This is a genomic window from Nocardia sp. NPDC051756 (assembly GCF_040681495.1).
Lineage (GTDB): Bacteria > Actinomycetota > Actinomycetes > Mycobacteriales > Mycobacteriaceae > Nocardia.
In genome coordinates this window covers 1-56,187 of record NZ_JBFAYV010000003.1, presented here as the reverse complement: position 1 = coordinate 56,187, position 56,187 = coordinate 1, and the positions used below count along the sequence as shown (strand labels likewise).

Genomic DNA, 56,187 nt, shown 5'->3' with positions numbered 1-56,187 from the left:
CCTTCGTCAGCTCGCCGAGCGTGCGCAACTCGGCGAACTGCGCCTCGTCGTTGGCGTCGGCGATGGACCCGGGCCGCAGGCCGTCGCCGAGGGAGAAGGTCACGTCGTACTTCGCCAGGATCTCGCACAGGTCGGCGAAGTGGGTGTAGAGGAACGACTCCTGATGATGCGCCAAACACCAAGCGGCCATGATGGATCCGCCACGCGAGACGATGCCGGTGACCCGCTTGGCGGTCAGCGGCACGTAGCGCAGCAGCACGCCGGCGTGCACGGTCATGTAGTCCACGCCCTGCTCGCACTGCTCGATCACGGTGTCGCGGTAGATCTCCCAGGTGAGCTGGGTCGGATCGCCGTTCACCTTCTCCAGCGCCTGGTAGATCGGCACGGTGCCGACCGGGACGGGGGAGTTGCGCAGGATCCACTCGCGGGTCTCGTGGATGTTCTTGCCGGTGGACAGGTCCATGATGGTGTCGGCGCCCCAGCGGGTGGCCCACACCATCTTTTCCACCTCCTCGGCGATCGAGGAGGAGACGGCCGAGTTGCCGATGTTCGCATTGATCTTCACCAGGAACTTCTTGCCGATGATGGTCGGCTCCAGCTCCGGATGCTGGTGATTGGCGGGAATCACCGCGCGACCGAGGGCGACCTCGTCACGCACCAGCTCGGGTGTCACTCCCTCGCGGGCGGCGATGAACCGCATCTCGGGCGTGATGATGCCCTGCCGCGCCCAGGCCAGCTGGGTCGGCGGTCCTTCGACCTCGGGCTTTGCCCAGGTATCGCGCAATTTCGGTAGGCCCGACTCCAGATCGATCTGGGCTGTGTCGTCGGTGTACGGGCCGGAGGTGTCGTAGACGTCGAAATGCTCGCCGTTGGTCAGATTGACCCGACGGACCGGAATGCGCAGCCCGTCTACCTCGGTGTAGTGCTTGACACTGCCTTCGATCGGTCCGGTGGTGACGGTGTCGATGATCTCGGATCCGTCTTTGGACGTAGCAGCAGCCATGATGTTCCTCCCTACGCCGGCATTACCCGGTCAGGTTCATACGGTCGACGGCCCTAGCCGTCCTCTCAGCCCGCTGGTGCGAGCCCCCGTTGGCGGTGTGAAATTTTCCAGCCCGAGACTACCTGCCTTCCCTGGGAGTTCGCCCCATGATCGGATGAAGATCCAACTCACAAGCCGGTGTCGGTCACTTGTCGTTGTAGGCGTCGCGCATCTGTTGCAGCACGATCTTCTTCATCCCGAGCATCGCCCGCATCGCGCGGTTCACCGCTTCCCGGTCATCGCTGGTGACCAGCTCGGTCGCCTCGGCAGGCCAGATCTGCCACGGCACCCCGTATTTGTCGTTCAGCCAACCGCATTCGATTTCCTGCCCGCCATCGGCCAGCAACGCCGTCCACAGCCGGTCGACCTCGGCTTGGCCGTCGCAGTTGACCAATAGCGACATGGCATGGGTGTAGTGGTATTCGCCGCCGCCGTTGATCGCGGTGAACTTCTGGCCGTTGAGTTCGAAGTCGACGGTGATGGCCAGATCCGTCGGCCGGTTGCCCGCCTCGGTGAAGTACTGCACGTCGGTGATCTTGGAGTCGGCGAACAGCGAACAGTAGAACTCGGCGGCTTCCTCTGCCTGGGTGTCGAACCAAAGGTTGGTGACGATCTTTTGCATGGCGATCCTCCTGGCCGGTATCGGTATACCTGTGCAGACGGGGCGGGAGGCCGCAATTCATCGCAGCAAAAAGCCTGGCCCCCGACCGGTTGTGGTCGAGGGCCAGGCGGTGCGGCGAACTAGCGCTCGCGTGGGCCGATCGGGAACCCGAGCGCGCCGAAGGTGGCGTTCAGGTTGATCTCGATCTGCGTCAGCAAGGCGTTGAAATCGGCGAGCATGGACACCACATTGTCGGTGCGGCAGCCGACCTGATCGGGTGCGTTCGGCGCCAGCCGGGCTTTCATCCAGTTGAGCGTGCCCGCCATGCCGAGCGACGGCAGACTCAGATGCTCGCTGAGATGATCGCGCGTGTAGACGACGGACGCGCCGCCGGCACACCACTGCTGGTTGAGCCGATCATTGGTCCACACCGGAACCGCCTCGTCGAAGACGCCCTGGTACAGGAAGATCGGTGCGGTGGGGATATTGCGGCCGAGCACCGTCTGCTCGAAGGTCTCCTTGATCTCGGGGACCTGGAGGAAGTCGGGAATCGGGATGGTCAGCAGTCGCCCGTAGTCGACGAACATCTGGGTGAGCGCGTTGCGCGGCAGGCATTGCCGCTCGGTCCGGTCCATCAGCGCCTGGCCCTCGGGCGTCAGATACCGGTCGGCCGCCTCCTTGAACTTCGGATAGGCCTTGCGCAGCGAGGAGATGCCGATGCCGATCAGCGAGGAGAACATCGACCCGTTGACGTGCAGCAGCGACACCACGTCCGAGGTCGGCGAGCCCATGGCGATGCCCTTGACGTTCAGCTCCGGCGCGTAGGTCGGCTGCATTTCCGCCGCCCAGCCCGAACCCATGCCGCCGCCGGAGAAGCCCCACATGGCGACCGGGGTATTCGCCCCGTCCAGGCCGAGCGGCTGGAAACCTTCGGCGGCGCGGATGCCGTCGAGGGTCATGTAGCCGGGCTCCTTCGGCACCGTGAGGTGTCCGTCGAGGCCCTCGTAGTCCGGCACCGAGATCGCCCAGCCCTGGCTGATCAGTGCGGCGATCGCGATCAGTTCGCTCTGCGAATGGATGCCCTCGAGTCCGGCCAGGCCCGAACCCTGTTGCAGCACATACGACGGCGAGCAGTCGTTGCTGGCGCTGTCGTAATAGAACTGCAGCGAAACCAGCGGACGGGAACGGTTCGGGTCGGCGCCCGCGGGCAGGATGACCGTGGTGACGGCGACGGTGGGCTGGTCGTTGAGATCGGTGGTGCGGTAGAGCAACTGCCAGGAACGCACATTCAGCGGCAGCACGGTCAGGACCGCCAGGTGCACCTCCCGCGATCGGAGAATCGCGCCGGGCGCCTGGTCGGCGAACCCTGCGGGAGGTTGGTAGAACGAGTCGTCTTGCGGGAGTGGCACTGCCGCGGCGGGCGCGGAATTGACCGCGCCGGTCAGCAGCACGGTGGCCATGGCGAACGCCATGGTCACCAACACGGCCACCGAACGTATGCCGGTCCGCGGGCGGCCGGCCGGATCACCATTGATCACTGACACGTATGCGTCCTTCCTCATCAAGGTGACAGCGATTACAACACGGGAACGTGTTACTAACAAGATCTCTTTCTAAACGTCATCGAGCTATGGTCGAGGGTATGACCCGCAGCAAATCCGCCGCGCGGCCTGCCGAGGGGCCGGCTCGCCGCCGGATCCGTGGACTCGACGCCGAACAGCGCAGCGCACAGCGGCGCAATCAACTGCTCGACGCGGCCACCGAACTGTTTGCCGAGCACAGCTATTCGGGAACATCGATCGAGCAGATCTGCCAGCGCGCCTATGTCGGAACCAAGGGGTTCTACGACCATTTCGACAGCAAGGAAGCGTGCTACATCGCGCTGCTCCAACAGCTCACCGCGCAGATCCAGCAACGGGTGATCGCCGGCGCCGGCGCGGCCGCCGAACTGGCCTGGCCGGAGCGGGCCGAGCCGGTGCTCGCGGCGTTCGTGCACGCCATCGCCGACGACCCGCGCCTGGCGAAGGTGACTTTCGGTGAGGCGGGCGGTATTTCGCCGACGGTCGAGCGGATCCGGCGCAGCAACCGGCGCTGGTCGGCGGCGTTCCTGGACCGGGAGTGGTCCGGTGAGCCGGCGAGTGATCCCCGGGTGCAGCGGGCCCGGCTGGCCTTGGCGCTGGCCACCATCGGCGGCATGTTCGAGTTGGTCGCGGACTGGCTGCACCATCACGACGACGGCGGCACGCCGGACGGCGTGGACACGCTCATCGAGGACCTGACCGGCTTCATCGCGGTGGTGTACGCCGGCCGCGGAGCCGTTGCGGGACAATAGATTCGACGCGAACGACGCGAGCCGGGCCGATCGATTCGGCCCGGCTCGCGTCGTAGTGTGGTCCGGTTATCCGCGCGGACGCGCGGGGAGGATCCGGCCGCGGACCTCGCCGAGACCGATGCGCCGCGCGTCCGGGCCGGGCGCGGACGCGGTGATGACCACCTCGTCGCCGTCCTCCAGGAAGGTGCGCTTCTGACCGTTCACCAGAACGGGTTCGCTTCCGCCCCAGGACAGTTCGATGAACGAGCCGCGCTGATCGGGATCCGGTCCGGAGATGGTGCCGGACGCGTACAGGTCGCCGGTGCGGGTGATGGCGCCGTTCGCGGTGAGGTGGGCCAGCATCTGCGCCGGTGACCAGTACATCCGGGAGAACGGCGGGTGCGAGACCGCCTCGCCGTTCCAGGCCACCGTCAGGTCGATGTCGAGCCCCCACGGCTCCTTTTCTTGCAGGTAGGGCAGGGGTTCGGGGTTCTGCTCGGGGGTGGGTATCCGCGCGGATTCCAGTGCGGCCAGCGGCGTGACCCAGGGCGAGAGGGACGTCGCGAAGGACTTGCCGAGGAACGGGCCGAGCGGCTGGTACTCCCAGGCCTGGATGTCGCGGGCGGACCAGTCGTTGACCAGCGCGACGCCGAATACCCGCTCGGCGAACTCGCCGGTCTCCACCGGATCGCCGAGTTCGGAGCCGACGCCGACCAGGAAGCCGAGCTCGGCCTCGATGTCGAGTCGCCGCGAGGGTCCGAAATCCGGTGTGCCCGAATCGGTTCGGCGCTGGCCGTGGGGGCGGATCACCTCGGTGCCGGACACCACCACGGTGCCCGCCCGGCCGTGGTAGCCGACCGGCAGGTGCCGCCAGTTGGGCAGCAGCGGTTCGCTGTCCGGACGGAACAGGCGGCCGAGGTTCGTCGCGTGGTCGAGGCTGGCGTAGAAGTCGACGTAGTCGCCGATCGGCACCGGCAGGCCGAGCCGCACCTCGGCGAGTGGATGTATTGCGGCACTGTCGATTTCGTTGTCGACCAGTTCACGGACGCGTTCGCGCACCTCGCGCCAGCGGCGCGGGCCCTGCGCCATGAGCGCGGCCAGGCTCGATTCACCGAACTCCGGATCGCCCAGGGCGGTCGCGAGATCGATGACTGAATCGCCCAATCGGGTTCCGACCCGGTAGTTCTGGCCTTCGGGAGCAAATACGCCGTAGGGCAGGTTGTCCGTACCGAACAGCGAATCGGTGGGTACTTCGACGCGAGTCTTCACGCGGGCCCCCGGCCGGACCAGGTCCACGCGTAGGCCGGATCCTCGCAGGCGAGGGCGCCTTCGCCGAGTTCCAGCGGACGGAAGGTGTCGACCATGACGGCCAGTTCGTCGAAGTAGTCGAGCCCGATGCTGCGCTCGTACGCGCCGGGTTGCGGGCCGTGCGCGTAGCCGCCCGGGTGCACCGACACCGAGCCCTGCGCGATGCCGGAACCCTTGCGCGCCTCGTAGTTTCCGCCGCAGTAGAACATGATCTCGTCGGAGTCGACGTTGGAGTGGTAGTACGGCACCGGGATCGACAGCGGGTGATAGTCGACCTTGCGCGGCACGAAATTACAGACCACGAAGTTGGTCCCCTCGAAGGCTTGATGGGCCGGCGGCGGCTGATGGATGCGGCCGGTGATCGGTTCGAAGTCGCTGATGTTGAAGGTGATCGGGTACAGGCAGCCGTCCCAGCCGACCACGTCGAACGGGTGCGTGGCGTACAGCAGCCGGGTGCCGACGACCTTGCCGCCGGGCCGGTGCTTGACCAGCACCTCCACGTCGGTGCCGGTCGCGGTCAGCGTTTCGGCCGGGCCGTGCAGGTCGCGTTCGCAGTACGGCGCGTGTTCGAGCAGCTGGCCGAACTTCGACAGGTACCGCTTCGGTGGGGTGATGTGACTGGACGCCTCGATCACATACGCGCGCAACGGTTCCTGGCCGGTGGGCAGCCAGCGGTGGGTGGTCGCGCGCGGGATCAGCACCTGGTCGCCCTGGCGCGCGGGCACCGGGCCGAAGACCGTTTCGAGCACGGCCGCACCGGATTCCACGTAGACCAGCTCGTCGCCGATCGCGTTGCGGTACAGCGGGGACGCGCCCTTGGCCACGACGTAGGAGATGCGCACATCGGCGTTGCCCAGGATGAGGCGTCGTCCGGTCACCGCGTCGGTACGGGCCGGGGTGTCGTCCGGGAACAGCTCGGGCAACCGCAGATGCCGGTGCCGCAGTGGATGATTCGGGGTGGTGGTCTGATCGGGCAGCTCCCACACCGTCGAGTCGACGATCGCGGGCGGCAGCCCGCGGTGGTAGAGCAGCGAGGAGTCGCCGGAAAAACCCTCCTCGCCCATCAGCTCCTCGTAGTAGAGCTGTCCCTGCTCGTCCCGATGTTGCGTATGCCGTTTCGGCGGCACCGCTCCTACTTGTCGATAGAACGCCATGACCGCACCTCCTGCCTGGCTTGTGGCCTGGTTCAACTGGTCACCATCGTAGTGATGGCCGGTCGGGCGCAGTGGCGGAATCCGCCCCCGACGGGGCGAATTCTGCCGGAACATCGCGGCATCGGGGAGGCATTTCGACTAGCTGTTCGGCAAGTAGCCGACTATTTGTCAGGACAGCATCAGGCGTGCCGCAGCGCGCGGTACACCGCCGCGCCGACGAAGGCGCCGAGATCCGCCGCCGTCCAGTCGCCGTCGTCGGCGAGCAGCGTGCGCACCGCGCCCTCACCTGCGGAGACCCACAGCTCGACCAGTACGGGCAGCTTGCGTTCGGCGTCCTCGGTGCCCCAGGCGCGCAGGGTCGGTCGCAGCAGCGTGCTGCACCGTTCGATGGCCAGGGCGCGGCCGCGGCCGAACGAATCCGCCACGGCTGGATCGGGATTGCCGTAGAGCAGGCGCCACGCGTCGGGGCGGGCCGTCGCCTTTTCCAGCAACGCGCGGAAGCCCTCGATGAACACGGTCTCACCCGCGTCGACGTCGCGGCGGCGCATCACCCCGAGCAGGTCGTCGACCAGATAGCTCTCCTCGCGCTGGATGAGCGCCTCGATCAGCTCGACCCGATCGGCGAAGCAGGCATAGACGACCGGCCTGGTCACGTTCATCCGCTCGGCGACGGCGGCCATGGTGATCGCCGCGATGCCGTCTTCGACCGCGATGGCCAGCGCGGTGTCCAGGACCTGTGGGCGGCGGCGCTCCGGGCCGAGGTGTGGCGCCCGTTGTCGCGGTCGCACGGCCGAATCGCTACCCATGGGCACCAACATAGCAGCGCGAGTTGCCAGGTTCTCGCTGGTCCGACGCCTGTAGATCAACTTCCTACGTAAATGAAGGTTAATGCTACAGTCGTGCATGAAGTCGGCCGGAGACGGCCGGCTGCCCTTGTTCGAGCGACCTGTCCGCAGGCGCGAGCGCGATCTCACGGCCGAGGAGTCAGCGATGACCGAAACCCTGTTCAACCCGAAGACCTGCGAGTTTGCCGAGTTCGACACCGAGACCCGGCGGCTGCTGCGCGCGACCGTCGACTGGTTCGAGGCCCGCGGCAAGGCGGTGCTGAAGCAGGAGGATCGGGATCGGGTCTGGTACACCGAGTTCCTCGATTTCGTGAAGCGCGAGGGCCTCTTCGCGACCTTCCTCACTCCCGCCGCCGAGGCCAACGGTGATCCGAACAAGCGCTGGGACACCGGGCGGATCGCGATGCTGAGCAAGATCCTCGGCTTCTACTCCATGCAGTACTGGTACGTCTGGCAGGTCAGCATCCTCGGCCTCGGGCCGATCTGGCAGAGCGACAACGCGGCGGCCAAGCAGCGGGCGGCCGCGCTGCTGGATTCCGGTGAGATCTTCGCCTTCGGCTTGTCCGAGAAGGATCACGGCGCCGATGTCTACTCGACCGACATGATGGTCGAGCCACAGCCGGGCGGCGGATATCGGGCCACCGGCGGCAAGCACTACATCGGCAACGGCAATCAGGCCGCGCTGGTCTCGGTGTTCGGCCGGCGCTCGGACAAGCCGATCATCGACAGTTCCAAGGCGCTGGACAGCAAACCGACGCAACAGGATTACGAGGGTTACCTGTTCTTCCTCGCGGACAGCAAGCACGAGAACTACCACCTGCGCGGCAATGTCGTCGACGGCCAGATGTACGTGGCCGCTTTCGATCTCGACGGATATCCGGTGGCCGAGCAGGACATCCTGCATCGCGGCGAGGCGGCGTTCCACGCGGCGATGAACACCGTCAATGTGGGCAAGTTCAACCTCGGGTTCGGCGCCGTCGGCGCTTGTGAGCACGCCTACTACGAGGCCATCACGCACGCGGAGAACCGAATCCTGTTCGGGCACAGGGTGACCGAGTTCCCGCAGGTGCAGGCGCTGATGACCGACTCGTACGCGCGGTTGATGGCGATGAAGCTCTACAGCGAGCGGGCCATCGACTACATGCGGTCGGCCTCCCCGGAAGACCGGCGCTACCTGCTGTTCAACGCGATCGAGAAGATGACCGTCACCCGGCAGGGGCAGCGGATCATCGAGGATCTCGCGGATGTGATCGCGGCCCGTGGTTTCGAGAAGGACATGTACTTCCCGATGGCGATGCTCGGGTTGTTCGGGCTGCCCCGGCTCGAGGGCACGGTGCACGTGAACATGGCGCTGTCGCTGAAGTTCATGGCCAACTTCATGTTCCATCCCGCCGACGCCGGGCTCGCCGCGCTGCAATTCCTGCCCGGCGCGGGTTCCGCGCCGAAGGGCACGGTGCGCGCGGTCTCCGGCGCGCTGAGCTGGTCGAGTCGCCGGCTCGCGCCGAGGGCCGGCGCCGCGGTGCCGAAGCTGCGCGCCGAATTCGCCGGTGCCGCATACGCTCCGGTGCCCACCCGGCGCGACGCCGCCGACGACGAGTTCCTGTTCCGGCAGGGCCCGAGCAGCGGCCTGGGCCGCATCCGCTTCACCGACTGGCGCTCGGTCTTCGAAAAGTTCACCCACGTACCGAATGTCGCGGTGTTCCTGGAGCAGGCCCTCGCCTTCCAAACCCTGCTCGCTGCAGCGGCTCCCACCGCCGCGCAGCAGCGCGACGTCGACTTCCTCTTCGCCCTCGGCGAGCTGTTCACCGCCCTGCCCTACGCGCAACTCATCCTCGAACAGGCCGAGATCGAAGGCACCAGCCCCGCCCTGCTCGACCAGATCTTCGACAACTTCGTCCGCGAGTTCGCCAAGAACGCCCTCACCCTGCACACCAAGCCCGCCGCGACGAAGGCCCAGCAAACCCGCGCCCTCGACCTGATCCGCCGCCCGGTAGCCGACCGAGCCCGCTTCGAAAAGGTCTTCGCCCAGGCCCGTTCCCTCGCCGGGACCTACGAAATGAACCCGTAGCGGAATTCGTCAGGCAAAGGAGCAAGACGATGACAGCACAGCCCGAGCGACCGCAATTCGACGCACCGGCGCGGACCATCCGCGCGGTCGACTACGGCTTCTTCGGCCCCGACTCGCCCACCTGGAAGGTGTGGACCCACGCCACCGCCGTGATCGGCTTCCAGCGCTCGGTCGTGCTCGAGCACTTCGATCCCGCGCTCACCGCCGCGGTCGCCGACGTGCAAGGCATCTACACCGACCCGCGTGGCCGGCTCGACCACACCTTCGCCTACTTCCTCATCGCGGCCGTCGCCGACAGCCGCATGGCGATCGAGGCGTCCGAGCACCTGATGAAGGTGCACGCGCAGGCCACCGGCATCGAGCCGATCAGCGGAAAGCGGTACAGCGCAAACAATCCCGACTCACAACTGTGGATCCACGTCACCGGCTGGCACTCGGTGCTCAAGTGCTACGAGGTCTACGGCCCCGGCCCGCTCACTCCCGCCGAGGAACAGCGCTACTGGGCCGAATGCGTGATCGCCGCCGAGCTGCAGACCTGCAAGCCCGCCGACGTCCCGAGGTCGCGCGCCGAGGTCCGCGACTACTTCGCCGCCATGCGCCCCAAACTCTGCACCTCCGAACGGGCCCACCAGGGCATGCACTACCTCCTGCACACCCCGCGCGACCGCGGCGTCAAACTCTGGTCCGGCAGCCGCCTGGTAGCCCCCGCCACCATCGCCACCCTCCCCAAATGGATGCGCACCACCGGCGGCTTCGACCACCCGGCCTTCATCGACCGCGGCTACCGCATCCCGATGCGAATGGCAATCAAGGCCCTGGGCAACGAGCAGGCCAAACAAGCCGTACTCGGAAACTTCCTGGGCCCCATGACCGCCCGCCTCTACCGCGAGCACTTGGAAGCAGGCATCCCACAGAACCCAGTAACCGTCACGCCGCAGGAAGCGCGCGAACGCTACGGCCGCACCAACCGCTCGAGCGCCTCGGCCAGTTGAGCGGCGACCGGCGTCAGTCCGTGAATTGGGTACCGACTGACGCCGGACTACTGCTTGGAGTCCTGGCGGTAAGCGCGGTGTCGATCATCAACTGCGTGAGGGTCCCTGCCAGCAGCGAATCTATCGGCGTGGCGTTGTTCACATTGATGTTCGGTGCACCCCACCATGTTGCTGCACCCCACGGGTCGTCTCTGGCTCCGAGTGCGACGTTGGTGTACGCCACGAGCGGGTTTATACGTGCACTGGCGGTATCGAATTGAAATACTGGAAACCGGTACGTGTTTGCGACCGGTAAGCCGATTAATTCATTGCGGGCACGGTGATACCGCACTGCGCTGGCGCGGCGCTTGGAGTTCGGACTCGCATCGATAATCAAGCCGACGTCCGCCGTACCGATGCACTCGAACTGCCGCAGTATTTCGCGGTGCTCGACCGGAATCGGATCCGCTGGCGGCTTGTAGTCCACGGACCATATGGGTTCTGTGTGCCACAGTGGCGGGCAGCCGATCCGATCGGGTGACTCACCGATAGCGGCGAGGCCGGACTCGATCATGGCGGCGGTGTCGGTGCGCCACGTCGACTCGGGATCGAGTTGGCTCGTGAGATAGGCGAGGACAGCGAGTGACGCATAGATCCGCGAGCGTTGATGCACTCCACTCGCGTGGGCGAGATCCGGGGTTCCCTCGAGTCTGCCGAGCTGGTCGACGAGGTTGTGATTCCACAGGCGGCCATGGTGGGCGCAGGTATTGCGCAGGTAGACGAGATTGGCAACCCACTTGGTCAGTGCTGCGCCGTCACCGTCGCAATGCTCGTCGAAGATCCCGAACTCGGCCGCGATCATGTTCTTCTGTCGTTGTTTCAAGCCGGCCAGTAATGTTGCTGCGCTGCCGAAGGTCAGAAGTTCCGTGACAACCCAGACAGGCAGCGGCATACCGTATTTGGATTTGAAGTGCTTGACGAAGTCGTGTTTCGATCTTTTCTCGTCCCGGCGGACATTCGTCAACCATTTGGCGTGCTCACTGGACAGCCAAAGCGACTGGCTCGCAATGGGATTCCGGCCGTCATACTGGGTGAACGTCTCATCCAGTGCCGTACGGTCGAGATGCGCGAATGCGTGGCCTGCACCGAGTGTGTAGCCGAGTCGCACGCGCAGGGCTACCTCGACGCGGTCGATCGCATCCAGCACATGCAATCGAAGACGTCGGTCGAATTCATAGAGATCCAGGACCCGATCGAAGGTGGTTCCCGGTTTGAACTGGTCGCCTACCTCGATATGCGGTGCGGCACCAGTTCCACATACAAATTTCGTCCAGACGCGGTAGATGTACCAGTAGCCGCTCAACCGGTAGTAGCCGATATTTCGCAGCGCCCGCAGGGCGACTGCGTCATCGGCGATGTGCATGCCGCGCCCACGCAGCAGTTCCAACTGCTGTGCGTGCGTCTTGAACGGCTTGTCGTAGGAGGTCATCGGTGTCCCCGGTGAGATCGAGGACACGCGCGTTGCGGGTTACTCATCGAAGCACCTTTGATAAGATAGATGGACATGGCCGATCGTCCGCTCCCGCACCAGGGAGGGGCGGTCGGTTCTCTTTATCTCTAGCTATCTTTTCGGCAAAGTCTACAAGATTAGAGGGAGTCCCGTAGCTGGCTCAGCGTCTTATCGGACCGGGTATGGATCCAGTTCTGCCAACCGTTGATATCCGATCCGACCAGGGCTTTGAGCGCTGGGGACGGCGCGCTGTAAATGCCCTTGTCTGTCCGGAGCAGCCCGTCGTCGAGGACTTCGGCCACAAAGACTTGGCCGCTGCGGACACGTTCATGGCGAAGTTCGTCACCACTTTCGATCAAGCCTCGTTCCAGTAGCGCCGCCAGTTGTCCGGCGCGCTGCTGCCCCGAGTTCGTCATATTCTTAGTGGTACCTGTGCTGCGGCTGCCAAGAAGCAAGCGGCGGAGCACGTCGTTGGCGCTTTCGAAGCCGCGCCTTGCTGCTACGAGGGCCTCGAATACTTCGTTGTCGACAACAAGCTCATGCTCCACGGCCGCCCTCCTGGCTTCACTTTACGCTTTGAGAAAGGTCAACGCCTCAGCACAGTATCAAAGTGCTAAAGATAAAGTCAATGAAAATAGTCTCCTGATCCGGCCTGGGGGCGGATGGCGCGGTCAGACGGTGAATTCGGCGATTACCGGGGCGTGGTCGCTGGCGCCCTTGCCTTTTCGTTCTTCGCGGTCGACTACGGCGTCGGTGGCGGTGGTGGCCAGGGTGGGGGAGGCGAGGATGAAGTCGATGCGCATGCCCTCTTTGCGGGGGAAGCGGAGTTGGGTGTAGTCCCAGTAGGTGTAGATGCCGGGGCCAGGGGCGAAGGGGCGCATGACGTCGGCGAAGCCGGTGTCGAGGAAGGACTGGAAGGCGTCGCGCTCGGGTTGCGAAGTGTGGGTTTTGTTTTCGAAGAAGTCGACGGACCAGACGTCGTCGTCGGTGGGGGCGATATTCCAGTCACCGACCAGGGCGATCTTCGCCTCGGGGTCCTCGGCGAGCCAGCACGCGCCGTTCTCGCGCAGGGCGGCAAGCCATTCCAGCTTGTAGGTGTAGTGCGGATCGTCCAGCGCACGGCCGTTGGGCACGTACAGGCTCCAGACCCGGACGCCGCCGCAGGTGGCGCCGAGCGCGCGGGACTCGACGACCGGCGCGCTGATCAGCGACTCACCGGCCTCCTTGTCGAAGCCGGGCTGATTCGGGAAGGCGAACTCCACATCCTTCAGGCCGACCCGGGACGCGATGGCCACCCCGTTCCACTGGTTGATGCCGAGATGGGCTACCTCGTAACCGAGTTCGTCGAATCGCTCGAACGGGAACTGGTCGTCGCGGCACTTCGTCTCCTGGATCGCCAGCACGTCGATATCCTGGCGATCCAGAAATTCCGCGACCCGGTCGAGCCGGGAGCGGATCGAATTGACGTTCCAGGTGGCGAGGCGCACAGGTGCCTTCCTTCGTTGGGGCTATGACTCCGTTTTACCGGAGGTCGGCGGACCCGTGTGGGTGGTTGGTCGGAGACGCGTACCGATACATGTGGTGCTCGACGAAACCCAGCTCGCGATACAGCGCCAGCGCGCCACTGTTGCCGGCCTCGACCTGAAGGTACGCGTGCGTCGCGCCCCGCCCGTGCCCCCACCGGATCAACTCCGCGCACACCAGCGAACCGAGCCCCTTGCGGCGATGTTCCGCGCCGACCGCCACGCAGGTGAGGCCGACCCAGCGCCGCCCGTCCGGCGCCGTGGTGACCGCGCCGCGCCCGATCGCGATCGGCGTCGGCACGCCGAGCGAGGCGAACCCCAGCTCGCCGTCGCGCACCGCGGTCAGCACCTCGACGTCCGGTTCCCGCGACGAAGGTCGTTGCGGCGTAGGCGGTTCCCCCTCGTAGCGATTCAACTCCAGCCAGGCCCGGTCCGGCGCGGTGGCGACGCGCACCATCGAAGGCCCTTGCGGGAGCACGAAATTCTCGATGTCGATGGCCAGCATCACGGTCTCCCGCCAGCTGTCCCAGCCCGGCGGAATGGGCGCGAGCCGATCAGGCAGCGCGAGCAGCAGCGGCAACCCGTGCGCGGTGTACCACTCGCCGATGCGCTGGATCGCGTCCGGCGTCACCACCGCGGGCCCGTCGGAACCACCCAGCGGCACAGCGGAATTGGCGCGCCCGGTGTACCCGTGCCCGGCCCGCACCAGCCACCCGTCGATCCAGGTGTGCTCGATACCCGGCCAGGCGTCCGCCGCGGCCGCTTCCAGCGACCGGATTTCCTTGGTCCGAATCGGCCTCGGCCCCAACGCTTTCAGCGCGACCACCCGATCCGGTGTTACCGAGACGACCTGTCCGTCGGCTCCGCGCACGGTCGGCGGATCCAGCGACAGCAATTCGCCGATCACATCGGTGAGCGGTTGTGGATAACCCGCGGGCAGTCGATAACGCAGGACCACCCGGCGGCCGAGCGGAATGGACGCGCCGGTGTCGGCTCCGTCAGTCGTCATGGCCGAACGGATCCGCGACCGTACCGGGAATCCAGCTGAGACCCGGTGTGCCCCAGCCGTTGCGCTTGATCGCCTTCTTCGCCGCACGGGCGTTGCGCCCGATCAACACGTCGACATAGAGGAACCCGTCGAGGTGCCCGACCTCGTGCTGCAACATCCGGGCGAAGAAATCCTTGCCCTCGATCTCCACCGGCTTACCGTGCTCGTCGGTGCCGGTGACCTTGGCCCATTCGGCCCGGCCGGTCGGATACTGCTCGCCGGGCACCGACAGGCACCCCTCTTCGTCCTCGTCCGGGTCCGGCATGGTCTCCGGTATGGCCGAGGTCTCCAGCACGGGGTTGATCACCGCGCCGCGGCGTCGGGTCGCGGTGCCGTCGGGCGCGACATCCGGGCAGTCGTAGACGAACAGGCGTAGCGGCACGCCCACCTGGTTGGCGGCGAGGCCGACACCGTGGGCGGCGTCGAGCGTGTCGTACATATCCGCGATGAGCTCGGCCAATTCCTCCGGTGAATGGGTGACCCGTTCGGTCGGGTTGTGCAGAACCGGGTCGCCGACGATCACGATCGGGAGGATAGCCATGGGACCAATTATTGCCGCGCCGCCCGGCCGCCGACCGTGCGGGGGCGGCAACCTTCCCGCGACACGCCTACCGGCAGGTAGGGAACACGCCGCGCCGTAGACCCGGCGATCCCACGCTCTCGTGGTTGAATGATCCGCGACGTACAAGCACCATTTTTCGTCTGGTGGTAACTCGGCGAGGGAGCAAGATGGACGGCGCAGCGGCACGGAATCTTTCCGCGATCCAGGGCGACCCTTCCGCGAGCGACGATGTCACGGCAGCGGAAACGACCGGCGACGGCGACGGGCTGAGCCGTCGCGAACACGACATCCTGGCCTTCGAGCGCCAGTGGTGGAAGTACGCGGGGGCCAAGGAAGAAGCCATCCGGGAGCTGTTCGGCATGTCGCCCACCCGGTACTACCAGGTGCTCAATGCGGTGGTGGACCGGCAGGAGGCGCTCGCCGCCGACCCCATGCTGGTCAAGCGGTTGCGCAGGCTGCGGGCGAGCAGGCAAAAAGCCAGGGCCGCGCGACGGCTCGGTTTCCAGGTATGACCGGGCTAGGCTCGACTAGGTGAGCTACCCGAATCCCACCTCCGGTGGGCCGCCATTGCGAGCGTTGGCGATGGTGTTGATCGCACTGGCCATCGTATTCGGTGGCCTGGGAGCGATGTCGCTGTCGAAGTCCGATGCCGATCCGTCGAGTTCCGGTCCGTCGGAATCGGCCACCTCGACCACCGCCACCCCCGCGCCGCAGGTACCCGCGAGCACCACCGTCGCGAAGACGTCGGACGCCGCGCCGTCCAGCTCCGCCGCGCCGTCCTCGACGACCACCACCCCGACCACCACGACGCCGGCCACCACCACCGGTTCGGCGGCCGCCGCGAAGGCGGTTCCGGTGCGCGTGCTGAACAACAGCATGATCGCCGGGCTGGCCGGCAAGACCGCGAATCAGCTCACCGCCGACGGCTGGAATGTCGTCGAGACGGGCAACTACCCCGGCGTCAATATCCCGAAAACGACGGTGTACTACGGCAATTCGCCGGGCGACAAAGAGGCCGGGCAGGCCATCGCGCAGGAGCTCGGCATCACCGCGGAATCGAAGTCGAGTGGATTGGGCGAGTCCTCGCCCGGTGTAACCGTCATCGTGACGGGTAACTGACAACTGGCGACCTCGGTCGCGCCAACTGGCGACCTGCCGCTGAACGGGCCTGTCACGGCGCGACACGGCGGACGTGGCATCATCTTGTCCGGTAACGAACGTGTCCACCCAGCTTTACTCGTAAACTTCGTAAACTCGGTACTCATAAAGGAGTTCCCCGATGGCCCCGTCCACAACTCGTCGCCCGTCCTGGCGGACTGTGACCCCGGTGCTCGCGGTCGCGGTCCTCGGCCTCGCAGGCTGCACCAACAGCCAGGAGTCGAGTGACGTCAAGGGAACGACCCCGCCCGTGTGGAGTGGCGCGGCCGCCCCGCCGGCCGGCGAATCCGGCAAGGAAACCGGCAACGCGGAGTCGAACAAGGGTGTGAAGGTCGATCTGAAGGACGCCGCGGGCGCCTCGGTCGCCACCGCCAACATCGTCAAGGACGGCAACCACCTGCAGTTCACCGTCGAGGCGCACGGCCTGCGGCCCGGCTTCCACGGCCTGCACGTGCACTCGATCGGCAAGTGCGAGGCCAACTCGGTCGCGCCGACCGGCGGCCCGTCCGGCGACTTCCTTTCCGCCGGTGGCCATCTGCAGGTCGGCAGCGCCAACACGCACCCGGCCAGCGGCGACCTCACCTCGCTCGAGGTCCGCTCGGACGGCACCGCGAAGCTGGTCACCACCACCGACGCGCTGACCCTCGACGATCTGAAGAACAAGGCGTTGATGATCCACGCCGATGCCGACAACTTCGGCAACATCCCGAACCGGTACCTCCGAGCCGACGGCGTTGCCGGCCCGGACGATACAACGCTAGCGACAGGCGACGCGGGCGGCCGCGTTGCCTGCGGTGTGATCCAGTAGCGCAGGAGCCGATATGGCCGGGGCAGGCAGAGAACACGTTCCCTTCCATGGATCGCCCCGGCCCACCATAGGTATCGAGTGGGAGATCGCACTCGTCGACAAGGTGAGCCGCGATCTATCGAATACCGCTGCGGCGGTGTTCGATTCACTGGGCGATCTACACGCGCACGACGGCACCCCACAGGTGACCAAGGAGTTGTTGCGCAATACCGTCGAGCTGGTCACGGGGGTGCACGAGACCGTCGGCGACGCGGTCGAGGACCTGCACGGCACCATGACCGCGGTCCGGCGCGCCGCCGACCCGCTCGGCGTCGACCTGTTCTGCGCGGGCACCCATCCGTTCGCGCAGTGGTCGGCGCAGCAGCTGACCCGCTCGGAGCACTACGACGAGCTGATCGAGCGCACCCAGTGGTGGGGCCGCCAGATGATGATCTGGGGCGTGCACGTGCACGTCGGAGTTTCGCACCGGGACAAGGTCTTTCCGATCCTGAACGCGCTGCTGATCCACTATCCGCACCTGCTGTCGCTGTCCGCGTCCTCGCCGATGTGGGCGGGCTCGGACACCGGCTACGCCAGCAACCGGACGCTGATGTTCCAGCAGCTACCCACGGCCGGTCTGCCGTTCCAGTTCGAAAACTGGCGTGGCTTCGAGCATTTCGTGCACGACCAGTTCAAGACGGGGGTGTTCGAGCAGCTCGGCGGGATGCACTGGGACATCCGCCCGGCGCCGAAGTGGGGGACGATCGAGGTCCGGGTGTGTGACGGGGTGTCCACCCGCGCCGAGCTGGCCGCGATGGCCGCGCTGATCCACTGCCTGATCGTCGACCTGGACCGCAGGCTCGAGGAGGGCGAGACGCTGCCCTCGCTGCCGCCGTGGCACGTGCAGGAGAACAAGTGGCGGGCCGCCCGCTACGGCCTGGACGCGATCGTCATCGTGGACGACAAGAGCAACGAGCGGTTGGTCACCGACGACGTGACCGACCTGCTGAACCGGCTGGAGCCGACCGCGAAACGGCTCGGCTGCGCGGACGAATTGGCCTTCGTCGCGGAGATCCCGGAGCGAGGTGCGTCATACCAGCGGCAGCGCAAAGTCGCCGCCGCGGCCCAGGGCGACCTGGTTGCGGTGGTAGACGCGCTGGTCAAGGAGCTCGAGCAGTAAAGCCGCGGTGGGTACGGTTGCCCACTGTTCAGTCGGCCGGTGGGATGGCGTTCACCCCCCGTTTACTATGGTCGAGTGCTTGTCGAAGACCCGGGACCCAGAGTAGGAAGTGCCGCTCCTCGGTTGCGCGTGCCGCCGGCCCGGGTCTGGGTCGCGGCGGGCGTCGCCGCGGTGCCGGTACTGCTGATCGCGCTGCAAATCGTGGCGATGCGCGAAGGGTTCCAGGGACCGCTGGGCAGCCTGTGGCAGGACTACGTCGGCACCCCCAAGTCTATGTCGGTGCCGTGGGCGGGTCTGGTCCTTGCGCTGGTTGGCATTTCGACCCGGCGGCGGATCATCGCGCTGAGTGCGGCCGTGGGCATCGACGTGGTGTGGGCGGGTATTCGGCTGCTGGCCGGTGAGTCGTTCGCGATCGGCAACGGTCCGGTGATCGTGCTCACCGGGCTCGCGGTGTACGCATGGTTCCGCTGGGACGGGACCGAACGGCGCAACGCGCTGCATGCCGCGGCGTTGGGCGCGCTCCTTGTTCTCGCCACCAAGGTCGGTGATGTGTGGCTGCACGTCACCATCATGAGCAGGCCGACGGTGCTCGATGAATACGTGCTGCTCGCCGATCACGCGCTGGGCGATCCGTCCTGGGTGATGGGCCGGGTGCTCGACGTGCTCGGGCCGGTCGTCTACGGGGTGCTGCACTGGGTCTACATCGAGTTGCCGGTCGCGGCGATCGTGGTGGCGGTGTGGCAGCTGCGCCGGGTGGTGTCCAGTGGCCGCTGGCCGACGCACTATCTGGTGCGCACGTTTCTGGTGCTCGGGCTGGTCGGCCCGATCGTCTATGTGATCTTCCCGGTGGTCGGGCCGATGTTCGCGTTCGGCGCGGACGGGCACGGGCTGCAACTGGGCAACTACTGGCCGAGCGTGGTGCCGCCGCTGGACCGCAACCCGATGCCGATGCCGTTCGACTCGGCGACGCCGCGCAACTGCATGCCGTCCATGCACACCGCCTGGGCGTTGTCGGTGTTCCTGCACACCCGCCGCGACACCGACGGCGGTCCCGCGCCGAGCGTGGTGCGCTGGGGCGGCGCGTTCTGGCTGCTCGCCACGGTGACCGCGACCCTCGGCTTCGGCTACCACTACGGCGTGGACCTCGTCGCGGGCGCGGTGCTGTGCCTGACCGTCGAGTCGGCGCTGCGCGATCCGGAACGCGGCTGGGGCTGGTTCCGCATCCGGCTGGTCGCGGGCGGCGCGCTGGTGCTCGCCGTGCTGCTGCTCTCCTACCGCTACCTGCCGGTGCAGATGGCCGAATACCCGGTCCTGGCCGGCACGGTCGTGCTGGCGCTGCTCGCCGGGTTGGCCGCGGGCTTCCACGCCACCTGGTTCGCCGGACAGCGGCAGACCGCGGCATCGCAACGCGAGGTCGAAACCGCTTCGCGCTGAGTCAGCCCTGGTCTGAGCTATTCGTAGTGGTGGCGGCAGGAGATGATCTTGGCCGTGTCATCCTCGATGACGTAGACGATGCGGTGTTCTTGGCTGATGCGGCGGGACCAGAACCCGGCGAGGTTCTGGCGCAACGCTTCTGGCTTGCCGATACCGTCGTAGCCGTTGCGAGTGATGTCGTCGATAAGTTTGTTCACCCGTTTCAGGGTCGCCCGATCATTGGCTTGCCACCACAAGTAGTCCGCCCAGCCATTGGGGGTGAAAAGTATCTTCACTCGACGTTTTCCGCATCGGGGTCGATGAGATCGTGGGGTTCGGCTTCACCTGCTCGCAGCTGTGCTATCGACTGCTCCAGGTGCCGGGCATTGGCGGGATTGCCCAGGAGGTATGCGGTTTCCTTCAGTGACTCGTACTCGCGAAGGGAAATGACGACGGCGGGCTCGTGCCCGGCGCGAGTGATGACGACCTCCTCGAAGTCTTCGGTAGCCGAATCCAGGACTGCGGCTAGGTTGGCGCGTGCCTCGGTGATGGAAATGGGGCGCATCGCAGTTCCTCTCATGGCGGTCACCTCATATACTGTACGGGATTCTGTACAGTCGATCAGAGTGGTTGAATCGCATGTGCGGGCCGAACTCAGTCGATGGTGTTGCCCAGTTCGTTGACGGTGAGCAAGCCGTCGCGGTGGCTCTGTTCGCGGTAGGCGGTGCGGCTGATCAGGTGGGCGACCACGGGGGCGGTCAGCAGGGTGAACAGGCCGACCAGGACCAGGGCCCAGACATTGCCGTGGCCCAGTAGTTCGATGCCGGCCCCGTCCAGCACCAGGATCAGGCCGATCACTTGGGGTTTGGTGGCGGCGTGCATGCGGGTGAGGGTGTCGGGGAAACGCACGATCGCGATGGACGCGGTCAGCGCGAGGGTGGCGCCGAACAGGATGAGCGCGCCGGAGATCCACTGCCACACGGTCATCGGTCGCCTCCGTTCCGGAATGCCGGTCGGCCCAGCGGCTTCGGGGTCACTGTTGTTCGTCCTTCACGCGGAAGCGGGTGACGGCGGCTGAGCCGAGGAAGCCGACCAGGGCCAGCGCGATGATCGCCGGGATGATCGTGGTGTCCTCGCTGTAGGCCGCCCAGACGGCCAGCCCGGAGGCGGCGATCGCCATCAGCGAGTCGATGCCGACGATCCGGTCCAGGGTGCTCGGCCCGGCCAGAATGCGGTAGCTGGTGATCACGGCGGCGGCGGTCAGCAGCACGCCCGCGATGATGGCGACGACGGTCACAGCTCCACCTCCGGAGGTCTGGATGGGGTCGAGCGCCATTCGGAATGGCGCTCGAACGAGGAGATGAGCAGCTTCTCCAGGCGGCGGGTCGTCCGGTAGAACTTGTCCACCGCCGCGTCGCTGCTCACGTCCAGCACGTGGACGTAGACGACGCAGCGCCGCCGATCGATCTCCAGCACCATGGTGCCCGGGATCAGGTTCAACAGGTCGGTGCACAGCACGAGCACCAGATCGGACTTGGTGCTCAGGTAGACGCGCAGCACACCGGAGACCGGCGGTTTCGCGGGCCGGATCGCGAACCAGGCCACCTGAAGACTGGACTCGATCGCGTAATACGAGGCCACCACGATCAATTCGAGCATCGACAGCGGATGCAGCCTGCCGTTCACCGGTACCCGGGGCAGCGGCAGCGCCACCATGATCAGCGCGCCCACCGCGAGCCCGGCCAGCAGGTTGGCGATGCTGAGGTCGCCCCACAGCGCGATCCAGACGACGGTGAGCCAGCTCAGCACGCCGACCCGCACGACCGTCTCCCGACTCACCCCGCTCATCGGGGGGCTCCCGGCTCGGCGGGCGAATTACCCAGCACCGCAGTGATATACACGCCGGGATCGCGCAGGTCGTCGGCCGCTCGGTCGGCGATGCGCAGGATCGGGCCCGCCAGCACGGTCAGGCTGAGTCCGACCGCGACCAACGCCGCCGTCGAACCGACCATCAGGAACGGCATCCGGCCCGGGTGGGTGCGTTCGTCGTAGAGCACGTCGGTCGAATCCTCGATCAGCGAAGGCGTTCGCGCGGCGGTGAGGTGTCCCTCCGGCGCCTCCACCCGCGGCCGCCAGAAGGCCTTGCTCCACACCCGCGCGACGGCGTACAGCGTGAGCAGGCTGGTGAGCACCGAACCTGCCACCAGCGTCCAAGCCAGCACGGAGCCGTCCTCCGCGCCCGCCTGCAACAGCGCGACCTTGCCGATGAACCCCGAGAACGGCGGAATGCCACCGAGATTCAGCGCCGGAATCAGGAACAGCACGGCCAGGATCGGACTCGCGGTGGCCAGTCCGCCGAGCCGGCGCAGCGAGGTCGAGCCCGCCTGCCGCTCGATCAGGCCGACCACCAGGAACAGCGCGGTCTGCACCAGAATGTGGTGCGCCACATAGAAAACCGCGCCGGCCAGCCCGGCCGTGCTGGCCAGCCCGACGCCGAAGATCATGTACCCGATGTGGCTGACCAGGGTGAACGACAGCAGTCGCCGGATGTCGCTCTGCGCGATCGCGCCGAAGATGCCGACCAGCATGGTGAGCAACCCGCAGACCAGCAGGATCGAATCGAACTCACCGCCGGGGAACAGCAGCGAATGTGTCCGGATGATCGCGTACACACCGACTTTCGTGAGCAGGCCGGCGAACACCGCGGTCACCGGGGCGGGCGCGGTGGGGTAGGAGTCGGGCAGCCAGTTGGACAGCGGGAACACCGCGGCCTTGATGCCGAACGCCACCAGCAGCACCGCGTAGATGGCGGTGCGGGTGCCCTCCGGCACCGCGCCGATCCGCTGGGCCAACTGGGCCAGGTTCAGCGTGCCGGTGGCCGCGTAGGTCAGGCCGATGCCGGTCAGGAAGATCAGCGACGACAGCATCGAGACCATCACATACGACACACCCGCGCGGATCCGTTCCTCGGTGCCGCCGACGGTCAGCAGCACGAACGAGGCGGCGAGCAGGATCTCGAAGCCGACGAACAGGTTGAACAGATCGCCGGCCAGGAACGCGGCCGCGACGCCGCCGGTCAGCACCAGATAGGTGGGCCGGTAGATCGAGGTCGGCTGGCGTTCGCCGCCGTCGCGGATGTTCTGCCCGGAACCGTAGAGCGCCACGGCGAGTAGCACGATCGACGAGACGAGCAACATTGCCGCGGACAACCGGTCCACCACCAGCGTGATGCCGATCGGCGTCTCCCAGTTGCCGACCTGTAACGCGGTGGTGCCGTCGCGGTCGGCCAGATAGAGCAGCAATCCGCAGATGACGACCACACCGGTGAGGGCACAGAGCATGATGGTGCGCTGGGTCCGTGGCCTGCGCCCGAAGATCAGCGTGCCCGCGGCCGCGAGCAGCGGCACCAGCACGGGCAGCGGCATGAGGATCGGTAGCAGGCCGGGGGAGAGGTTCAATCTTCCGGATCCTCTCGCTCGCGCCTGCGGGCGATATCGACGTCTTCCTGGTCGTTCTCGACATCGTCGGTGGTGGTGATGGTGAAGGAGCGGTAGGCCAGCGCGAGCACGAAGGCCGCGAGGCCCATGGTGATCACGATCGCGGTGAGCACCATGGCCTGGGCGAGCGGGTCGGCGGTGTCGCGCTGGGTGGAGTCGGTCTGGCCCTGGATCGGCGCGCGCCCGTCCGGGCCGGCCAGGGTGATGATCAGCAGATTCACCGCGTTGCCGAACAGGATCAGGCCGAGCAGCATCTTCGACACCGCGCGCTCCAGGATCAGATACACCCCGCAGGCGACCAGGATGCCGATGACGATCAGCAGCGTCAGGTTGGCGGTCATCGTGCGGAACCTCCGGTCACCGAGGTGGTTTCGCGCGGGGCCAGCTCGCTGTCCAGGCGCGCGCCGAGGCTGCGCAGCACATCGAGCACCAGGCCGACCACGATCAGATAGACACCGAGGTCGAAGAACAGCGCGGTCACCAGCTTGATGTGGCCGAGCAGCGGCAGCGTCACCTCGAAGATCGCCGAGGACAGCGGCGGAACGCCGAAAAACAGTGAGCCGACGGCGGTTCCGGTGGACAGGGCCAGTCCGGCCCCGAGCAGATGGCCGGCGTCGACCGGCAGCGCCTCGCCGAGTTCGTACCGGCCACCGGCGAGATAGCGCAGCGTCAGCGCGAGTCCGGCGGTGAGCCCGCCGGCGAATCCGCCGCCCGGCGCGTTGTGGCCGGAGAAGAAGAAATACACCGACAGCACCATGATGGTCGGGAACACCAGCCGGGTGGTGATCTGCATGACCATCGAGCGGTCCGCGCGATCGACCAGTCGCCCGGCGGGCAGCCAGCTCACCAGATCCGGGTCGTAGTTGGGTGAATCGGCCGCGCGCGGCGCGCTGCCGAAGCGGCGGCTGCGGAACACCAGCGAGGCGACGCCGGTCGCGGCGACCACCAGCACCGAGATCTCGCCGAGGGTGTCCCAGGCGCGGACGTCGACCAGCAGGACGTTGACCGCGTTCTTGCCGCCGCCGAATTGGTAAGCGGCATCGGGGATCCGGTGCCAGATCGGTTCGGCGGTGCGGGCGGCGACGGCGAACGCGCCGAGCACCGTGACGGACGCGCCCACCAGCGCGGCGAGCACCGCGCGGCGCGCCTTGAACGGGGTCGCCCGGCCCGCCTCGATCTCCGCCGGGAAGGCGCGCAACACCAGCACGAAGATCACCAGGGTCAGTGTCTCGACCAGGAATTGGGTCAGCGCGAGATCGGGCGCGCCGTGCAGCGCGAAGATCACGCCGCAGCCGTACCCGGTGACGCCGACGACGAGCACGCTGGCCAGCCGGTTGCGCAGCACCGTCGCGCCGAGCGCCATCGCCACCATGATCGCGCCGATCACCGCCTGCAACGGCGAATCCCACAGGCGCAGTTGGACTCCGGTGCGGGTGCCGAGGGCGAGCAGCACGGTCGGCAGGATGATCAGCGTGCCGAGGATGGTCGCCTGGCTCAGCGGCAGCGACCCGCGCTGCACCGCGCTGGTCATCCGCAGCGAGAGCCGGTCCATGCCGCGCAGGGTCGCGTCGTAGGCCCGGTCGGCGTTGCCGAGCCGCGGGCGGGCCGGATCCCGGAGCCGGTCGCGCAGCTGGAACAGCGCGATGCCGCCCGCGATGATCAGCACCGTCAGCCCCAGCGGGACGGTAAAGCCGTGCCACAGCGCAAGATAGGTGAGCAGGTCTTCGGAAAACGTTTCGGCGTATGGGCTCAGCAGGCGATCCGTCCCCGGCGCGGCCAGACCGGCGGCCAGGCTCGCGACCGCGAGGATCGCCGGTGCGGCCAGGAACAGCGTTCCCGGCGCATGCCAGCCACCGTCGTCGGTGGCGTGCTTGCCGTCACCGAATTCCACCACCGGACCGGGACTTTCGGCGTAGTCGGAGACCCGGCGGACCCGATGCGCGCCGTGCGCGGTCGGCCGCGCGACGCCCTGCTTGTCCGCGAAAGCGCCCCAGACGAAGCGAATGCTGTAGCCGACGGTCAGCATCGAGCCGAACACCACGCCGACCGCGAGCGCCACCCGCGCGGGGCCGTTGAGCGTGTCCGCGTCCAGGATCGCGCCGAGCGCGCTCTCCTTGCCGACGAACCCGACCAGCGGCGGAATCCCGGCCATGCTCAACGCGGCCAGGATGGCGATGCCGCACAGCACCGGCGCGCGGCGGCCGAGCCCGGATAGTCGGCGCAGATCGCGGGTGCCCGCGCCGTGATCGATGATCCCGACGACCATGAACAGGCACGCCTTGAACAACGCGTGCGCCACGATCATCGCCACCCCGGCCAGCGCCGCGTCCGGCGTGCCGATGCCGACCAGCACGACCAGGAAGCCCAGCTGGCTCACCGTGCCGAAGGCGAGCACCAGCTTCAGATCGACCACCTCGAGCGCGCGCAACCCGGCCAGCAGCATCGATGCCACGCCGAGGGTGAGCACCAGCGGATGCCAGACCGGGTTCTCCGCGAATACCGGCGCGAGCCGCGCGATCAGGTACACACCGGCCTTGACCATGGCCGCGGCGTGCAGATACGCGCTGACCGGCGTCGGCGCGGCCATCGCGCCGGGCAGCCAGAAGTGCAGCGGCACCACGGCGGACTTGCTCAGCGCGCCGATCAGGATCAGCACCACCGCGACGTTCACCGCGAGCCCACTCGGCGGTTGCGCGCGGGCCAGCAGGTCGGAGAGCAGGTAGCTGTGGTTCGCCTCGCCTAGGATGATCAGGCCGACCAGCATCGCCAGCCCGCCCGCGGCGGTCACCAGCAGCGCCTGGATGGCGGCGCGGCGGCTGTTCGCCTGCTCGGCGTTGTGGCCGACGAGCAGGAACGACAGCACCGTCGTCACTTCCCAGAAAACGAAGAGCAACAGCATGTTGTCGCTGGTCACCAGGCCGAACATGGCCCCGGCGAAGCCGACCATCTCGGCCGCGAACACGCCGAGGCGCGGCTCGTCGTCCTCGAAGTATCTGGCGCAGTAGCCGAGCACCAGCGCGCCGATGCCGAGCACCAGCGCGGACATGATGGCGGCGAGCGAGTCGAAACGCAGATCGATGTTCATCTCGATGCTCGGCGCCCACTCCAGCCGAACCCGCTGTGTGCTACCCCAATTCGCGACGACCCAGCCGAGGCCGCCGAGCGGCACCAGGGCAAGCAGGTAGAAAGCGTTGCGTCCCAGCGCCCTTACCCACAGCGGTGCGACGAGCGCGGCGGCGGCGAGGGCGAGCAGGATAGCGAGCAAACTGCACTCCGTCGGGTAGGGGCGGCGGGGTGGTGCGGGACAATCTTACGTGGAGCCTGGGGATTTCCGCGGCCTGCGCGGCTATGGCGTCGGGTACACGGCGGCGCTGGGGCTATATATCCGCTAACGCCGCGTCGGTCGAGGGGTCGGTGGCCTGCGGCCGGCCGCGTGGCCGGAAGTGGTGTAGCACGGCGAGGCCGACCGCGCTGCCAAGCACGATCGCCAGCGCGGTGCGCCCGGGCGTGGTGTCGTGCGCCGCGCTGTCCGGCAGATGCCAGCTCTTGCTGTCGTCGGGCAGCACGGAGATGGCCGTCGGCAGGTAGAGGGCGGCGATGGCCAGCACGCCGCTCGGCGCGAACCGCGGCCGCGCGGACGAGCAGCAGTAGCCGGCGGTGAGCGCGAGCACCGCGCTCCCGATGGCGAAGCGGATCCAGTTCGCCTCGGGCGGGGTGAGGATGGCGAACAGCGCGATCGCCGCGAGCAACGCGACCGCCACCAGCATCGAGGGTCGCCTGGCCCCGGCGATCAGGCCGACGGCGGTGAGCGCGAGCAGCACCCAGACGCTCCAGCCGGGCCGGCCGGCATAGCCGAAGGCGTCGGCCACGGCGGTCAGGCTGACCGCGAGATAGACGCCGTACCCGTCGCGGCCGGGCAGCAGCATGGCGGCCGCGGTCGCGGCGAACACCGTGGCCGCGGCGGTGAGCCCGATGTCGACGGCGTGATTGATGGCGGGGGCGTTGGTGTATTGCCGTTGCAGCCATTCGGTGATGGCCAGGATGACCAGGGCGAGCACCATGGCCGCGAGGATCGGCGCGACCGGCAGCTCGATCGACAACCGCGCGGGTTCCGGCTGCCCGGCCTTGGTCCGATTGCGCAGGGCGCTCAGCACCAGCAGCACCATGGCCAGCGCGATCAGCCAGCTCGGCGGCGTCTCCAGCACGTTGAGCGGATCGTCGTCGATGTCCAGGAAGTCCGCGAGGTCGCTGAACACGAAGAAGCTCGCGCCGCCGAGCGCGAAGCCAGCGGCCGGCACCGGCTTGCGCAGCGCCGCGACGCCGAGCCCGCCGAGCACGATCCCGGCGCACACCGAGTCGACGTAGTTCTGCGTGGTGAGCATGTCGGCGGACGAGACATGGCGTCCGGCAATGTGATTGATCAGTTGCGCGAGGATGCCGAACACCGCGACCAGCCACGCGGTCGCCGGGCGGAAGGCGGTGCCGACCAGCACGGCGACCGCGACCGCGACGATCACGCCGATGGCCGCGCCGCGCGGCACGCTGTCCCACAGGTTGGTGATCTGATACGGCGTGCTCTGCCGGATCGAGGAGAAGGTGACCGGCAGGAACAGCGTCACACCCGCGACCGCGGCGCCGAAGAAGGCCGTGACCGCGTCGAACGCATCACCCATCCGTCGCACGTGCCGAACATACCTGCGCTCGACCAGCGAATCTGTGATTGCCATCACTTGGCGACGGCATGTCGAAATGGGCGAAATGTCAGAACGGTCAGAGGTAGCGGCCTTCGCTGCCCGTGGACTGCCCGCGGTTCTCCGCGTAGCGGCGCAGCGACTCGACCTGCAACGCGTCCAGCGACGGGCGGACCGTGGCCCGGGCCGCCGCCACGTCCGCCGCGGTGACGTCCGCGGCGTCGAGGTCGCGGCGCATGGCGGTCAGCGCGGCCTCGCGCAGCAGCGCGGCGCAGTCCGCGGCGGAGTAGCCGTCGAGCTTGCGGGCCAGCGCGGCGAGATCGACGTCGGCGGCCAGCGGCACCGAGCGGCCGGCCGTGCGCAGGATCTCCAGCCGGGCCGCGCTGTCCGGCGGCGGCACGAAGACCAGTCGCTCCAGCCGTCCGGGTCGCAGCAGCGCCGGGTCGATCAGTTCCGGGCGGTTCGTCGCGCCGAGCACCACCACGTCGCGCAGCGGTTCCACGCCGTCGAGTTCGGTGAGCAGCGCGGCGACCACCCGGTCACCGACGCCGGAATCACCGGTCTGGCCGCGCCGTGGGGCCAGCGCGTCCACCTCGTCGAGGAAGATCAGCGAGGGCGCGGAATCGCGTGCGCGCTGGAACAATTCGCGCACCGCGCGTTCGGACGAGCCGACCCACTTGTCCATCAGCTCGGCGCCCTTGACCGTGTGCACGCTGAGCTGGCCGGTGCTCGCCAGCGCGCGCACCAGGAAGGTCTTGCCGCAGCCGGGCGGGCCGTAGAGCAGCACGCCGCGCGGCGGGTCGACGCCCAGCCGGGCGAACGAATCCGGGTGCCGCAGTGGCCATAACACCGTTTCGGTCAGCGCCTGCTTGGTCTCCACCATGTCGCCGACCTCGTCCAGGGTGAGGCTGCCGATGGCCAGCTCGTCCATGCCCGAACGTGACAGTGGCCGAATCACTTTCAGCGCGCCGAGCAGATCGGGTTGGGTCAGTTGGGGTTCCGAGTGTTCCTTGCTGGCGCGCGATGCGGCGCGCAGGGCCGCCTCGCGGCAGAGTGAGGCCAGGTCGGAGACCACGAATCCCGGTGTGCGTGCGGCGATTTCGTCGAGCTTCAGGTCTGCCGTCGGTACTCGCCGCAGCAGCTGTTCCAGCAGCGACTTGCGTACCGGGGCGGTGGGCAGCGCGAGGGCCAGTTCGCGGTCGCATAAGTCGGGAGCGCGCAGCCGGGGATCGATCCCCGCGGGGTGTGCGGTGGTAGCGAGGAAGGCGACGCACGGCTCGGCGACCGCGGCGCGCAGCTGATCCAGGATGAGCGTGACGACCGGTTCGGCCTGCGCGGGCAGCAGCGCGTCGATATCGGTGATCAGCAGGATGCCGCCCTGTCCGGAACAGACATCGGCCACCGCCTCGGCCACCTCGCGCAGCCGGGTGCCGCTCTCCGCGGCGCCGATGGTCGGGCCGTCCAGCTCGACCATGCGGCGCGGCGCGGTGACCGCGCGGGCCAGGGTGGCCTTGCCGACGCCGGCCGGGCCGGTGATCAGGACACCGAGTCGCGGTGTCGCGCCGAGGGTTTTGAGCAGTTCGGGCTCGTCGAGGGCGAGGCTGAGCCACTCGGTGAGCTTCGTCGCCTGGCTGTGCACGCCCGCCAGATCTTTGACGGTGATCAGCGGATCGGCGTCCCGGACGGCCGCGCTCCGGCCGTTCGACGCGCCCTGCGAGCCTGCCGCGCCGTCGAACGCCGCGGCCTCGATCGCGCCGCGGGACGCCTCGCCCGGTGGGATCGGCGTCCCCGCCAGCGCCCGGTCGGCGGCGTCTCTGGCCGCGACCACCCCGGCGCCCCAGACGACCGCGGTGTTCGGCTGCACGCTGACCGGGCCGCGCAGATCGGTGGCGGTGACGGTGAGCAACTCGGTGGTCCACGCGATCCCGAAGGTCCGCGAAAGTGCTTGGGAGGCAGCGGCGGAGCTGATCTCCGGGCCGAGATCGCGGGGCAGCAGCGAGACCGTGTCGCCGACGGTCACCACCTTGCCGAGCAGCGCCTGGCGCAGCGTCGCCGCCGGGATGGTGCGGGTGGCGTGCACCGAGCCGCTCACCGAGATCTGCTTGGCGCCGTAGACGGTCACCGGCGCGACGACCACCGTCGCGTCCTCGCGCAGGCCCGCGTTGGACAGCGTCACGTCGTCGAGCAGCGCGACCCCGGCCGGGGTGTCCGCCGGGGCGACGCCGACCACGGCCGCGGTGCGGCGCGCGCCGACCAGCGCGATGCCGTCCCACTCGCGCAGCCCGAGCGCGGTCAGCGCCTCCGGATGCAGCCGCACCACCCCCCGCCGGGCGTCGGCCGCGGAAGGGTTCAGTCGAGCGGTGAGCGCGAGTTCTGCCACCGTGCCATTCTGCCGCGCCGGAGCGTGCTCGTGGCCGGGGATGGGCGGGGCTACTTGTTCTTGGGCACGATCCCGGCGGCGACCGCGACCGGGGTCTCGGCCACGCTGCCGGACAGGCAGACCAGTTTGGCGGTGCCGAGCGCGACATTCGGGCTGCCGGTGAACGTGCTGTCCGGGTTGGCCGCGAGGATCTGCTCGATCACCGCCTTCTCCGCGTCGGTGTCCAGCTTCTTGAACTCGCCGCAGGTGGTCTTCGTCGGATCGCCGGACGCGGGCGTGCCCGGCTGCTCGGCGGTCGGCGCGGGGGCCGGTGCGCCGGGGCTGGGCGCGGCGGCCGGGGCCGACGGCTTCGCGGCCGACGCGGTCGCGCTGGTGGACGAGTCGCCCTTGCGCAGGCCGTTCGCATCGGCGGAATCGTTCGCGGACTGGCCGCAGCCTGCCAGCAGCAAGGCCACCGTCCCGGTGACCAGGACGATGGCGGAAGTTCGCTTCATACCGTGCTTTCCCCGGTGGATATGTCGTCGATCAGCACCGGCATACCCGGCACGTCGGGTGCAGCGTACCGGGTGCGCGGGGTTTCAGTGGATGTGTGCCTGCCAGTCCGCGGGCACCCGGTTGCGCGGGCCCGGCGCGCCCTGGTCGGCCGGATGGCTGTTCGGCGGGGTGAGTTCCGGTCCGTCGCCGTACATTTCCTCGGTGGTGAAGTTGTAGTACCAGTCCTCGCCCGGTTCGAAGCTCTGAATGAACGGGTGGCCGGTGTCTTTCGCGTGCAGGCTGGCGTGCTGGGCCGGCGAGGTATCGCAACAGCCGATGTGCCCGCACTGCGCGCACCGGCGCAGATGCACCCACCAGCCTTGCGCCGCTTCGCATTCCACACAGCCGGTGCCGCTGGGCGGTACCGCGATATCGATGCCCTCGAACTCCTGCGTCATCGTTGACCTCCTGAAGTGGTTTCCGGTTCGGCCTGATTCTGCTCCGCCGGATCGTCGGGCGTGCGATTCAGCGGCAGCCACACGGTGAATCGCGTGTTGCCCGGCTCGGAATCGACCTGGATGTCGCCGTCGTGCTTGTTCACCACGATCCGGAACGAGATGTCCAGGCCCAGCCCGGTGCCCTCGCCCATCGGCTTGGTGGTGAAGAACGGCTCGAAGATGCGGCTGCGCACGTCCTCCGGTATGCCGGGGCCGGTGTCGCCGATTTCGATGACGGCACAGTCGTTTTCGTGCCTGGTGCGGACGCTCAGGGTGCCCTGACCGCCCATCGCGTAGACCGCGTTGTCGATCAGGTTGGTCCACACCTGGTTCAATTCCGCTGCGTAACAAGGCACTTGGGGCAGCGAGCGGTCGTACTCCTTGACTACCTCGACGCCGTCGCCGATCTTGCGGCTGAGCATCACCAGCGTGCTGTCCAGTAGATCGTGGATGTCCACCACCTGGAACGGCGCGCGGTCCATCTGCGAATACTGTTTGGCCGCATTGACCAGCGAGGAGATGCGCGTGGTGGAGTCGGCGATCTCGTTCATCATCAGCTCGGTCTCGATGGTGTAGTTCAACCAGCGGATCGCGCCTTCGAACACCTTTTCCGTGGCGCCTTCGAGGGTGGCCGACACCCGCTCCAGCCAGTCGACATCGAAGCCCGCCTGGACGAAGTTCGGCGCGAGACTCCAGCCGTCGATGATGTCGTGTTGCTCGAGCCACTCGCCGAGCACGTCCTCGCGATCGGCGGCCTCCATCGGCGACAGCTCCGGCGCCTTGGCCACCTGCGCCGCGGCCTCCTCTTGCAGCCGCACCAGCGCGCCGAGGGACGCGGTGTCGAACTTGCCGTCGGCCATCATGGCCAGCTTGTGCCGCATGCCCGCGACCCGTTCGCGCAGGCCGGAGGTGGCCCGCACGGCGGCGGCGGCCGGGTTGTTCAGCTCGTGGGTCAGGCCCGCCGACAGCGAGCCGAGGGCGAGCAGCCGCTCGCGCTGGCCGACCCGCGCGTTGGCGTTGCGGTTGCCGAAGAACACGCCCTCCAACAGGTGCACCGCCATCGGGAACCATTCGTTCATCATCTCGGCGAAGATCGCGGCGTCGAGCACGAAGAACCGCGATGGCACCGTCACCTTCAGCGACCCGTTGTAGGTCTGGTCGACCTTGTCGCCGATGTAGGCCATCCAGGCGCCGGAGTAGGCGCCGTGGTGCGAGGTGCGGACCAGCTCGATCTCGGTGCCGCCGGACAGCTTGGTCAGCACGACCTCGCCCTCCATCAGCACGTAGAAGCAGGTGGCCGGTTCGCCCTCGCGGAAAACCAGGCCCGGCTCGATGGTTTCGACCCGCCCGTCCCGGCACAGCCAGTCCAGCTGCTCGTCGGTCAATTTCTCGAACAGGAACAGGGTGCGCAATTCCGCTGGGTCGCAGACCAATCGGCTGCTGCGGTCCGCGTTCTCGGTTGAATTCATTTGCCCGCCTCCTGTTTTAGGCTAGGTACCGGTGCACGAGCATGACCGCCATCGCACCCTCACCGACCGCCGACGCGACGCGCTTGGCCGAATCGGCGTGCACGTCGCCGGCCACGAACACGCCGGGCACGCTGGTCTCCAGATGATGTGGCGGACGGGGCAATTCCCAGCCCGCCGGGCGTGCGCCGTCGACGAGCAGGTCCGGCCCGGCGAGCACATAGCCGGCGTCGTCGCGCTTGATCACGCCGTCGAGCCAATCGGTTTGCGGTGCGGCGCCGATGAACAGGAACAGGCGCTCGGCCTCGGCCTTTTCCTCGTTGCCGGTTTCGTTGTTGCGCAACACGATCTGTTGCAGGTGCTCGTCGCCGTCGGCGGCGATCACCTCGGTATTGGTGTGCACCTTGATATTCGGCAATTGCGCGATCTGCTGGATCAGGTAGTGCGACATCGAATTGTCCAGCGAGCCGGAGCGCACAACCAGATGGACCGTTTTCGCGTTGCGGGACAAGAACACCGCCGCCTGGCCCGCGGAATTCGCGCCGCCGACGATATAGACGTCGCGGTCGGCGCATTCGGAGGCCTCGGTCATCGCCGAGCCGTAATACACACCGCGCCCGGTGAAGTCGTCGACGCCGCGGGCCGGATGCCTGCGGTAGTCGACGCCGGTCGCGATGATCACCGTGTGCGCGCAGAGCCTGCCGCCGTCGGCGAAGCGCACCGTGCGCGCGGAACCGTTGACCTCCAGCGAGATCACCTCGCGGGTGGTGATCACCTCGGCGCCGAACTTCGCCGCCTGCCGCCGCGCCCGATCGGCCAGCTGGCCGCCGGAAACGCCGTCCGGGAAGCCGAGGTAGTTCTCGATGCGCGAGCTCTGCCCGGCCTGTCCGCCGGTCGCGGTGCGCTCGACCAGCACGGTGCGCAGGCCCTCCGAGGCGCCGTACACCGCGGCGCCGAGCCCGGCCGGCCCGCCGCCGACCACGATCAGGTCGTAGAAGTCGCCCGTCGCGTTGACGGTGAGCCCGACGTTCTGCGCCAGCTCGTTGTCCGACGGCTGCACCAGGGTGTCACCGGCCGCGGTGATGATCACCGGACATCGCTCGGGGTCGGCGCCGGCCGCCTCGAGCAGCCGTGCGCCCTCCGGCTCGTCGGCCAGGTACCAGCGGTAGGGCAGTTGGTTGCGGGCGAGGAACTCGCGCACCTCCGAGGACCGCGGCGACCAGCGATTGCCCACCACCTTGGTCTCGGTGACCGGCCGGTGCTCGCTGCTGCGCCAGGCGTCGAGCAGGCCGTCCAGCACCGGGTAGAGCTTCTCCTCCGGCGGATCCCACGGCTTGAGCAGGTAGTGGTCCAGGTCGACCACGTTGATCGCGTTGATCGCGGCGCTGGTGTCGGCGTAGGCGGTCAGCAGCACGCGACGGGCGAACGGATGCAGGTCCATCGCCTGCTCGAGGAATTCGATGCCGTCCATGCCCGGCATCCGGTAGTCGGCGATCAGGACCGCGACCGGCTGGCCGCGCAATTTCATCTCACGCAGCGCCTCGAGCGCCTGGGCGCCCGATTCCGCGCGCAGAATCCGGTATTCGGCGCCGTAGCGACGCCGCAGGTCGCGCACGACCGCCCGGGAAACCCCTGGGTCGTCGTCGACACTGAGGATGGCCGGTTTCGTGGCAGCGGGTGAAGTCACCTAACGAGTATGAATCGTCGGTGCAAACCGTGTCGTCGGTGTTTCACTCCTGGCGGACACGACCGCGTCACAGCAGATGGTGCCGGATCAGGTCGAGTTCGTCGGTGGTGAGCAGTCGCTCGAGTTTTTCCGGGGACGGGCCGCGCCCCGGCGGGCCGTCGGAGTCGTCGGCGGGCAGCAGCGGAACATGTTCCGCATGGCGTCTGTGTAAGAGGGAGCGCAGGTTCACGGCCGATCACCTCACGTTGGCGGGAAAGCTGGAGGCAGTGTCTTTGCTTCTTCTATCCGGCATTGTGCGCTGGCCATTACCGAGATCGATGGACAACATGCTGAATGTGACCCAACTGTCTTCCCGATTAAAATGTGCGCTGTCTATCAAGCGCGCTCGACCGGACAGCTGACGGTCGCTCGCATGAATACCGGAGGCAGTGTTGCCGAAGAATCTCGAAGCCACCATTGATATCGCCGCGCCGCCGGACAAAGTGTGGGCGGTGGTCTCGAATCTCAAGCGCATGCCCGAGTTCAGCCCGCAGTGCGTGCGGATGGTTCCGCTCGGCACCCCGAAGGCGGGCACCTGGGTGCTCAACCTGAACACCGACGGCAAGAAGTACTGGCCGACCACCGCGCGCATCGTGCGGTTCGAGCCGAACCAGGCGTTCGCGTTCAAGATCAACGAGAACCGGTCGATCTGGAGCTACACGCTGGAGGCGACCGAGACCGGCACCCGGCTGGTCGAACGCCGCGACGTGCCCAACGGCACCAGCTGGTTTTCCCGCAAGTCCATCGACGCCGCGCTCGGCGGGGAGGCGCCGTTCGAGGAGGCGCTGATCCGCGGGATGCACGAGACGCTCGACAAGATCAAGACCGTGGTCGAGGCGCACAACTAGTCGGCGTGTTCGCGCTCGGCGCCGCGCGTTCGGTGCGTAAGTTGCCGAGTATGCGAATGACGCGCTGGTCGGCGGCGGTTGCCGCACTCGCGGCGACCGCCGCACTGGCGACGGGCTGCGGCTCGTCGGATTCCGGGCCCGAGCGCGAAGTCACCGTGGTCGGCAGCGGCCAGGTGCGTGGTGCGCCGGACATTTTGAACGCCGATATCGGCATCGAGGTGACCGCCGATAATGTGTCGGCGGCGATCAGCCGGGCCAACGACCGGGCCAAGGCGATGACCGACGCGATCGTGGGGGCGGGCGCGACTAGGGAGGACGTGCGGACCACCGACGTCTCGATCCAGCCGCAATACGCGGGCGGCCCGGACGGCGGCAATACCGTCGTCGGCTACCGCGCCGACAACTCGGTCCGCGTCGTCGTGCGGGATCTGAGCAAGGCCTCCGGCGTGCTGGACAGCGCGATCAAGGCCGGCGGCAACGAAACCCGGCTGCGCTCGGTGTCTTTCGCGATCGACGACAACTCGCAGCTGCTCGCCGATGCCCGGGCGCGCGCGTTCGCCGACGCCAAGGCCAGGGCGGAGCAGTACGCGGTGCTCGCCGGGTTGAAGCTGACGAAGGTCATCACCATCTCCGAGGCGAACAGCCGCGACGACGACAGCGCCAAGCTGTCCGGGCGGGACTCGGCGGCGCAGTCATCTGTTCCGCTGGAACCGGGCACCCAGACGGTGACCTTCACGGTGAAGGTCACCTGGGGCCTGGGTTAGACCGTGAGCGCGAACTTCGGCAGCGTCACGACCTGCGCCGCGTAGGACAGCCCCGCGCCGAACGCGATGAGCAGCGCGGTGTCGCCCGGCTTCGACTCACCCTTGCGCAGCAGCGATTCCATCGCCAGCGGGATGGACGCGGCCGAGGTGTTGCCGGTCTCCTCGATGTCGTTGGCCAGCGCGCAGTTCTCCGGCAGCTTCAGCACCCGCGCCATGATCTCGATGATCCGGCCGTTGGCCTGGTGCGGAATCATCGCGTCCAGGTCCTCGGTGGACAGCCCGGCCCGGTCGATGGCGTCGCGGCACACCTTCTCCAACGAGTGTGCGGCCCAGCGGAATACCGCGGTGCCCTCCATGGTCAGGTAGGGGCGGACCGCGTCGGTGCCCTTCTCCTCGATCTCGCGGAAGAACTCGACCCAGTCCTTGTCCTGCCGGATCGCGTGATGCTGGGTGCCGTCCGAACCCCACACGGTGGGCCCGATGCCGGGCTCGTCGGACGGGCCGACGATCACCGCGCCCGCGCCGTCGGCGAACAGGAACGCGGTGGAGCGGTCGGTCGGGTTGATCGTGTCGGTCAGCTTCTCCACGCCGATCACCAGCACGTGGCCTGCGGTGCCGCCGCGAACCAGGTCCGAGGCCAGCGCGAGCGCGTGGCAGAAGCCCGCGCAGCCGGCGGAGACGTCGAAGGCGGCCGAGCCGTTCATGCCGAGTTCGGTGGCGATCCGCGGTGCGGCGGCCGGGGTGAGCAGCAGGTGCGTCGACGTCGCGACGATCACGCAATCGACCTGGTCGACCGCGATCCCCGCCGATTCCAGCGCCCCCTGTGCGGCCGCGACGCTCATGCTCTGGACGGTTTCCGACTCATCGGCGAAACGCCGGGTCTTGATCCCCGACCTCGTCTGGATCCACTCGTCGCTCGAGTTGATCGGACCCGCCACCTCGTCGTTGGTGACGACTCGAACCGGGCGGTATACGCCGAGTCCGAGGATCGCCGTGTGCTCTGCCCCGGTGGTCTGGGCGATTCGAGCAGCCATGTGCGTCTCCTATGTACCTGCGGCACCGCCGCCGGGTTGTCCCCGAAGCCTCGAAAATGGATCCTTCATCAGCCGCCACCTACGGAGCCGTAGACATGAGGCCCCCTCATATTAGCCCGAAGCTCGGCGTTTCGCCGTGCGTATTCTCACAAACCCCGGGTATACGCCGATTAGCATGCTGAATGCTTGGTCCAGCGTGCCCCAACTATGTGTCTGCCGTCTTTCCGCTTCGCGGACGGCAGGTGCGGATTGCGAGGACACCATGCTCGGTCTCGGGATTATCGGATGGATCATCATCGGCGGTCTTGCCGGGTGGATCGCCAGCAAGATCATGAAGACGGACGCCCAGCAGGGCATCCTGCTCAACATCGTCGTCGGCATCGTCGGCGGCCTGCTCGGCGGCTTCCTGCTGAAGCTGTTCGGCGTCGACGTCGAAGGCGGCGGCCTCTGGTTCAGCTTCTTCACCTGCATCGCCGGTGCCGTGATTCTGCTGTTCCTGGTCGGTCTGGTGACGGGACGCCGAGTCCGAAGCTGACGACACCGTGCCACAGGCTCCTTTCCCGTAAGGTGTGAACGCTTGCGCCGGTCCTCTCGTTGACGGCGCGATCCGACTGCATCTAGCACGAAAGAGGAGCCTGTGGCCCGCCGTCCCACGCCGCCCGGCACGCCTGACCGCACCGGAGTCGGCCACGTCGCCGACCTGGTTCGCAACGCGATCCCCCCGCTGCACCCCGCCGGGCTTCCGTTCGTCGCCGCACCCCTTGCGGTCGCTGTCCTCGGCGGCAAGCGCAAGTGGGTCCGCCGGACGGGCCTGCTGGCCGCCGCCGCGTGCGCGACCTTCTTCCGCCACCCGAACCGGGTGCCGCCGAACCGTCCCGGCGCGGTGGTCGCACCCGCCGACGGCGAGATCGCGCTCGTCGACACCGCCGCCCCGCCCGCGGAATTGGGCCTCGGCGACCAGCCGCTGCCCCGGGTGAGCATCTTCCTGTCCGTGCTCGACGTGCACGTGCAGCGCACGCCGGTCTCCGGCATCGTCCGTTCGGTCCAGCACGAGCCGGGCCAGTTCCGGTCCGCGGATCTGCCCGAGGCCAGCTCGGTGAACGAGCGCAACACCATGGTGCTGGACACCCCGGCCGGCGATCAGCTGATCGTGGTGCAGATCGCGGGCCTGCTCGCCCGCCGCATCGTGTGCGACGCCCAGGTCGGCGACGTGCTGACCATCGGTGACACCTACGGCCTGATCCGCTTCGGCTCCCGGGTGGACACCTACTTCCCGGCGGGCACCGAGCTACTCGTCGAACCGGGACAGCGCACCATCGGCGGCGAGACCGTCCTGGCGGTGCTCGGGTCCACCCAATCCGTCGTTTCATGATGGAGGCGGCTGCTCCGACCCAGGGACGGCGGCGCCGCTCCATTCGGCTGCTGCCGAGCGTGGTGACCATCCTCGCGCTGTGCTCCGGACTGTCCGCGGTGAAGTTCGGCCTGGACAACCGGCTCGATCTCGCGCTGGCGATGATCGGCGCCGCGGCCGTGCTGGACACCCTCGACGGCCGGCTGGCCCGAATGCTGGACGCCACCAGCAAGATCGGCGCGGAGCTGGATTCGCTCTCCGACGCCATCTCGTTCGGCGTCGCGCCCGCGCTCGTGCTCTACGTGACGCTGCTGCACTCCGAGACCGCGGGCTGGATCATCGCCCTGCTGTTCGCGGTGAGCATCGTGCTGCGCCTGGCCAGGTTCAACACCCTGCTGGACGACGACACCCGGCCGGAATGGTCGCGCGAGTACTTCGTCGGGGTGCCCGCGCCCGCGGCGGCGCTCATCGCGATGGCGCCGGTCGCGTTGTTCGTGCTGTTCGGTGACGGCTGGTGGGTCGGCTTCTACGCGGTCGCCGCGTGGACCGTGCTCGCGGCGGCATTGGCGGTCAGCACCGTGCCGACGCTGGCTATGAAGTCGGTCTCGGTGGCGCCGCAGGCGGCCGCCGGGCTGCTGGTGCTGGTCGCGCTGGCCGCGGCGCTGCTGGTCACCTATCCGACCGTGCTGCTGCTGATCCTGATCGCGCTGTACCTGGTGCACATCCCGTTCGCCTGGCACTCCCAGCGCTGGGTCGCGGCGCGCCCGGAGACCTGGACGCACAAGCCGGCCGAGCGGCGCGCGCAGCGCCGGGCACAACGGCGGCCGGTGATCCGCCGCCCGGCCATCCGCGGCTCCACCGCGCGGCTGCGTTTGCGCAGGCCAGGCGGCAAGCGGCGGGACACAAACGACCTCTCCCGCTGAATCTTGTTTCCTACTGGGATTTCTTAAGGTCTTGGAAAGCCGAGCCGACCAAGCTCTCGAACCATGGGCACTCTGGCGGCAGTGGGTGGCTTCGACTTCGGCGGGTGGGGGATCGGTGGCTTCGGCGCCACCCGATTCGGCCTGAAGCGATTGCTCGGTATCGCGGATTCCGCGCGGGGTGAACACGGTCGGCTGTCCGACCGGGTGAGCGGTACGGTCATATCCGGCGGGCGGGCGCGAAAGAAGGTAGCGGTGGAGCCGGACGGGTTGGGCGTGTTCGTGACGCATCGTCCCCGGCTGTTCGCCCTCGCCTACCGGATGCTCGGTGCGGCCGGGGAGGCCGAAGACGCCGTGCAGGAGACTTATCTGCGCTGGGATGCCGCCGACCGCAGCCGGATCCGGTCCGCCGAGGCCTGGCTGACCACCGTGCTGGTGAATCTGTGTCGCACCTGGCTGGTTTCGGCGCGGGCGCGCCGGGAGACCTACGTCGGCCCGTGGCTGCCCGAGCCGGTGTCCACCGAACGCGGCGAGCTCGGCCCGCTGGAGACCGTCGAGGAACGCGAGCTGGTGTCGTTCGCGCTGCTGACCGCGCTGGAACGGTTGTCGCCGGTCGAGCGGGCGGTGTTCGTGCTGCGCGAGGCGTTCGGCTACGCCCACCGCGAGATCGCCGACATGCTCACCATCAGCGAGGCCAACTCGCAGCAGATCTACCGCCGGGCCGGGGTGCGGGTCCGGGAAGGCCGGGCGCGCTTCGACATTCCCAGCGAGTACGCCGGCGAACTGATCAAGCGATTCCTGAAGGCGGCGCGGACCGGGGACATCGAATCGCTGGAACAGCTGCTCACCGCCGACGTCGTCTCGATCGCGGACGGCGGCGGGCAGCTCAACGCGGCCCGGCGTCCGGTGGTCGGGCCGAATAAGGTCGCGCGGTACCTGTCCGGGCTGTTCCGCTGGGAGGTGCCCGGCATGGAGATCCTGATCGAGCAGGTCAACGGCGCGCCCGCCGCGGTGGCCAGGGTGAACGACCTGCCGGTGGCGGTGGTCGCGGTGGAGCTGGTCGAGGGCGCGGTCGCGACGCTGCGGCTGGTCGTGAATCCGGAGAAGCTGGCCTATTTCGCCAGGTCGTCAGCGCCTTCCCGGTAGGTCGCGGGCAACCGTGGCGTGCTTCACGGCGCAGAGTTGTCAGGGATGGCGGGGCTGTCCGGTCAGAAGGGTGTCGGCCGATCGAAAAGGAGCCACATCATGACCGGACAGCATCGGATCGTCGTTCTCGGCGCCGGATACGCGGGTTTGGCGGCGGCGGGGCGCCTCGCGAGCAAGGCACACGGGGCACAGATCACCGTCGTCGACGCGCGCGATCGCTTCGTCGAGCGGGTACGGCTGCATCAACAGGCGGCCGGGCAACAGATTCCGGCGTGGAATCTGCGGGAGTTGCTGGAAAGCAAGAAGATCGAGTTCGTCCGCGCTCGGGCGACGGATATCGATACCGTCGGCAAGCACGTATTGCTCGATACCGCAACGGATCTCGACTACGACACCCTGGTGTACGCGTTGGGCAGCATCGCTGATCCGAACAGTGTGCCGGGCGTGGCGGAGCATGCCTACTCGGTGTCGACCCCCGGCGATGCGGATCGCTTCGAGGTGCCCAAGGGCGCCGTCGCGATTGTCGGTGCCGGTGCGACCGGGATCGAGTTGGCCGCGGAACTGGCTGAGTCGCACGCTGATTCGCGGGTGCTGCTGCTCAGTCCCGACGGGCCGGGCGCGTGGCTTTCCGCGCGGGCGCAGGTTCATATCCGGCACGTGCTCGAGCAACTCGGTGTCGAGATCCGCGCGGACGCCAAGGTGATCGAGGTGACCGCCGAGGGAGTGCGGCTGGCCGACGGTTCGCTGGTCGAGGCCGCGGCGACCGTGTGGACAGCCGGCTTCGCCGTGCCGGATCTTGCAGCGCGAGCAGGCCTTTCGGTGGACGGCACGGGGCGCGTGCTGACCGACGCGTCACTGCGGTCGGTCTCGCACCCGGATGTCTACGCCGCGGGCGACAGCGCGGTGATCGCCGGTCCCGGCGGCCGGGAGCTGCGGATGGCCTGCGCGACCGCGCTGCCCACGGGCAAGTACGCGGCCGATGCCGTCGCCGCTCGGCTGCGCGGCGCCGAACCGGGGGAGTTGCGGTTCCGCTACGTCTTCCAGTGCCTGAGCCTCGGCCGTCGCGATGGCCTGATTCAGGTTCTGCGCGCGGATGATTCGCCCGGCCGCATCGTGCTGACCGGCCGGACCGCGGCGTGGGTGAAGGAGTTGATCGTGCGCGGCGCGGGGTGGGTGGCCCGCCGCTGACATTGGCGTCAACTCGGGGTTGACGAAGGAAAATCGTCAACCTATCGTTGACGCATGACGATTCCCTACCGCCTCGACGATCTGATCGACGGCATCAAGAAGGCCCGCCCCGACAACGTGCTCGACCAGCTGTCCGACGCAGTGGTCACCGGAAATCACCTCGGCGAACTGGCCGATCATCTGATCGGCCACTTCGTCGACCAGGCCCGCCGGGCCGGCGCCTCGTGGACCGACATCGGCTCCAGCATGGGCGTCACCAAGCAGGCCGCGCAGAAGCGTTTCGTGCCGAAGGGGCCCGGCGATGTGGCCCAAGCCGCCGTGATGGATCCCAACGCGGGGTTCGCCCGGTTCACCGACCGGGCCCGTTCGGTCATCGTGGCCGCACAGGAATCCGCGCGCACCACGAACCATCGGGAGATCAAGACCCCGCACCTGGTGCTCGGCCTGCTGGCCGAACCCAACGGCATCGGCGCGAAGGAGATCCTCACCAGAGGCATCACCCTGGACGCGGTGCGCGCGGCCGCGATCGCCGCGCTGCCCGCCGGCGAAGGCGATGTGCCCCCGCTCATCCCGTTCGATCCGGAGGCCAAGAAGGTCCTGGAATTGACCTTCCGCGAAGCACTTCGCCTGGGCCACAACTACGTCGGCACCGAGCACATCCTGCTCGCACTGCTCGAGCAGGAGAACGGCGCGGGCCTGCTCACCGGGCTCGGCATGGACAAGGCGAAGACCGAGGCGCACATCGTCGAACTGCTCGCCGCGTTCGTCGCCGACCAGCAGTGATGCGTGCGCGGTTGATCTCCGTTCGCGGACGGATTCGCCGCGCGCGCTACGGATTTCGCGCGGCCAACGCCGCCCGGATGCGCAGGCGGCGGATGCTGCGCGCCCCGACGACCGGACGGCAGGACGAGCAGCGTCCGCTCGACCTGCCACGGGCCGCCTGAAATCTAGGCGCGTCCGCGCAGCCCGCCGCCCCAACGCGGCCACTGCGCTTGGGGTTTCGGCTCGGAGACCAGTGACGCGCGCTCGATATCGGTGACGTACAGCGGCAACTGCGGCGCCAGTTCTGCCAGTAACGCCAACGTCTTTCCGCCCTGCGCCGCTCGGTACTCGAGCATGGTCAGCCCGACGAGTTGCAGGAATCGCATACTCCCGTGCGGAGTTTCGATGGTGCCGAGTTCCGGGTCGACGGTGAAGCCGACTGCCTGGATGGTGCAGTTCGGCCGGTCGGCCGCGATCGGCCCGTTCGACTTGATGGTGTGCCCCGGCTCGAACCACTTGCCGGACTGGAAGACATAGCGGGCGAGATTCTGCAGGAAGTTCACCGGCCACACCGGCGGCTCGGTGTCGGTGGGCCGGCGAACGAGCCGGAAGGTGAGCTCGAAGCCCCAGCCGGACTCGTCGGGGTTGTCCCAATCCTTCTCGTACAGCTCGGTCATGCCGTAACTGATGTAGTGCCAGTGCGGTACCGGCTCGGTGCGTGAGTACGCGCTGATCCCGTCGAGCGGGTCGGGCCCGCCGAGTGACCAGCGGTGATCGGTGGCCCAATGGAAAGGTTCGAGATCGCCGTACAACGGCCGCAGCGCGTCGTCGATGGCGTTCCAGCCGGGTGCTTCACTCACCAGATCACCATAGGCGGAACCTCCGCATTCGCTCCGGCCGTGCGCGGTCTGCGGACGGACTGCGTCCGGCTGCGTCAGATCAGCAGATCCAACCTGCCCGCGTCGAGCGAGTCGGATTGCCTTGGCGGACAGCCGGGTCAGTCCTGCGGCACGTTGCGGGCGAGCTCGTCCAGCCAGGCCGCGGCCGACGCGTCGCTCGGCGCGCGCCAGTCACCGCGCGGCGAGAGCGAGCCGCCGGAACCCACCTTCGGCGCGTTGGGCAGCGTCGAGCGTTTGAACTGGCTGGTCTGGATGAACCGGCGCAGGAACTCCGCCAGCCAGTGCTTGATCGTGGCGAGGTCGTAGGCGTTGCGCTGGTCTGTGGGAATCAGTTCCGGCCATTGCCCGCGGCTCGGGTCCGACCACGCGTGCCTGGCCAGATACGCGATGCGACTGGGGAGGTAGCCGAAACGCAGCAGATAGTAGAGGTGGAAATCCTGGAGTTCATACGGGCCGACGGTGGCCTCGGAACTCTGGCTCGGCGCGGACGAATCGGTGTCCGGCACCAACTCCGGCGAGATCTCGGTGCGCAGGATCGACGCCAGCACCTCGCCCGCCGCCGGCCCGAACTGCGCGGTCTCCACCGACCAGGCGATCAGATACTTGATCAACGTCTTCGGCACCGACGCGTTCACGCTGTAGTGCGCCATGTGGTCGCCGACGCCGAAAGTGCACCAGCCCAAGGCGAGTTCGCTGAGATCGCCGGTGCCGATGACGAGCGCGTTGTGCTGGTTGGCCAGCCGGAACAGGTGCGAGGTGCGCTCGCCCGCCTGCACGTTCTCGTAGGTGATGTCATACTGCGGCGCGCCGTCGGCGGCCGGGTGCCCGAGGTCGCGCAGCATCTGGGTGGCCGACGGGCGGATGTCGATTTCCCGCGCGGTCACTCCGAGCGCGTCCATCAGCCGGTGCGCGTCGGTGCGGGTCCGGGTGCTGGTCGCGAACCCAGGCATGGTGTACGCCAGCACATTTGCGCGCGGCAGCCCGAGCCGGTCCATCGTCTCGGCCGCGACGATCAGCGCCAGCGTGGAATCCAGCCCGCCGGAAACCCCGATGACCACCCGCTCGATCCCGGTGGCCCGCATCCGGGTGCTCAGTCCCTCCACCTGGATGTGGCGCACCTCGGCGCAACGCTCGTTGCGCACCGCGGAATCGGCGGGTACGTAAGGGAAGCGCTCGATGTCGCGTCGAAGATCGACCACGCCCGCCGGAATCGGCAACTCCACCTCGATCCGGCGCAGCCGGGTGAGCCGATCCCGGTGGTCGTGCACATTGTCAGCAAAGCTGGTGGTGCGCAGCCGATCCGCGGCCAGCCGGCGCAGATCCAGGTCCGCGGTGACCAGTTGCGGATGGTCGGCGAAGCGTTCGCCCTCGGCGAGCAGATCGCCGTTCTCGCAGACCAGCGCCTGCCCGTCCCAGGCCAGGTCCGTGGTCGATTCCCCGTGTCCCGCAGCCGAATACAGGTAGGCGGCCAGGTAGCGCGCCGAATGCGACGTGCACAGCGCCCGGCGATAGTCGGCCTTGCCGATGACGATATTGCTCGCCGACAGGTTGACCAGCACCGTTGCCCCCGCGAGCGCGGCATAACCGCTGGGCGGCAACGGAACCCACCCGTCCTCGCAGATCTCCAGATGGAACACGAACCCGTCGAGATTGCTCGCGGTGAACAGCAGGTCGGCGCCGAACGGCACCCGTTGCCCGGCGATCGTGACGTGCGTTTCGAGGTTCTCCCTGGCCGCCGCGAACTGGCGCTTCTCGTAGAACTCCCGATAGTTCGGCAGATAGCTCTTCGGCACCGCCCCGAGCACCACGCCCCGGCAGACCGCGATAGCGCAGTTGAACAGCCGGCCCTGGGTTCGTACCGGCGCGCCGACCACCAGCACCGTATCGATGTCGGCGCTCGCCGCCACCACCTGCGCCAGCGCCGCCTGCACCGCGTCGTCCAGCGCGTCCTGATGGAACAGGTCGTCGGCGGTGTAGCAGGAAAGTCCCAGCTCAGGGAACACGGTCAGGACGACCGAGTCGGCCGCCGCCTGCCGGGCGAGCAGCAGTGTCTGCTCGACGTTGTAGGCCGGGTCGGCGACCCGCACCCGCGGCACGGCCACCGCCACCCGGGCGAAGTCGTGCCGGTAGAGCGAGCCGAAGGGCAGTTCGTGCACTGCCGTCCCCCTTCGCCGAGGATGCCGGAGATGATCATGATTTCCCCTCCGGAACCTACCCTCGATGGTTGCCCGCTAAGCTATAGCAATGGCGGATGAAACGGATTCCGACCTAATCGCGGGGGAACGACGCGCCGATCTGCTGCGTGCGCTTTCTTATGTGTCCACGGAGTCACAGCCGGACGGCAGCTACGTCGTCAACGGCGACCTTCCCCCCGAGGTGGCGCCCCCATTTATTCGGGCGATCATGCGGGTCGAAGCGGAGTTGTTGTTGCACGATGCCGAGCTGGTGACCGTGGAGGGCGGCGAGCCCCGTTCCCCGGAGGAACGCCGGACCGACGCGTTCGTCGCGTTGGTACTGCGCGTCGACGATCGGGCCTAGGCACCCGACCTTGCACTCGGCACGGTCGAGTGCTAGAAATGGCTTTGGCACTCTCTACCCGTGAGTGCCAGGTCGGGACGGTGAGACCGGGTACCATCGACACCCCTGGTCGTCCGTCGCGGGCACCGAGCCTGGCCAGCGTTAATGGGGCGATCCGACGAGCGGTCGTCCTGCGTGTCAGCCTCATTACTTGGAGGATCACCTCGCAATGGCCAAGATGATTGCGTTCGACGAAGAGGCCCGCCGCGGTCTCGAGCGGGGTCTGAACGCCCTCGCCGACGCGGTAAAGGTGACGTTGGGCCCGAAGGGTCGCAACGTCGTTCTGGAGAAGAAGTGGGGCGCCCCCACGATCACCAACGATGGTGTTTCCATCGCCAAGGAGATCGAGCTGGAGGACCCGTACGAGAAGATCGGCGCCGAGCTGGTCAAGGAAGTCGCCAAGAAGACGGACGACGTCGCGGGCGACGGCACCACCACCGCCACCGTGCTCGCCCAGGCGCTCGTGCGCGAGGGCCTGCGCAACGTCGCGGCCGGCGCGAACCCCCTCGGCCTGAAGCGCGGCATCGAGAAGGCCGTCGAGGCCGTCACCGCCAAGCTGCTCGACACCGCCAAGGAGATCGACACCAAGGAGCAGATCGCTGCTACCGCTGGTATCTCCGCCGGCGACTCGTCCATCGGTGAGCTCATCGCCGAGGCCATGGACAAGGTCGGCAAGGAAGGCGTCATCACCGTCGAGGAGAGCAACACCTTCGGGCTCCAGCTGGAGCTGACCGAGGGCATGCGCTTCGACAAGGGCTACATCTCGGGTTACTTCGTCACCGACCCGGAGCGTCAGGAAGCGGTCCTCGAGGATCCGTACATCCTGCTGGTCGGCTCGAAGATCTCGACCGTCAAGGACCTGCTGCCGCTGCTGGAGAAGGTCATCCAGGCCGGCAAGCCGCTGCTGATCATCGCCGAGGACATCGAGGGCGAAGCCCTGTCCACCCTGGTGGTCAACAAGATCCGTGGCACCTTCAAGTCCGTCGCCGTCAAGGCCCCGGGCTTCGGTGACCGCCGCAAGGCGCAGCTCGCCGACATCGCCATCCTCACCGGTGGCGAGGTCGTCAGCGAAGAGGTCGGCCTCTCCCTGGAGACCGCCGGCATCGAGCTGCTCGGCCAGGCGCGCAAGGTCGTCATCACCAAGGACGAGACCACCATCGTCGAGGGCGCGGGCGACGCGGAGGCCATCAAGGGCCGCGTGCAGCAGATCCGGGCCGAGATCGAGAACTCGGACTCGGACTACGACCGGGAGAAGCTGCAGGAGCGGCTGGCCAAGCTGGCCGGCGGCGTTGCGGTGATCAAGGCCGGTGCCGCGACCGAGGTCGAGCTCAAGGAGCGCAAGCACCGCATCGAAGATGCCGTGCGTAACGCGAAGGCTGCCGTCGAAGAGGGCATCGTCGCCGGTGGTGGCGTTGCGCTGCTGCAGTCGGCGCCCGCCCTGGACGACCTGAAGCTCGAGGGTGACGAGGCGACCGGTGCCAACATCGTGCGCGTCGCGCTGTCGGCTCCGCTGAAGCAGATCGCCTTCAACGCCGGCCTCGAGCCGGGCGTTGTCGCCGAGAAGGTGTCCAACCTGCCCGCGGGCCACGGCCTCAACGCCGACACCGGCGTGTACGAGGACCTGCTTGCGGCCGGTGTCGCCGACCCGGTGAAGGTCACCCGCTCCGCGCTGCAGAACGCGGCGTCCATCGCGGCTCTGTTCCTCACCACCGAGGCCGTCGTCGCCGACAAGCCGGAGAAGTCCGCCGCGCCTGCCGGCGACCCGACCGGTGGCATGGGCGGCATGGACTTCTGAGTCCAGCCACCCGGCAACACTGTTAGACACCGAAAGCCGGTCCACCCTCGGGTGGACCGGCTTTCGGCTGTCTGCGGAGTCCCTTCCGCGTGCTTCGATTCCGACCGTACAGGTTAGGCTAACCTATCTACAAGTCGAGTTCGGGAACGGCGCTCAGATGCCGTCGACGGCGACGATGGTGAACGGCTTCGGGGTGCCCGGACCCATCGGCCCGCCCTTGTCGAATTGTGAAGCGACGACCAGGTTCTGGTTGTTGCTGTGCACCGAAGTGGTTGGCAGACCCAGGGATTCGTCGATGATGCGTTGATCCATGGTCGCGCCGGCGCCGTCGTCGACGATGCTCCAGCGGGCGATGGCGTTGTCGGTGTTCTGCACTACCCACAGGGTGTTGTCCCGCAGTTCCAGTCCGTCGCCGTGAATCAGGTTGCCGCCGTTCAGGTTTACCTTGCGGATCGGGTCGGCGGCGTTCGGGGTGAGGGCGATGCGGAACAGCTCGCCCGCGTTCATGTCGACGACCAGCAGGTAGCGACCGGCGGCATCGGCCACGATGCCGTTCAGCGTGAAGGCGTCGGCCGCGTGCGGCGCGACCACCGGGGTCAGATCGAAAGCCGTGGCCAGATCGGCCCGTCCGCCATGCGCCGCGGCGTCGGCCACCTGCGCGGCGGTGACGCGGTAGACGACACTGCGGCTGGAGTCGGTCAGGTACGCGGTGCCGTCCGGCGTGATGGCGATGTCGTTGACGAAGCGCGGCCCTGGCCCCGGCACCTCGAATCGGGCGATCAAGGCGCGAGTTGCGATGTCGTACACCGCAACTCCGGCGGTCGAGTCGGTCACCCACAGCCGTCCCGCCCGATCGGCCCGTAGGCCGTTGGCGGTTTTGCGGCCATCGGCGCCGGCCGGCAGGAACACCTCGGCTTGCTTGGTCCCCGGCGTCGCCCGGTAGACCGCCCCGGTGGCGTACGAGCCGACGTAGGTGTCGCCGGTCCGCGGATCCGCGGCGATGCCTTCGGGGTAGACGCCCTCGCCCGGCAGGTCGTAGGCGGTGCTGATCCGCACGGACTGCGCGGCCGGAGCGGGTTGTGCGGTGGTCTCGGTGGTGCCGCAGGCCGCGGCGGCGGTGCAGGTCAATGCAATGGCGATGGTCGCCATGCGGCGGCGCGGTGCGTGGAACATGGTCGTGCCTCTCATCGGGTCTATCACTCAGACGTATTCACAGCTAAGAATGGATACGAAGATAGATTAGAGTTCTAACATCAGTCAATAGTCTTACCTTCGATCGGGCAGATACCATGCGGTAATGACGTCCTTGCACTCCTCCGAGCGCGTCGGCTCGTACGTGAAGCGCGCCGAGCAGGCGCTGCAAACGGCGAAGCACGCCGCGCTGAAGCCGGCGGGCGTCACCGTTCCGCAGTACGCGGCCCTGCTGTTCCTCGACGAGAACCCCGGCATCTCGGCCGCCGCGCTGGCCCGCCTCTGCGGTGTGACGCCGCCGACGATGAACGCGCTGCTGACCAACCTGCAGGAGCGCGGTCTCATCGAGCGCACCCCGCACGCCTGGCACAAGAACATCCTCGAAACCCGTCTCACCGAGGCGGGTACCGTCGTGATGAAGGACGCCGACGCCCGCGCGGTCCGGGTGGAGCAGGCGGTGGCGGACGGATTCACCGATGCCGAACGGGCCACGCTCGAGCAACTGCTCACCCGCTGCGCGGAGCTCTACGACGCCGTTCGGCCCGAAACCCCCACTGCGCCAAAGAAGTAGGCAGACGGCGGTCTATGTCCTTTATTCGGCGACCTATTCGCCCACTGGTCCGCCGTCCGCGAACTCCGTTGGCGGACAGGACGAATCAGACGTAACCAGCGGTCCAGTTCGGTTGAAAATTATTCTACGAATTCCCGTCAAAATCGCGTACCGGCAGTACTGTCAGTCGGTATCGTCCGTTTCGGCAAACTGTCAGTGACAATGGATTCGCCGGGTATGAACCGTAACTCGTGACGGTTCTGCCCCCTATCGGTCGACCATACGAACCTTCGGTCAGCGCGATGCGGCTAACGCTGATTGGGCGTTCACCGAGTCCGTAACAACTCTGCCAACTTTCGGCAAACGCCAGGTCAGTTGCGGGTTGATACCAAGGCGCCGATCCATGTCAGGCGCTTCTCGGGCTTCTGTATTGTCTGGCCCAATGTCACAGGATGCGAATACGGGTCGAATGTATGCCGGGCAACCCGTCGAGGACCGGCAACGTCAGCGGCGTGCGCGTTTTCTGGAATCGGGCCTGACGGTCTTCGCGCGCGACGGTTACGCCAATAGTTCGGTCGGCGCCATCTGTAAGGACGCCGGACTCTCCTCACGACAGTTCTACGAGGAGTTCACCGGCCGCGAGTCCCTACTACTAGAGCTCTACGAGCAGATCGATCGCGAGTCGCGCGACGCGGTCGCCAAGGCCCTGGAAAGCAAGGCCGAGGCGAGCGTGCTCGAGATCATCGACGCCTCCGTGCGCGCCTACGTCGAGGCCATCGGGTCGGATCCGCGCAAGGCGCGCGTCGCCCTGGTCGAGGTGGTCGGTGCGGGGCCGAAGGTGGAGAAGTTCCGGCTCGAACTGCGCCGGGTGTGGGGTTCGCTGCTGACCGGGGTCGCGGAGGACGCGGCCATGCAGGGCGAGATCCCGACCGGCGACTACGAGATGCGCGTGCTCGCGGTGATCGGCGCGGTCAACTACGTGGTGGATTCCTGGAGCGGATCGGACCCGCGGCCGCCGCTCGACGAGGTGATCCGGGTGCTGAGCAGGGTGATCATGGGGGCGGTCGGGGCGTAACCACCGAGCGGCCGGGGCGCGGTACGCGGGCGAACGGTAGCGTGCCCAGGATGGAGACGGTTCCGATCCAAATGCCCGACGGCAGCACGGTTCCGGTGCGGCTGATCCCGGCCGGCGGCGCGCATCGGCATCCGGTCACCCCGGATGCGCCGCGCCCGGTGGTGGTCATGGTGCCGGGGCTCGGCGTACCCGCGGGGTACTACGAGCTGTTCGCCGGAAAATTGGCGGCGCGCGGGTTCGATGTGGCGATCGGCGAGCTGCGCGGCAACGGCGACAGCACGCCGAAACCCAGCGCCGCCAGCACCTTCGGCTACCACGAGCTGGTCTCGGTCGACTTCCCGGCGATCTTCGAGGTGGTGCGCGACCGGTTCCCGGCCAGCACGCCGTATCTGCTCGGGCACAGCATGGGCGGCCAGTTCTCGGTCATGTACGCCGCGCGGATCCGCGGCCGGCTCGGCGGGCTGATCCTGGTCGCCTCCGGAACGCCGTATTACCGTGGCTACCCGGGACTTTCGAGCCCGGGCATCCTGGTCGGCACCGCGGCCGCGTCGCTGACCGCCAGCCTGGCCGGTTTCTGGCCCGGCGACCGGATCCCGGCGGGCGGCTTCGGCCGTCAGTCCAAGGTGCTGATCGCGGACTGGGCCCGGCTGGCCCGCACCGGCCGCTTCCAGCCGGTCGGCGCGGACATCGACTACGAGGAGCGGATTTCCCGGCTCAAGCTGCCCGTCCTGTCCATCACCATGACCGCCGACGACCTGACCCCGCCCGGCTCCGCCGACCACCTGCTGGCCAAGCTGCCCAAGGCCGACATCACCACCTGGCATCAGCCGGAACCGTTGGGGCACAACGGCTGGATCCGCGAGCCCGGCACTACCCTCGACCAGATCGAGAAGTGGCTGCGCGACCGCTAGCCGGACCGGCCGAGGTCGAGGTGGCGGCTGAAGCCGTCCAGCATCGCGTCCAGTCCGATGTCGAAATGATCGGTGCCGGTGGGCTGTTCGGGTTGCTCGGTGCGCTGCGCCGCCACCGCGGCGATGGCCTGGCCGAGGATGTGCCCGATCGCGTACTCGCGCAGGCAGCGGGTCAGCTGCGCCGCGACCGTCGCCGAAAAGCCCGCGCCCTGAAGGTGTTCCACCATCCAGCTGCCGGTCTCGACGGCCAGCTCGCTGCGCACCTGACGAGTCGCGAAGACCGGCACCGCATTCGGGTGCTTGCGCAAGGTGGACCGCAGCCGATACGCGTAGGCGCGCATCAGATCACGCCAAGGTTCCTGCCACGGCAGGGATTCCATGTCCAGCTCGGCGAACATCGCGGCGGCGATGCCGTCGAAGAGCTCCTGCTGATCGGTGAAGTGCCGGTAGGCGGCCATCGGGTCGGCGCCGAGCGCGCCGCCGAGTTTGCGCATGGAAAATCCGTCGACACCGGTCCGATCGATGAGGGTCAGCGCGACCGCGGCGATATAGTCGCGGTTCAACGTGGTGCGCGTCGTCGGTGCCGGACCAGCGCGCCGGGCGCGCCGGGCGCGCGTCACCTCGACGGCGTTGTCGGAATCCACGACGGCTCTCCTCCCGGGTCCAGGTCTACGACGTAGACGATATCTACACCGTAGGCCCGGAACCCCGGAACCAGCGGTTATCCGCGCCGTTCGATCAGCATCTGGGTGAAGAACTCGTAGATCAGGCCCGCCTGGAACGCCGACTGCTTGTTGTCCGCCGCGCCGCCGTGGCCGCCCTCGATGTTCTCGTGGTACCAGAACTCGTGACCCTGCTCCTCCAGCAGCGCGGCCATCTTGCGGGCGTGGCCGGGATGCACGCGGTCGTCGCGGGTGGAGGTGGTGAGCAGGATCGGCGGGTAGGCGACGTCGGCCTTCGCGTTCTGATACGGCGAGTACTTGCTGATGTAGTCCCACTCCTGCGGCTTGTCCGGGTCGCCGTACTCGGCGATCCAGGAGGCGCCGGCCAGCAGCAGGTGGTAGCGCTTCATGTCCAGCAGCGGCACCTGGCAGACGATCGCGCCGAACAGTTCCGGGTAGCGGGTCAGCATTACGCCCATGAGCAGGCCGCCGTTGCTGCCGCCCACCGCGCCGAGTTGATCGGCGGTGGTGATGCCGCGGGTGACCAGGTCTTTCGCGATCGCGGCGAAGTCCTCGTACACCTTGTGCCGGTTGGCCTTCTGCACCGAGGTGTGCCACTGCGGGCCGTATTCGCCACCGCCGCGGATGTTGGTCATCACCCAGGTGCCGCCGCGCTCCAGCCAGCCCATCCCGGACGCGCCGCTGTAGGCGGGCGTGCGCGAGACCTCGAAGCCGCCGTAGCCGGACATCACCGTCGGGCCGGGCGTGCCCTTGCGGTCGCGATGCCGGATCACGAAGTACGGCACCTGCGTTCCGTCGTCGGAGGTGGCGAAGAACTGCTCGGTCTCGATGCCGTCGGCGTCGAAGAAGCCGGGTTCCTGCTTGAGCTGCTCGGTGTCGCCGCCGACCGAGCTGGACAGCAGCGTGGCGGGCGTGGTGAATCCGCTGGTGGTGAGCATGAATTCGTCGCCGCCCTCGAGCGGGTCGAGGTTCATCACGCTGGTGGTGGCCATCGGCGGGGTGTCGGTCAGCGATTCCCGCTGCCAGCCGTCCGCGCCCGGGGTCACCACGTAGAGCTTGGTCTGCACGTCTTCCAGCGTGATCAGCAGCAGGTGGTTCTCGGTCCAGCCGTAACCGTGCAGCGAGGTGTGCGCGTCCGGGGTGAAGATCACCTCGAATTCCCGTGCGCCGGAGAGAAACTTCTCGAAGTCGATGGCCAGCAGCGCGCCCGCCGGGTAGGCGTGGCCGCCGACCTCCCACGGCGACTTCAGCCGGACCAGCAGCCAATCCTTGTACCAGGACTCGCTGGCATCGGTCGGCACGTCCAAATGCCGTAGCGTGCCGTCGGTTTCGAGCAGGTAGACCTCTTCGTTGAAGAAGTCGGTGGCGCGGCCGATGTAGTGCCGCTCGTAGCCGGGGGTCCGGTCGTAGCCCGCCGAGACCGCGACGTCACCGGCCTCGCCCTCGAATACGGTGACCGCGTCGGCCAATTCGGTGCCGCGCTGCCAGCGCTTGGCGATGCGCGGGTAGCCGGAGTCGGTCAGCGAGCCGGGGCCGAAGTCGGTGCCGAGGTACACCGCATCGATGTCGATCCAGCGGATCTCGGACTTCGCCTCCGGCAGGAAGAACCCGCCGTCCGCCGGATCGATGAATTCCCTTGTCGCCATGTCGAACTCGCGCACCACCTTGGCGTCCGCGCCGCCGCGGGACAGGCTGATCAGCGTGCGCGACTGGTCCGGGCGCAGCACCGCCGCGCCGCCCCACACCCAGTTCTCGTCCTCGGCGGTGGCCAGCGCGTCCAGATCGATCAGCACGTCCCAGTCGGGGGATTCCTTCGCGTACTCGGCGAACGTGGTGCGCCGCCACAGCCCGCGCGGATGCTCGGCATCGCGCCAGAAGTTGTAGAGCCAGCTGCCGCGCCGCCCGGGGTAGGCGATCTTGGTGTCGGTGTCGAGCATGTCCAGAATGCGGTGTTCGAGCTCGCGGAACCGGTCGGAGGCGGCGAAGCGCTCGACGACCACGCTGTTGTGCGCGCGGGCCCAGTCGAGCGCCCGCTCGTCGGTCACTTCTTCGAGCCAGAGGTAAGGGTCGGTCACATTCTGCTCAACGCCACTCATGCCCACATTGTTGCCGACCAGCGCAAATCAGGGCGTGGGGGTTACCAGTAGTGCGCGACGTCCACCACGACCCGCGATCCGGTGCCCGGTCCGTCGAGGGTGAACACGCGCATCGGCAGCCGGCCGCGCACGCCGAGGCCGACCGTGGTCTGGCCCTCGAACGAGCCGGCCCAGGCGACCTGGCGGAAGGTCTGATATCCGCCGACGTCGACCAGTTCGCCGCGGTTCCCCGGCTGGTAGGTGGCCTGGCCCGCGTCGTTGTACGCGGGCGCGTAGACGACGACGTTCAGGAACGCGCCGCCGCGCAGCGGCACCGGCGCACCCGACCCGTCCATCGCCACCGAGTCGACGTACCAGACCCGATAGCCCGCGGCCGACCCGGCGACATCGAACACCAGCCGATCGAAGCATTCGTGCTCGCCTGACCGGATACCGGTGATCGGCCCGGCGGTCATGGGCTTGCTCGTCTTATCGAACGAACCCCATACCAATCCGCAATACGAGGGCGTCGCCGCGGCCGGTCCGGGAATGATCCACAAGCCGATCAGGGTGACGACGGAAGCAATGAGAACAATTACGCGACGCATGCCGCACCGCCTTCTGGCAGTAAGAATGAAGCACTTGGTGAATCGGGCGAATGGGATACGTCGTTACGGCGGAACGCGACTCGGCTCAGTAGGATCGCGGGTTCGAGGCCGATCCGACCAGGAGGTTTGCTTGCCGTCGTTTCTGTGGGACCAGCACTGCTGTCTGCCGTTGGTGCCGTCGGCGCGGATCGCGGACCTCGCGCGCTATCCACTCGGGTCCTATTTGTCGGTGAATGTCGGGTATTCGCCGCATTCGACCGAGGATTCGCTGAAGCTGATCCGGCAGTACCGGGCGGGCGCGCTCGCCGACGGGCGATTTCGTTTGGTGCACAGCCATTCCGAGATCGGCGATCCGGAAACCATCGCGCTGGCCTTCGATTTGGAAGACTCGGGCCCGCTCGGCGGCGACCTGGACAACGTGGAGTTGTTCTACGAGTTGGGCGTTCGCTCGATGCTGCCGACCTACAACAGCGCCAACAAGGCGGGTTGCGGCTGCCTCGACGCCGACGACACCGGGCTCACCGCCTTCGGCCGGGATCTGGTGCGCACGCTCAACGAGGTCGGCATGTTCGTCGACGGATCGCACTGTTCCCGGCGCACCGGGCTCGATCTGGCCACGCACACGCGGGTGCCGATGATCTACAGCCATTCCAATTTCGCCGCGCTGTGGGAGCATCCGCGCAATATCACCGACGAACAGGCGAAGGCCTGTGCCGCCACCGGCGGAGTGGTCGGACTCAACGGGGTGGGGATCTTCCTGGGCCACAACGGAATCAACGATGCCGCCGCGCGGGTCGAGGCCATGGCCGATCACGTCGAATACGGTGCGGAGCTGGTCGGCATCGAGCACATCGGGATCGGTTCGGACTACTCGTTCGACGCCGAGGACTTCAATGGCATGCTCGCGGACCACCCGGAGCTGTTCCCCGAGTCGTACACCAAATGGGGCCCGCTGCAATGGGTTCCGCCGGAGGACCTGCTCGGGACGAGCCAGGTGCCCGGCCTCGACGAGGTGCTGGCGCGGCGTGGATTCGGCCCGGAGGACCGAGCGGCCGTGTTCGGCGGCAACTTCTCCCGCGTCGCGCAGCAGGTCTGGCGCGACTAGCCGAGGTGCTCGGCGGCCACCCGCTTCGGCACGCACATCCGCCACGCCTCGACGATCAACTCGGTCAGCTCTGCCTCATCGATGGCCGCCAGCCGCACCCGAACCCAGTTGTACCGCTCGTCCGACGGCCTCGGCATCATGAACTTGTCCGGCTCGGCCTCGACCAGCGCCACCCGCTCGGCCTTGGGAAAGGCGAAGCCCATGCGGGTTTCGTCCGGGGACAGGGCCAGGTAGACGATCCGGCCGATCCGGTATTTCACCCGGTCCCGGACCAGCGCCTCGGTCGTTCGCGGCAGGCTCATCGCGATCCGTCGCACGTCATCAGCTGTCACCACCCGCTCAGTATCGCGCCGGGGTACGACATCCGGCCCGGGCGGAAAACAGGTGTGGGGGGGGCGCCGCGGGCGCGCCCCCCCCCCCCGGGGGGGAAAGCGGGGGGGGCCCCCCACATTGCGGGGGTGGCGGGGTGGGGGAATCGGGGGGGTGGGGGAGA

At 67.8% G+C, this 56,187-nt stretch carries 57 protein-coding genes and 1 riboswitch (1 of these 58 only partly in view); of the genes, 23 read left to right on the top strand and 34 right to left on the bottom strand.

All coding sequences use genetic code 11. The features are described from left to right. From thiC to AB0M22_RS11865, 3 genes are all read right to left on the bottom strand, one after another. Nucleotides 1-1,003 carry the 5' portion of a phosphomethylpyrimidine synthase ThiC gene (gene thiC / locus AB0M22_RS11875; protein ID WP_364724287.1) on the bottom strand. 647 nt of this gene lie to the left of the window's left edge, so the window shows 1,003 of its 1,650 coding nt (coding positions 1-1,003); the start codon lies at nt 1,001-1,003; its stop codon lies off the left edge, out of view. Further along, nucleotides 995-1,103, bottom strand: a riboswitch (TPP riboswitch). Its footprint overlaps the gene before it by 9 nt. A gap of 84 nt (nt 1,104-1,187) precedes the next feature. Continuing rightward, entirely contained in the window at nt 1,188-1,664 is a 477-nt protein-coding gene (locus AB0M22_RS11870) for a VOC family protein (protein WP_364724284.1), read from the bottom strand. A gap of 119 nt (nt 1,665-1,783) precedes the next feature. After that, nucleotides 1,784-3,187 carry a lipase family protein gene (locus AB0M22_RS11865; RefSeq protein ID WP_364724282.1) on the bottom strand — a complete coding sequence of 468 codons (1,404 nt, stop codon included), beginning with the start codon at nt 3,185-3,187 and terminating at the stop codon, nt 1,784-1,786. Nucleotides 3,188-3,285: 98 nt separating this feature from the next. On the opposite strand from AB0M22_RS11865, the gene AB0M22_RS11860 reads away from it, so the two are divergent. Further along, nucleotides 3,286-3,975, top strand: coding sequence for a TetR/AcrR family transcriptional regulator (locus AB0M22_RS11860; RefSeq protein ID WP_364724279.1), 690 nt, complete (start codon nt 3,286-3,288; stop codon nt 3,973-3,975). Nucleotides 3,976-4,041: 66 nt separating this feature from the next. Here the strand turns inward: AB0M22_RS11860 and fahA are convergent, their stop codons facing one another. From fahA to AB0M22_RS11845, 3 genes are all read right to left on the bottom strand, one after another. Then, nucleotides 4,042-5,223, bottom strand: a complete 1,182-nt coding sequence (fahA, locus tag AB0M22_RS11855) for a fumarylacetoacetase (protein WP_364724276.1) — start codon at nt 5,221-5,223, stop codon at nt 4,042-4,044. Beyond that, a complete protein-coding gene (locus AB0M22_RS11850) occupies nt 5,220-6,416 on the bottom strand; it encodes a cupin domain-containing protein (RefSeq protein WP_364724273.1) in 1,197 nt (398 codons plus the stop codon). The genes fahA and AB0M22_RS11850 overlap by 4 nt, the downstream gene beginning before the upstream one ends. Before the next feature lie 179 nt (nt 6,417-6,595). Continuing rightward, nucleotides 6,596-7,222 carry a TetR/AcrR family transcriptional regulator gene (locus tag AB0M22_RS11845; protein ID WP_364724270.1) on the bottom strand — a complete coding sequence of 209 codons (627 nt, stop codon included), beginning with the start codon at nt 7,220-7,222 and terminating at the stop codon, nt 6,596-6,598. 184 nt (nt 7,223-7,406) lie between these two features. On the opposite strand from AB0M22_RS11845, the gene AB0M22_RS11840 reads away from it, so the two are divergent. Together AB0M22_RS11840 and AB0M22_RS11835 are read left to right on the top strand one after the other, a co-directional pair. After that, nucleotides 7,407-9,329 carry an acyl-CoA dehydrogenase family protein gene (locus AB0M22_RS11840; RefSeq protein ID WP_364724267.1) on the top strand — a complete coding sequence of 641 codons (1,923 nt, stop codon included), beginning with the start codon at nt 7,407-7,409 and terminating at the stop codon, nt 9,327-9,329. Nucleotides 9,330-9,358: 29 nt separating this feature from the next. Next, nucleotides 9,359-10,321, top strand: coding sequence for an oxygenase MpaB family protein (locus AB0M22_RS11835; protein WP_364724264.1), 963 nt, complete (start codon nt 9,359-9,361; stop codon nt 10,319-10,321). A gap of 13 nt (nt 10,322-10,334) precedes the next feature. Here AB0M22_RS11835 and AB0M22_RS11830 read toward each other — a convergent pair whose 3' ends face one another. The 5 genes from AB0M22_RS11830 to AB0M22_RS11810 all read right to left on the bottom strand — a co-directional run bounded on the left by AB0M22_RS11830 (nt 10,335) and on the right by AB0M22_RS11810 (nt 14,922). Further along, nucleotides 10,335-11,789 (bottom strand): Abi family protein, encoded by a 1,455-nt coding sequence (locus AB0M22_RS11830; RefSeq protein ID WP_364724261.1) that lies wholly within the window; start codon nt 11,787-11,789, stop codon nt 10,335-10,337. Between the two features lie 158 nt (nt 11,790-11,947). Then, nucleotides 11,948-12,358: a hypothetical protein gene (locus tag AB0M22_RS11825; RefSeq protein ID WP_364724260.1), complete on the bottom strand. Its 411-nt coding sequence runs from the start codon at nt 12,356-12,358 to the stop codon at nt 11,948-11,950. A 123-nt stretch (nt 12,359-12,481) separates the two neighbouring features. After that, complete coding sequence (locus AB0M22_RS11820) at nt 12,482-13,297, bottom strand: exodeoxyribonuclease III (RefSeq protein WP_364724257.1); 816 nt, start codon at nt 13,295-13,297, stop codon at nt 12,482-12,484. A gap of 34 nt (nt 13,298-13,331) precedes the next feature. After that, entirely contained in the window at nt 13,332-14,342 is a 1,011-nt protein-coding gene (locus AB0M22_RS11815; protein WP_364724255.1) for a GNAT family N-acetyltransferase, read from the bottom strand. Further along, nucleotides 14,332-14,922: a peptide deformylase gene (locus tag AB0M22_RS11810; RefSeq protein WP_364724252.1), complete on the bottom strand. Its 591-nt coding sequence runs from the start codon at nt 14,920-14,922 to the stop codon at nt 14,332-14,334. Before AB0M22_RS11810 ends, AB0M22_RS11815 begins: the two co-directional genes overlap by 11 nt. 188 nt (nt 14,923-15,110) lie before the next feature. Here AB0M22_RS11810 and AB0M22_RS11805 point away from each other — a divergent pair, with 188 nt between their 5' ends. The 5 genes from AB0M22_RS11805 (at nt 15,111) to AB0M22_RS11785 (ending at nt 19,502) form a co-directional block, all read left to right on the top strand. Then, nucleotides 15,111-15,455, top strand: coding sequence for a DUF3263 domain-containing protein (locus tag AB0M22_RS11805; RefSeq protein WP_364724249.1), 345 nt, complete (start codon nt 15,111-15,113; stop codon nt 15,453-15,455). A 19-nt stretch (nt 15,456-15,474) separates the two neighbouring features. Then, nucleotides 15,475-16,062 (top strand): LytR C-terminal domain-containing protein, encoded by a 588-nt coding sequence (locus AB0M22_RS11800; RefSeq protein WP_364724246.1) that lies wholly within the window; start codon nt 15,475-15,477, stop codon nt 16,060-16,062. Nucleotides 16,063-16,222: 160 nt separating this feature from the next. Continuing rightward, entirely contained in the window at nt 16,223-16,909 is a 687-nt protein-coding gene (locus tag AB0M22_RS11795) for a superoxide dismutase family protein (RefSeq protein WP_364724244.1), read from the top strand. 13 nt (nt 16,910-16,922) lie between these two features. After that, entirely contained in the window at nt 16,923-18,068 is a 1,146-nt protein-coding gene (locus AB0M22_RS11790) for a glutamate--cysteine ligase (protein ID WP_150399987.1), read from the top strand. 129 nt (nt 18,069-18,197) lie between these two features. Next, nucleotides 18,198-19,502 (top strand): DUF5933 domain-containing protein, encoded by a 1,305-nt coding sequence (locus tag AB0M22_RS11785; protein WP_364726845.1) that lies wholly within the window; start codon nt 18,198-18,200, stop codon nt 19,500-19,502. 17 nt (nt 19,503-19,519) lie between these two features. Here AB0M22_RS11785 and AB0M22_RS11780 read toward each other — a convergent pair whose 3' ends face one another. From AB0M22_RS11780 to AB0M22_RS11710, 15 genes are all read right to left on the bottom strand, one after another. Continuing rightward, nucleotides 19,520-19,777 carry a Txe/YoeB family addiction module toxin gene (locus AB0M22_RS11780; protein WP_364724240.1) on the bottom strand — a complete coding sequence of 86 codons (258 nt, stop codon included), beginning with the start codon at nt 19,775-19,777 and terminating at the stop codon, nt 19,520-19,522. After that, nucleotides 19,774-20,046: a type II toxin-antitoxin system prevent-host-death family antitoxin gene (locus AB0M22_RS11775; RefSeq protein WP_364726842.1), complete on the bottom strand. Its 273-nt coding sequence runs from the start codon at nt 20,044-20,046 to the stop codon at nt 19,774-19,776. The genes AB0M22_RS11780 and AB0M22_RS11775 overlap by 4 nt, the downstream gene beginning before the upstream one ends. 89 nt (nt 20,047-20,135) lie before the next feature. Further along, nucleotides 20,136-20,468, bottom strand: a complete 333-nt coding sequence (gene mnhG / locus AB0M22_RS11770; RefSeq protein ID WP_150399985.1) for a monovalent cation/H(+) antiporter subunit G — start codon at nt 20,466-20,468, stop codon at nt 20,136-20,138. A 46-nt stretch (nt 20,469-20,514) separates the two neighbouring features. Next, the gene (locus tag AB0M22_RS11765; protein ID WP_150399984.1) at nt 20,515-20,778 is read right to left on the bottom strand and encodes a monovalent cation/H+ antiporter complex subunit F; all 264 of its coding nucleotides are present in this window, start codon (nt 20,776-20,778) and stop codon (nt 20,515-20,517) included. Beyond that, complete coding sequence (locus AB0M22_RS11760) at nt 20,775-21,320, bottom strand: Na+/H+ antiporter subunit E (protein WP_364726839.1); 546 nt, start codon at nt 21,318-21,320, stop codon at nt 20,775-20,777. The genes AB0M22_RS11765 and AB0M22_RS11760 overlap by 4 nt, the downstream gene beginning before the upstream one ends. A 5-nt stretch (nt 21,321-21,325) precedes the next feature. Continuing rightward, nucleotides 21,326-22,939, bottom strand: a complete 1,614-nt coding sequence (locus AB0M22_RS11755) for a Na+/H+ antiporter subunit D (protein WP_364724236.1) — start codon at nt 22,937-22,939, stop codon at nt 21,326-21,328. Continuing rightward, nucleotides 22,936-23,319 (bottom strand): Na(+)/H(+) antiporter subunit C, encoded by a 384-nt coding sequence (locus AB0M22_RS11750; RefSeq protein WP_364724234.1) that lies wholly within the window; start codon nt 23,317-23,319, stop codon nt 22,936-22,938. The genes AB0M22_RS11755 and AB0M22_RS11750 overlap by 4 nt, the downstream gene beginning before the upstream one ends. Beyond that, entirely contained in the window at nt 23,316-26,243 is a 2,928-nt protein-coding gene (locus AB0M22_RS11745) for a Na+/H+ antiporter subunit A (RefSeq protein ID WP_364724231.1), read from the bottom strand. The genes AB0M22_RS11750 and AB0M22_RS11745 overlap by 4 nt, the downstream gene beginning before the upstream one ends. Nucleotides 26,244-26,355: 112 nt before the next feature. Further along, a complete protein-coding gene (locus tag AB0M22_RS11740; RefSeq protein WP_364724228.1) occupies nt 26,356-27,705 on the bottom strand; it encodes a hypothetical protein in 1,350 nt (449 codons plus the stop codon). 43 nt (nt 27,706-27,748) lie between these two features. Continuing rightward, entirely contained in the window at nt 27,749-30,049 is a 2,301-nt protein-coding gene (locus AB0M22_RS11735; protein WP_364724225.1) for an AAA family ATPase, read from the bottom strand. A 50-nt stretch (nt 30,050-30,099) separates the two neighbouring features. Continuing rightward, the gene (locus tag AB0M22_RS11730) at nt 30,100-30,543 is read right to left on the bottom strand and encodes a hypothetical protein (RefSeq protein ID WP_364724223.1); all 444 of its coding nucleotides are present in this window, start codon (nt 30,541-30,543) and stop codon (nt 30,100-30,102) included. Between the two features lie 84 nt (nt 30,544-30,627). Continuing rightward, nucleotides 30,628-30,981 (bottom strand): UBP-type zinc finger domain-containing protein, encoded by a 354-nt coding sequence (locus tag AB0M22_RS11725; protein WP_364724220.1) that lies wholly within the window; start codon nt 30,979-30,981, stop codon nt 30,628-30,630. Then, a complete protein-coding gene (locus tag AB0M22_RS11720; protein ID WP_364724217.1) occupies nt 30,978-32,489 on the bottom strand; it encodes an ATP-binding protein in 1,512 nt (503 codons plus the stop codon). Before AB0M22_RS11720 ends, AB0M22_RS11725 begins: the two co-directional genes overlap by 4 nt. Before the next feature lie 16 nt (nt 32,490-32,505). After that, nucleotides 32,506-34,173: an FAD-dependent oxidoreductase gene (locus AB0M22_RS11715; protein WP_364724214.1), complete on the bottom strand. Its 1,668-nt coding sequence runs from the start codon at nt 34,171-34,173 to the stop codon at nt 32,506-32,508. 67 nt (nt 34,174-34,240) lie between these two features. Next, nucleotides 34,241-34,402 carry a hypothetical protein gene (locus tag AB0M22_RS11710; RefSeq protein WP_364724212.1) on the bottom strand — a complete coding sequence of 54 codons (162 nt, stop codon included), beginning with the start codon at nt 34,400-34,402 and terminating at the stop codon, nt 34,241-34,243. Between the two features lie 202 nt (nt 34,403-34,604). On the opposite strand from AB0M22_RS11710, the gene AB0M22_RS11705 reads away from it, so the two are divergent. Both AB0M22_RS11705 and AB0M22_RS11700 read left to right on the top strand, forming a co-directional pair. Further along, a complete protein-coding gene (locus AB0M22_RS11705; protein WP_364724209.1) occupies nt 34,605-35,060 on the top strand; it encodes an SRPBCC family protein in 456 nt (151 codons plus the stop codon). Nucleotides 35,061-35,116: 56 nt separating this feature from the next. Then, entirely contained in the window at nt 35,117-35,824 is a 708-nt protein-coding gene (locus AB0M22_RS11700; RefSeq protein ID WP_364726836.1) for an SIMPL domain-containing protein, read from the top strand. On the opposite strand, the gene AB0M22_RS11695 is transcribed toward AB0M22_RS11700, so the two are convergent. Continuing rightward, complete coding sequence (locus tag AB0M22_RS11695; RefSeq protein ID WP_364724207.1) at nt 35,821-36,858, bottom strand: beta-ketoacyl-ACP synthase III; 1,038 nt, start codon at nt 36,856-36,858, stop codon at nt 35,821-35,823. The genes AB0M22_RS11700 and AB0M22_RS11695 overlap by 4 nt on opposite strands. A gap of 262 nt (nt 36,859-37,120) precedes the next feature. Here AB0M22_RS11695 and AB0M22_RS11690 point away from each other — a divergent pair, with 262 nt between their 5' ends. The 7 genes from AB0M22_RS11690 to AB0M22_RS11660 all read left to right on the top strand — a co-directional run bounded on the left by AB0M22_RS11690 (nt 37,121) and on the right by AB0M22_RS11660 (nt 42,407). Next, complete coding sequence (locus tag AB0M22_RS11690) at nt 37,121-37,393, top strand: GlsB/YeaQ/YmgE family stress response membrane protein (RefSeq protein WP_150399971.1); 273 nt, start codon at nt 37,121-37,123, stop codon at nt 37,391-37,393. A gap of 102 nt (nt 37,394-37,495) precedes the next feature. Then, the gene (locus tag AB0M22_RS11685; protein ID WP_364724204.1) at nt 37,496-38,230 is read left to right on the top strand and encodes a phosphatidylserine decarboxylase; all 735 of its coding nucleotides are present in this window, start codon (nt 37,496-37,498) and stop codon (nt 38,228-38,230) included. After that, on the top strand, nt 38,230-39,132 hold the full coding sequence (locus AB0M22_RS11680) for a phosphatidylcholine/phosphatidylserine synthase (protein WP_364726833.1): 903 nt from the start codon (nt 38,230-38,232) through the stop codon (nt 39,130-39,132). Before AB0M22_RS11685 ends, AB0M22_RS11680 begins: the two co-directional genes overlap by 1 nt. Nucleotides 39,133-39,195: 63 nt before the next feature. Next, a complete protein-coding gene (locus AB0M22_RS11675; protein ID WP_364724202.1) occupies nt 39,196-40,275 on the top strand; it encodes an RNA polymerase sigma-70 factor in 1,080 nt (359 codons plus the stop codon). 99 nt (nt 40,276-40,374) lie between these two features. Continuing rightward, on the top strand, nt 40,375-41,463 hold the full coding sequence (locus AB0M22_RS11670; protein ID WP_364724199.1) for an FAD-dependent oxidoreductase: 1,089 nt from the start codon (nt 40,375-40,377) through the stop codon (nt 41,461-41,463). A 54-nt stretch (nt 41,464-41,517) separates the two neighbouring features. Next, the gene (locus AB0M22_RS11665) at nt 41,518-42,246 is read left to right on the top strand and encodes a Clp protease N-terminal domain-containing protein (RefSeq protein ID WP_364724196.1); all 729 of its coding nucleotides are present in this window, start codon (nt 41,518-41,520) and stop codon (nt 42,244-42,246) included. Then, nucleotides 42,246-42,407: a hypothetical protein gene (locus AB0M22_RS11660; RefSeq protein ID WP_364724193.1), complete on the top strand. Its 162-nt coding sequence runs from the start codon at nt 42,246-42,248 to the stop codon at nt 42,405-42,407. Before AB0M22_RS11665 ends, AB0M22_RS11660 begins: the two co-directional genes overlap by 1 nt. Nucleotides 42,408-42,410: 3 nt before the next feature. Here the strand turns inward: AB0M22_RS11660 and AB0M22_RS11655 are convergent, their stop codons facing one another. Together AB0M22_RS11655 and AB0M22_RS11650 are read right to left on the bottom strand one after the other, a co-directional pair. Next, entirely contained in the window at nt 42,411-43,085 is a 675-nt protein-coding gene (locus AB0M22_RS11655; RefSeq protein WP_364724191.1) for a suppressor of fused domain protein, read from the bottom strand. Nucleotides 43,086-43,222: 137 nt separating this feature from the next. Further along, nucleotides 43,223-45,280, bottom strand: coding sequence for an NAD(+) synthase (locus tag AB0M22_RS11650; protein WP_364724188.1), 2,058 nt, complete (start codon nt 45,278-45,280; stop codon nt 43,223-43,225). An 88-nt stretch (nt 45,281-45,368) separates the two neighbouring features. On the opposite strand from AB0M22_RS11650, the gene AB0M22_RS11645 reads away from it, so the two are divergent. Both AB0M22_RS11645 and groL read left to right on the top strand, forming a co-directional pair. Beyond that, a complete protein-coding gene (locus tag AB0M22_RS11645; protein WP_107659693.1) occupies nt 45,369-45,662 on the top strand; it encodes a hypothetical protein in 294 nt (97 codons plus the stop codon). Nucleotides 45,663-45,870: 208 nt separating this feature from the next. Then, nucleotides 45,871-47,496, top strand: a complete 1,626-nt coding sequence (gene groL, locus AB0M22_RS11640) for a chaperonin GroEL (RefSeq protein WP_364724184.1) — start codon at nt 45,871-45,873, stop codon at nt 47,494-47,496. Nucleotides 47,497-47,649: 153 nt separating this feature from the next. Here groL and AB0M22_RS11635 read toward each other — a convergent pair whose 3' ends face one another. Further along, on the bottom strand, nt 47,650-48,684 hold the full coding sequence (locus AB0M22_RS11635; protein WP_364724181.1) for a superoxide dismutase: 1,035 nt from the start codon (nt 48,682-48,684) through the stop codon (nt 47,650-47,652). A gap of 109 nt (nt 48,685-48,793) precedes the next feature. On the opposite strand from AB0M22_RS11635, the gene AB0M22_RS11630 reads away from it, so the two are divergent. The 3 genes from AB0M22_RS11630 to AB0M22_RS11620 all read left to right on the top strand — a co-directional run bounded on the left by AB0M22_RS11630 (nt 48,794) and on the right by AB0M22_RS11620 (nt 51,223). After that, nucleotides 48,794-49,258 (top strand): MarR family transcriptional regulator, encoded by a 465-nt coding sequence (locus AB0M22_RS11630; protein WP_364724179.1) that lies wholly within the window; start codon nt 48,794-48,796, stop codon nt 49,256-49,258. 421 nt (nt 49,259-49,679) lie between these two features. Beyond that, entirely contained in the window at nt 49,680-50,312 is a 633-nt protein-coding gene (locus AB0M22_RS11625; protein WP_364724177.1) for a TetR/AcrR family transcriptional regulator, read from the top strand. 50 nt (nt 50,313-50,362) lie between these two features. Further along, complete coding sequence (locus AB0M22_RS11620) at nt 50,363-51,223, top strand: alpha/beta fold hydrolase (RefSeq protein ID WP_364724174.1); 861 nt, start codon at nt 50,363-50,365, stop codon at nt 51,221-51,223. Here AB0M22_RS11620 and AB0M22_RS11615 read toward each other — a convergent pair. The 3 genes from AB0M22_RS11615 to AB0M22_RS11605 form a co-directional block, all read right to left on the bottom strand. After that, entirely contained in the window at nt 51,220-51,867 is a 648-nt protein-coding gene (locus AB0M22_RS11615) for a TetR/AcrR family transcriptional regulator C-terminal domain-containing protein (protein ID WP_364724171.1), read from the bottom strand. The two genes, AB0M22_RS11620 and AB0M22_RS11615, sit on opposite strands and share 4 nt — an antisense overlap. A gap of 77 nt (nt 51,868-51,944) precedes the next feature. Further along, nucleotides 51,945-54,002, bottom strand: coding sequence for a prolyl oligopeptidase family serine peptidase (locus AB0M22_RS11610; protein WP_364724169.1), 2,058 nt, complete (start codon nt 54,000-54,002; stop codon nt 51,945-51,947). Between the two features lie 41 nt (nt 54,003-54,043). Then, entirely contained in the window at nt 54,044-54,589 is a 546-nt protein-coding gene (locus AB0M22_RS11605; protein ID WP_364724166.1) for a hypothetical protein, read from the bottom strand. A 130-nt stretch (nt 54,590-54,719) separates the two neighbouring features. Between AB0M22_RS11605 and AB0M22_RS11600 the strand changes: the two genes are divergently transcribed. Further along, nucleotides 54,720-55,694 (top strand): membrane dipeptidase, encoded by a 975-nt coding sequence (locus AB0M22_RS11600; protein WP_364724164.1) that lies wholly within the window; start codon nt 54,720-54,722, stop codon nt 55,692-55,694. Here the strand turns inward: AB0M22_RS11600 and AB0M22_RS11595 are convergent. After that, nucleotides 55,691-56,029, bottom strand: coding sequence for an MmcQ/YjbR family DNA-binding protein (locus AB0M22_RS11595; protein WP_364724161.1), 339 nt, complete (start codon nt 56,027-56,029; stop codon nt 55,691-55,693). The genes AB0M22_RS11600 and AB0M22_RS11595 overlap by 4 nt on opposite strands. Between the last annotated feature and the right edge of the window lie 158 nt (nt 56,030-56,187).

Bases quoted from the DNA above. Each gene is read 5' to 3' on its own strand.
- AB0M22_RS11870 (WP_364724284.1), bottom strand. From the start codon at position 1,664: ATGCAAAAGATCGTCACCAACCTTTGGTTCGACACCCAGGCAGAGGAA.
- AB0M22_RS11860 (WP_364724279.1), top strand. From the start codon at position 3,286: ATGACCCGCAGCAAATCCGCCGCGCGGCCTGCCGAGGGGCCGGCTCGC.
- AB0M22_RS11850 (WP_364724273.1), bottom strand. From the start codon at position 6,416: ATGGCGTTCTATCGACAAGTAGGAGCGGTGCCGCCGAAACGGCATACG.
- AB0M22_RS11845 (WP_364724270.1), bottom strand. From the start codon at position 7,222: ATGGGTAGCGATTCGGCCGTGCGACCGCGACAACGGGCGCCACACCTC.
- AB0M22_RS11840 (WP_364724267.1), top strand. From the start codon at position 7,407: ATGACCGAAACCCTGTTCAACCCGAAGACCTGCGAGTTTGCCGAGTTC.
- AB0M22_RS11835 (WP_364724264.1), top strand. From the start codon at position 9,359: ATGACAGCACAGCCCGAGCGACCGCAATTCGACGCACCGGCGCGGACC.
- AB0M22_RS11830 (WP_364724261.1), bottom strand. From the start codon at position 11,789: ATGACCTCCTACGACAAGCCGTTCAAGACGCACGCACAGCAGTTGGAA.
- AB0M22_RS11815 (WP_364724255.1), bottom strand. From the start codon at position 14,342: ATGACGACTGACGGAGCCGACACCGGCGCGTCCATTCCGCTCGGCCGC.
- AB0M22_RS11810 (WP_364724252.1), bottom strand. From the start codon at position 14,922: ATGGCTATCCTCCCGATCGTGATCGTCGGCGACCCGGTTCTGCACAAC.
- AB0M22_RS11805 (WP_364724249.1), top strand. From the start codon at position 15,111: ATGGACGGCGCAGCGGCACGGAATCTTTCCGCGATCCAGGGCGACCCT.
- AB0M22_RS11795 (WP_364724244.1), top strand. From the start codon at position 16,223: ATGGCCCCGTCCACAACTCGTCGCCCGTCCTGGCGGACTGTGACCCCG.
- AB0M22_RS11790 (WP_150399987.1), top strand. From the start codon at position 16,923: ATGGCCGGGGCAGGCAGAGAACACGTTCCCTTCCATGGATCGCCCCGG.
- AB0M22_RS11775 (WP_364726842.1), bottom strand. From the start codon at position 20,046: ATGCGCCCCATTTCCATCACCGAGGCACGCGCCAACCTAGCCGCAGTC.
- mnhG (WP_150399985.1), bottom strand. From the start codon at position 20,468: ATGACCGTGTGGCAGTGGATCTCCGGCGCGCTCATCCTGTTCGGCGCC.
- AB0M22_RS11750 (WP_364724234.1), bottom strand. From the start codon at position 23,319: ATGACCGCCAACCTGACGCTGCTGATCGTCATCGGCATCCTGGTCGCC.
- AB0M22_RS11740 (WP_364724228.1), bottom strand. From the start codon at position 27,705: ATGGCAATCACAGATTCGCTGGTCGAGCGCAGGTATGTTCGGCACGTG.
- AB0M22_RS11730 (WP_364724223.1), bottom strand. From the start codon at position 30,543: ATGAAGCGAACTTCCGCCATCGTCCTGGTCACCGGGACGGTGGCCTTG.
- AB0M22_RS11725 (WP_364724220.1), bottom strand. From the start codon at position 30,981: ATGACGCAGGAGTTCGAGGGCATCGATATCGCGGTACCGCCCAGCGGC.
- AB0M22_RS11720 (WP_364724217.1), bottom strand. From the start codon at position 32,489: ATGAATTCAACCGAGAACGCGGACCGCAGCAGCCGATTGGTCTGCGAC.
- AB0M22_RS11700 (WP_364726836.1), top strand. From the start codon at position 35,117: ATGACGCGCTGGTCGGCGGCGGTTGCCGCACTCGCGGCGACCGCCGCA.
- AB0M22_RS11695 (WP_364724207.1), bottom strand. From the start codon at position 36,858: ATGGCTGCTCGAATCGCCCAGACCACCGGGGCAGAGCACACGGCGATC.
- AB0M22_RS11690 (WP_150399971.1), top strand. From the start codon at position 37,121: ATGCTCGGTCTCGGGATTATCGGATGGATCATCATCGGCGGTCTTGCC.
- AB0M22_RS11680 (WP_364726833.1), top strand. From the start codon at position 38,230: ATGGAGGCGGCTGCTCCGACCCAGGGACGGCGGCGCCGCTCCATTCGG.
- AB0M22_RS11675 (WP_364724202.1), top strand. From the start codon at position 39,196: ATGGGCACTCTGGCGGCAGTGGGTGGCTTCGACTTCGGCGGGTGGGGG.
- AB0M22_RS11670 (WP_364724199.1), top strand. From the start codon at position 40,375: ATGACCGGACAGCATCGGATCGTCGTTCTCGGCGCCGGATACGCGGGT.
- AB0M22_RS11665 (WP_364724196.1), top strand. From the start codon at position 41,518: ATGACGATTCCCTACCGCCTCGACGATCTGATCGACGGCATCAAGAAG.
- AB0M22_RS11660 (WP_364724193.1), top strand. From the start codon at position 42,246: ATGCGTGCGCGGTTGATCTCCGTTCGCGGACGGATTCGCCGCGCGCGC.
- AB0M22_RS11645 (WP_107659693.1), top strand. From the start codon at position 45,369: ATGGCGGATGAAACGGATTCCGACCTAATCGCGGGGGAACGACGCGCC.
- groL (WP_364724184.1), top strand. From the start codon at position 45,871: ATGGCCAAGATGATTGCGTTCGACGAAGAGGCCCGCCGCGGTCTCGAG.
- AB0M22_RS11635 (WP_364724181.1), bottom strand. From the start codon at position 48,684: ATGAGAGGCACGACCATGTTCCACGCACCGCGCCGCCGCATGGCGACC.
- AB0M22_RS11630 (WP_364724179.1), top strand. From the start codon at position 48,794: ATGACGTCCTTGCACTCCTCCGAGCGCGTCGGCTCGTACGTGAAGCGC.
- AB0M22_RS11625 (WP_364724177.1), top strand. From the start codon at position 49,680: ATGTCACAGGATGCGAATACGGGTCGAATGTATGCCGGGCAACCCGTC.
- AB0M22_RS11620 (WP_364724174.1), top strand. From the start codon at position 50,363: ATGGAGACGGTTCCGATCCAAATGCCCGACGGCAGCACGGTTCCGGTG.
- AB0M22_RS11610 (WP_364724169.1), bottom strand. From the start codon at position 54,002: ATGAGTGGCGTTGAGCAGAATGTGACCGACCCTTACCTCTGGCTCGAA.
- AB0M22_RS11605 (WP_364724166.1), bottom strand. From the start codon at position 54,589: ATGCGTCGCGTAATTGTTCTCATTGCTTCCGTCGTCACCCTGATCGGC.